Origin of the sequence: Comamonas sp. w2-DMI, from assembly GCF_040187735.1 — a bacterium.
GTDB lineage: Bacteria > Pseudomonadota > Gammaproteobacteria > Burkholderiales > Burkholderiaceae_C > Comamonas > Comamonas terrae.
Genome location: NZ_JBANEL010000002.1, coordinates 1 through 56,448, shown reverse-complemented (window position 1 = coordinate 56,448; position 56,448 = coordinate 1). Strand labels below are relative to the sequence as shown.

Genomic DNA, 56,448 nt, shown 5'->3' with positions numbered 1-56,448 from the left:
CGGCGTGCTCGGCGGCATCCTGGGCGGCAAGAAGCGATAGGCCGATCCAGGCAGCTGCAGGCCGCTTTTGAAGAACAGCCACCCGGCCGCAAGCCGGGTGTTTTTATGTCCCGGCCTGCGCCGAAGCACCCCGGGAATCCCCCCATGCCGCCCGGCGGCAGCCAGTCGCCAGCGTGACGGCGCGCCCCGCCAGGGCAGTCCACCATGTGCGCCATGCCGCACGACACGCCCACCCCGCCCCTGCAGCTGAGCTGCTTTCGCCTCGATCTGTCGGACCGGATTGCCCATCTGATCCTGAATCGCCCCGAAGCGCTCAACACGCTCAACCCCACGTTCTGGCAGGAGCTGGACCTGGTGCTGGACAGGCTGCACCGCAGCGGCGATTCCCGCGCGCTGGTGATCAGCAGCACGGGCAGGCATTTCTCTGCGGGCATGGCGCTGGACACCTTTGCCGATCCGCAATTCGCGCCCGACGACCGCAGCCCCGAAGGCCGGGCCGCGCTGGTCGACACACTGGCCCGCATGCAAAGCACCTTCAACCGCATCGAAGAGCTGCGCATGCCCGTGATCTGCGCCATTCACGGCGGCTGCGTGGGCGGCGCGCTGGACCTGGTGGCTGCGGCCTGCATCCGCTACGCAAGCCGCGAGGCCTTTTTCTGCATCCAGGAAATCAATATCGGCATGACGGCCGACCTGGGCAGCCTGCAGCGCCTGCCCAAGCTCATGCCGCTGGGCATCGTCAAGGAGCTGGCCTATACCGGCCGGCGCATGAGCGCCCAGGAAGCAGCCAGCCACGGCCTGGTCAATGCCGTGTTCGAGAGCCACGAGGCCGTGGTGACCGCAGCACTGGCCTGCGCACGCGAGATCGCCGCGAAGCCGCCGATCGCCATCTGGGGCAGCAAGCAGGTCATCAACTATGCGCGCGACCACGGCGTGCACGACGCCCTGCAGCAAATGGGCTGGGTGCAGAGCGGCATCTGGAGCAACCGCCATGTGATGGAAGCCGTATCCGCCATGCAGGGCAAGCGCGAAGCAGACTTTCCGCCGCTGGCTGCAGTGCGCGGCTTTTCCGTCTCGACAGACCCGCAATCCTGATTCCATAGCTGAAAACGCTTTGCCAACGTGGGTTGCCATCCATTTTCATGGAAACTCCCTGACAAGCACCAGCCTGCGGCTTCGGAACGGGTCGCGTCAAAAGCGCCGCCTATCTGGCGGCAAACAAAGGCTCGGCCGGGCAGGCCGCCCTCACCGATTCCCCGGCCCGGGCGCTTTCATCGCCCAGCAAGGCCAGCAGGCCACAGGCCAGCGAACCCTGCCAGTGCACATAGTCGTGGCCCGTGCTGTGCTCGCGCCGGATCACCGCATAGCCCCTGGACTGCAGCACATCGCCCAGCTCCCGGCTGGTTTCGCGGATGCCGGCCTGGCCGCCGCGCGCGCCCTCGTACAGGCCCGCATCGAGGTAAAAGCGCACAGGCAGGCGCGGGCCGGCCGCATACTGCCGCGCCAGCCAGTTGGGCGGCTGCTGCCCCGGAGCCCACCAGTACGAACCCGACAGGCTCAGCACATTGCCAAAGCGCCCCGGATGGCGCATGGCCACATAGCTGGCAGCCAGCCCCCCATAGCTGGAGCCGGCCAGCACCGTACGGGCCGCCGGCGCCGCCATGCCCCGCTGCTGCAGCCAGGGCATGAGCGTGGAGCCCATGAAGTCCGCGAACGCGGGATTGGGCGGCAGCTCCTCGGCCCGGGCATTGCCGCCCGCGTTGGCCACGAGCACGATGGCCGTGGCGGACAGCAGTCCGTCGGCCATCAGGTTCTCGACAATGCGCGGCGTGGGCACCTGCTGCAGATAGGCGTGGGCATCGAAGAGCACCAGCAGGTTGCGCTGCAGCCATGGCGTGCGCTTCCAGCCTGCCGGCCGGTAGACCCAGACGTCGCGGCCGTTGTCCAGCGCCCGGCTCTGCACCCAGTACCGTGCCAGTTCACCCGTACCGGAGGAGCCTTCCGCCACCTGCCCGGCCGCCCGGGGCGCCACCCAGGGCTGCAGGGGCGCCCGCGGCAGGCTCAGCACCGAGCGCCCGTCGAAGGCATCGGCCGCGCCACGCTGCGGATCGGCCTCGCCCCAGGCCTGGGGATTCAGCGGGTCGCGCTGCAAGGTGGCGAGAATGGCCCGCCGCTGCTCCATGGCCGAGCCCTGGACATGCGGCACATCCGGCGCCAGGCCGTAGCTGAGCCGGGCATCGTCGGGCATCACAAAGCTGGCCCACCAGACATCGCTGCCGCCCAGTTGCTGCAGCAGATCGTGGTTGCCCGAGGGGCTGCCGAAAAGGCGCACGGACTCGCGCGCGCCGCGCCACAGAAAGGTCACCAGCCGGTGCCGGCCATCCCAGGGTTCGACCAGCGGAGTTCCCCGGGCGGCCATGGCTTTCCAGAAGGACTCGCTCCCCTGCCCCCGCTCCAGCTGCGCGCGCAAGTCCTGGAGCGTGGGGCTCAGCAAAGGTTGCTGCGCCGCGAGCCCGGGCGCCGCGGGGGCCGCAGCCGCAGGCCGGACGCTGTCTATCTGCAACCGGTAGCGGCCCGGCCCGAAAGCCTTGCTCTCGCCTTGCGCACAGGGCTGCAGGCCCGCCTCCTGCTCGCACAGCTGCTGCGCGTAGGGCGCGGACGCCAGGCCGCCCGCGCTGCGGCGCAGCACCAGCCGCTCCTGCTGCGCGCCCCGCGTCTGCCAGGTGAAGGACTGCTCCACGCCCAGCCCGGAGGACAGCCGCCGGATATGCCGGCCCGCCGGCGTTTCCACATCCAGCACCAGATCCAGCGCCTGCAGCCGTCCCTGCACCACCGCGCCGGCAGGCGCCTGCACCGTCCAGCGCCGGGCCTCCCATGCCTGCAGCTGTCCCGAGGCGGCCTGCATCGGCATCAGGGGCGCGGCGCTTTCTGCGGCATTGGCGGCTGCGGATGCCGCCGCTGCCTCCCTGGCATCGCGCCGGGCGCCGGCCGTGCAGCCGGCTGCCGCGAGCATGGCGCATGCCAGGGCCAGCCCGGCGGAAAAGGTGCCGCATCGCCAGCCGTGCAACGGCTTGCTGGATGCATGGCGGTAGGTGCGTGCCGCGCGGCAGCCGGTGCCCGCGCCATCGAAGTTCTGATCCATGTCGACCTCGTAGACTCCACTCCCTTGGCTAGAACGAGATGCTTGGCTCAGGATTCATCAAGAATGATTTTCATTCTCCAAAAATTGTAGCGTCGTTCCCCCACGGCGAACCGGCCTTGTTAATGTGGCGCTCATCTGCCCTCGCCAGCATGCGCGGCTGCACCGCTCGCGACAACCACGGCGGCGCAAACCGATATGCTGCGGTATCGGGAGTCCCTCTTGCTTGCGGCCGCCAGGCCGCATGGACGGGCACCCGCCCCGCCTCCAGACCGCCACGCCATGAACCACAATGCATACAGCACACACCAGCGCCGCAACATGGGCCTGCTGGTAGCAGCCCAATCCCTGGGCGGCGCCTCGCCGCCCATCATCATTTCGCTGGGCGGCCTGGCCGGCCAGCAACTGTCCAGCAATCCCACGGCCTCCACGCTGCCGGTCAGCATCTACCAGCTGGGCCTGGCCCTGTCCACGCTGCCCGCGGCCTGGCTGATGAACCGCCTGGGCCGGCGCCAGGCCTATGTATTGGGTGCGCTGCTGGGCGTGCTGTCCGGCGTGGTGGCCGCCCAAGGCATCGCCCATTCCGATTTCGTGACCTTCTGCATAGGCACGGCGCTGGCCGGCTTCTATGCGGCCTGCGTGCAGAGCTACCGCTTTGCAGCCACCGACATGGTGGCGGAACCTGCACAGCAGGCCAGGGCCATCTCGCGTGTCATGGTCGGCGGGCTGATCGCCGCCATCATCGGACCGCAGGTGGTGATCTGGACGCGCGACGCCCTGCCGGCCACGCCGTTTGCCGGCAGCTTCTACAGCCAGGCGGCGCTCGCCCTGCTGGCTCTGCCGCTGCTCATGGGCCTGCGCCTGCCGCCGCCCCAGTCCAGGGCCGTGGCCGGCGAGGCGCGGCCGCTCAAGGAGATCGCGCGCTCGCCGCAGTTCGTCGTGGCTGCGGCGGCCGGCGTGGTGAGCTATGGCCTCATGGCATTCCTGATGACGGCAGCCCCCATGGCCATGGTGGGCTGCGGCCACAGCGTGGGCGAAGCCGCGCTGGGCATACAGTGGCATGTGCTGGCCATGTTCGCGCCCAGCTTCGTCACGGGCCGGCTGATCGCGCGCTTCGGCAAGCGCCGCATCACGGCCCTGGGTCTGGTCATGATCGCCATGGCCGGCGGCCTGGCCCTGCTGGGCCTGGAGTTGCTGCATTTCTGGGGCGCGCTCGTGCTGCTGGGCGTGGGCTGGAATTTCGGCTTCATCGGTGCCACCGCCCTGCTGACCGAATGCTACCGCCCGGCCGAACGCGCCAAGGTCCAGGCCTTCAACGATTTTCTGGTATTCGGCACCGTGGCCGTGGCCTCGTTCGGCTCCGGCGAACTGCTGCATACGGCCGGCTGGAACGGCATCAACTACGGCATGCTGCCCCTGGTGGCCGTGGTACTGCTCATGCTGGGCCTGCAGGCGCGCCGCCAGCATGCATCCGCCTTATAAAAACAATAGCTTTCAGCGCTTGAACGGCAACGGTTTGCGGCAGTTTTTCTCCTACTCCCGCACTGCCGGCGAGCGGCGGCCCAGCCATAGCACGGCCAACCAGCTGGTCAGCGCCATGCAGGCCAACCAGGCCAGATGCGGCAGGGCAGCGACCAGGGGTGCGCCCAGTTGGTTGTAGCGCAGCGAGGCCTGTATGCCGGCCGTGCTGGGCGAGAGCCAGCGCAGCCACTGCAGCGGCTCGGGCAAGGCCTCGACGGGCCAGGTGAAGCCTCCCAGAAACGCCAGCGGAATCGAGGAGAACAGCACCACCTGCAAGGCCCGCTCGCGATCGGCCAGCCACCAGCCCAGCAAGCAGGCGCAGCCCACGACGGCCGGCACAAAGCAGGCCAGCAGCGCCAGCGCGCCCCAGGGGTTGCCGCCGTGCGGAAAGTCCTGCCAGATGAAGATCCAGCCGAAATAGAACAGCCCCGCCAGCCAGCCCGGTACGCACAGTGCCAAAAGCCGCGCCAGCCATTGGCGCGAGCCAACGCGGTCGGCACCTTGCTCGCGCCAGGTACCGACCAGCAGCGCACTGCCCATCAGCAGCGTCTGCTGCAGAATCAGCACGGACACGGCCGCCACCACAAAGCTGCCATAGCCCTCGGTGGGGTTGAACAGGGCCACGGCCTGGGCGTTCACGGGCGAGCGGCTCACGGCCGCCTGCGGCGCGCTCTGCCCACCGGCCTGCAGGCGCTTGATCTCCACGCCGGCCGAGACGGTGCCGAAAGCCTCGGCAAAACCGTATTGCACCTGCTTGCTGACCAAGGGATAGGCGCCATTGGCGTAGACCGGAATCACCACATTCGCGCGGCGCAGCACATCGCGCTTGAAGTCGCGCGGCAGCAGCGCATAGCCCATGACCTCGCCGCGCAGCACGGCCGCGCGCGCCTCGCCCTCATCGGCCGTGACCAGCTGCGCATGGATGCGCGGGCTGGCCTGGGCAAAGCGCAGCATCTGCCGCGCCAGGCCCGAGTTGTCCTGCACGACCACGGCCACGGGCACGCGCTGCACCACTTCGGAGCTGTAGAACCAGGGATAGAAGAAACCGTAGAGCACGGGTGCGCCCAGCAACAGCAGGGCCGCGCCCTTGTCGCGCAGCATCGCCGCCAGGCTGTCCAGCCACAGGCGCAAGAAACCGGTTGGGACCGCCATGGCTCAGCGTCCTCCCCATTTGTCGGGCCGCTGCAGGCCGCGCAGCAGGCCGGCCGAGGCCAGCGCCAGCAACACCAAGGCGGCCAGCAGCAGGCCGCAGACCACGGGCAGGGATTGCGCCACGGGCGCGCCCATCTGCCACTGCTCCATCTGCAGCCGCGCGTAATGCGTATACGGCATGGCCAGGGCCCAGCCGCGCGCGCTGCCCGTCATGGCCAGCAGCGGAAAGCCCACGCCGCTGAATGCGAAGGCCGGGGCCGACAGCAATCCCGTGCCAGACAGCGCCGTGCGCAGCGACAGCGTGATGCCGGCCAGCGCCGCGCCGGCCGCCAGGCTCAAAACGATGAGCGCCGCCAGGCCCGCGCCGATCCACGCCATGCTGCCGGCCACGGCCCAGCCGCGCAACTGCGCCAGATACAGCAGCGCCGCCATGCCGCTGCCCCAGAGCAGCGCGGCCGGCAGCAGCAGCTTGCCCAGCAGGGCTGGCGCCACTCTGGCCAGACTCGCGGACTGTCCATCCGGGCTCAGCCACTCACCCAAGGTGCGCTCGCGCAGCTCCCGGCCCACGGACCAGGCACCGGCCGTCATGGCCAGGATATGGAGCAGCGCGGGCACCAGCGTGGCGGCCAGGAACTGCTCGTAATTGGTGGAGACGTTGAACAGCGCCACCAGTTGGGTCTTGATGGGCTCCATCTGCACGCGCAGTGCCTGGTGGGGCGAGCCGCGCTTGGCCGCAGCCTGCATTTCAACACCGGCCGACAGCGTGCCCACCACCTGGCGCACATCGCGCTGCAGCAGGCTCGATGCGGTGGCCAGTTGCGCGTTGTGCAGCAGCGTGATGGTGCCGCCGGCGCCGCGCTTCACGTCGCGCGCCAGGTCCGGCGGAATGTGCACCACGCCATAGACCTGCATGCGCTGCAGCGCATCGGCGGCCTCGCCGCGGTTGAGCACGGTCTGGCGCACCTGCAGCCCCGGCGTGGCGTCGAGCATGCGCACCAGCTGGCGCGACAGCGAGGAGTGGTCTTCGTTCCAGACGGCAATCGGCAGCCGGTAAGGCTGGCCGGCCGAAAAAATCCAGCACATCAGGCCCAGGGCCAGCAAAGGCACCCAGCTGACCATGGCCCAGTCCCAGGGGCTGGCACGCAGCCGGCCCCATTCGCGGCGCAGGCTGGCGGCAAAGGGACTCACGCACCGCTCTCCACGATGACGCTCATGCCGGGACGTGCGCCCTCTATGGGCTTGGCCGGCCGCGCCCGCACTTCGAAGGTGCGCGCATCGAAGCCCTGGCTGCCGCGCGTGGTGCGCCAGGTGGCGAAATCGGGCAGCACGCCGAGGAAGAACACCTCGAACTCGGCCTGGTGGTCACCCAGCGCCGGCAGCCGGCCCGTGAAGCGGCTCTTCATCGCAAAGCGCTGCAGCTGGTCTTCGCGCACATTGAGCACCACCCATTGGTCGTTCAGGTCCACCACGGTGACCACCGAAACGCCCTGGGGCGACAGCTCGCCCTGCTTGGCCAGCACATTCGCCACCTCGCCGCCCACGGGGCTGCGCAGCTGGGTTTCGGCTTCGGCGGCCTTGACCTCGGCCACCACGCCCTCGACCTGGCGCGCCTGGGCGGCAGCGGCGGTCCTGTCCTCCGCGCGCGCACCGCTGGCCGCCATGTCGTACTGTGCCTTGGCAGCCCGTGCCTGGGCATCCGAGGCACGCCAGTTGGTCTGGGCCTCATCGCGCTTCTGGGCCGAAACCAGCCCTTGATTGAACAGGCTCTGCACGCGGTCGTACGAGGTCCTGGCCAGTTCGGCCGCTGCCTGGGCGCGCTGCCAGCTCAGGCGGGCCATCTGCACCTCCTCGGGCCGGGCTCCGTTGCTGGCCTTGGCGGCCACGGCCTGGGCCGCATCCCGGGCCGCCTGGGCCTGGGCCAGCTTGGCCTGCACCTCGGGGCTGTCCATTTCCACCAGCAGGTCGCCGGGCCGGATGACCTGGCCCTCGGTCACATGCACCTTGGAGATACGGGCCGTGACCTTGGGCGCGATGTCGGCCTCGCGCGCTTCCATCTGGCCCTGGAAATACGGGGCCGCGGGCTGGGCGGCGCGCCAGAAGCCCCAGACAATGAAGATCAGCACCGCGGCCGCGGCGATCAGCACGGCCACGGGCAGGCGCCTGGCCTGCTTCGGCACTTCAGGGCTGGGGCTGGAGGGTGGCGGGGTCGGAACGGGTGTATTCATGGTGCGTCTGCGGTGATCCGGATATCGGCACGGGCCATGTAGCGGGTGAACTCATCGGTCTGGCCCGTGCTCTCGAGCAAGGCGGCCAGCGCCTGCACATACTGGTTGGCGGCGGCGGCGCGTTCGGTCTGCACCTTGGCCAGGTTGAGCTGGGCATCGATCAGCTCCAGCGCCGTACTGGTGCCTTCCTTGAGACCGGCCGCGCGCAAGCGCAGCAGCTCGCGCGCCAGATCCTCCTGGGCCTGGCCGGACAGATACTGGGTGCGCGACTGCTCCACGGCCAGCCAGTTCTTCTCGACCAGCAGCGCGATGTCGGAGCGCACCTGAGCGTCGGTGAGTTCGGCCTGCTCCACCTTGCGCTGGCCGGCGGCCGCAAGCTTGTCGCGGTCTATGCTGTCCCACAGCGTCCAGCGCACGGCCACGCCGGCCACCCAGTTGGGCTTTCCCGAGGTGTTGACTTCGCGCATGCCGAAGGCCAGCACCTGCGGCTTGCGCAGCGCCTCGGTGGCATCGTGCAGCGACTCGGCCTGGCGGCGCTTGGCCGCCACCTTGCTCAGGCCCGGATGGCGGCTCTGGGCCGCATCCAGAAACTGCTGCAGCGGCGGCAAGGCCTCGCTGCTGACGAACAAGGGGGAGCTGGGGCGCACGCCGCCGGCTGCATGTACCGTACGCAGCAAGGCGCTGCGTGCCAGGCGCGCATCGTCGTCAGCCTTGCGCGCCTGCTGCTGGGCATCGGCCAGGGCCGCGCTGGCCTGCAGCCGCTCGACCTGGGCGATCACGCCGGCCTTGAGCATGCGCTGGGCCGCGTCGTCGTGGGCGCGCACGCCCTCCAGCGCGCGGCGGCGCAGGGCCGCGGCGCGCTCGGCCAGCTGGGCCGTGAAATAGCGCTGCACCAGCAAGGTGTTGAGCTGGTCGGCGCTGGTGGCGGCATCGGCCAGCGCTTCATCGGCCATGGCGTCGAGCTCGCCGCGCACCGCATCGCCCAGGCCGCCCATGTAGATGGGCCACACGGCCGAGAGGCTGGCCGAGGCCACATTGCTCTTGCGCTGCAGGTCGTAATTGGCCGGCAGGCTGGGCAGTTGCCCCACGGCGCCGCCCAGCTGCGGTGGCAGGTGCAAGATGCCATTGCCCAGGGCGCGGCGCGCCGGGTCGAGGTCCAGGTCGACATTGGCCGAATAACGGTAGCCCATGCCGGTGATGGCCACCGACGGGCCGCCCAGCCCCTGCATGCCCTCGCGGCGCAGGCGGGCGCTGACCACGGCCTTGGCCGAGGCGGCCAGCTGCTCGGAGCGTTCGAGCAGCGCCGCGTGGGCCTGCTCGAAGCTCAGGGTACTGGCAGTGGCGGCCGGCTGGGCCTGCACCGGGGGCTGGGCCCGGACCGGCAGCGCGGCCCCGGCCAGCAGGCTCAGTGCCAGGGAAAAGCAGCTGGAATGCATGAAGGTCGACAAGCGCGGATGAACGGACGGGAGAAAGGCAACAGGATGTTCTGGCGGCATGGGCAGGTATGCGCAGGCACGCGCCGCTGCGGTGAACACCCTCTCGAGGCCTGCCCCGGCTCCGCGATCGCTGCACGACCTGCTCTTTTTCGATGGGAGCATTATCCATGGGCGTTTTCGGCAGTTTCGCCGCCGTGCGTCGGACATCGTCCTTTTCCGCTGTGCGCCTGGGGTGCAGCCGCTAAACTACGGCCTGCTTGCGCGCCTGTCCGGCCCGCAGGCTTTTTTTGTCCAGTCCGGCCGCCGCCTCCTGGTGGCGCCCGGGAGCAGCCGCCCCTCACAAGGCTCTCACGCATCACCCCATGTCCACCGTCTTCAACTTCACCTTCGTTCCCTGGTTCCGGTCCGTGGCTCCCTATATCCACAAGTTCCGACATCAGACCTTCGTGGTGGGCCTGACGGGCGAAGCCATTGCCTCGGGCAAACTTAGCTCCATCGTGCAGGACCTGGCCATGATCCAGGCCATGGGCGTGAAGATCGTGCTGGTGCATGGCTTTCGCCCCCAGGTGAACGAGCAGCTGCGCCTCAAGGGCCAGGAGCCGCGCTACTACAACGGCGCGCGCGTGACCGATTCCATCGCGCTCGATTGCGCCCAGGAAGCCGCGGGCCAGCTGCGCTACGAGATCGAGGCCGCCTTCAGCCAGGGCCTGCCCAACACGCCCATGGCCGGCGCGCGCGTGCGCGTGATCTCGGGCAATTTCCTCACGGCGCGCCCGGTGGGCATCGTCGACGGCGTGGACTTCATGCACACCGGCCTGGTGCGCAAGGTGGACGTGGAAGGCATGCGCAGCGCCCTGGAGTCCGAGGCGCTGGTGCTGGTCTCGCCCTTCGGCTTCTCGCCCACGGGCGAGGCCTTCAACCTCAGCATGGAGGAAGTGGCCACGCGCGTGGCCATCGAGCTCAAGGCCGACAAGCTGCTGTTCCTGACCGAGGTGCCCGGCATCCGCATGGACCCCACGGGCCCGGCCGACGAGAACAACCCCATCGACACCGAACTGCCGCTGGATGCGGCCCGCCGCCTGCTGGCGCAGCTGCCGCCGGCGCAGGAGCCCACGGACGTGGGCTTTTACCTGCAGCACTGCGTGCGCGCCTGCGAGCACGGCGTGGAGCGCAGCCACATCCTGCCGTTTGCCACCGACGGCGCGCTGCTGCTCGAAATCTATGTGCACGACGGCATCGGCACCATGGTCATCGACGAAAAGCTCGAGGAGCTGCGCGAGGCCACCATCGACGACGTGGGCGGCATCATCCAGCTGATCGAGCCCTTCGAGCGCGACGGCACGCTGGTCAAGCGCGACCGCACCGAGATCGAGCGCGACATCGCCAGCTACACGGTGATCGAGCACGACGGCGTGATCTTCGGCTGCGCGGCGCTGCACCCCTACCTCGAGGCCAAGACCGCCGAAATGGCTGCCGTCACCGTCTCGCCCAAGAGCCAGGGCACGGGCGACGGCGAGAAGCTGCTCAAGCGCATCGAGCAGCGCGCACGCGCCCTGGGCTGCGAAACCATGTTCGTGCTCACCACGCGCACCATGCACTGGTTCATCAAGCGGGGCTTCCAGCCCGTGGACCCCGACTGGCTGCCCGAGGCCCGCAAGGCCAAGTACAACTGGAACCGCAAGAGCCAGGTGCTGGTCAAGAAGCTGTAAGCCAGCCTCAAGCCAAAACAGGCTCCAGCGCTTGTCAATCAAGCGCTGGAAGCTATTGTTTTAGATAGCAGGCAAGCATTCTGCGCTGGCGCAGGGCCAAAGCGGCGGCCGAAGGCGCCGCAGGGGGTTTGTTGCGTTGCGTCACAACCGTTTCGGCCATCGTGGGTACAACAGGCGTATTGCCATGACTGGATACGCCATGCCTGCCACCACCCCGCCTGCCCTGCCGCCCCAGGCCATCAGCCTGGATGTGCTTGCCGAAAAATACCTGGCGCCCGGCGAGCAGACGGCCGAGGACCTTTACCGCCGCGTGGCCAAGGCCCTGGCCGCCGTCGAAAAGGAAGCGCTGCGCGCGCACTGGGAGGCCAGGTTCTTCGACAACCTGATGCGCGGCGCCATCGGCGCGGGCCGCATCATGGCCGCTGCCGGCCTGCAGACCAAGGCCACGCTGATCAACTGCTTCGTCCAGCCCGTGGCCGACGCCACCAACGGCTTCGATGCCCAGGGCAATCCCGGCATCTACACGGCCCTGTCGCAGGCAGCCGAGACCATGCGCCGCGGCGGCGGCGTGGGCTATGACTTCTCCAACCTGCGGCCCAGGGGCGCGCTGGTGCACGGCACCCATTCCTTTGCCTCGGGTCCCTGTTCCTTCATCGATGTGTTCGATGCCTCCTGCACCACGGTGGAATCGGCCGGCGCGCGGCGCGGCGCGCAGATGGGCGTGCTGCGCATCGACCATCCCGACGTGCGCGAATTCATCACGGCCAAGCGCCAGAAAGGCCGCTGGAACAATTTCAACGTCTCGGTGGGCGTGAGCAATGCCTTCATGCAGGCCGTACGGGACGACGCACCCTGGCAGCTGGTGCACCCGGCCGCGCCCAGCGACGGCCAGATCGCGGCCGGCGCCCACCGGCGCGAGGACGGGCTGTGGGTCTACCAGAGCCTGCCCGCGCGCGAGCTGTGGGATGCCATCATGCGCTCGGCCTACGACTTTGCCGAGCCCGGCATCCTGTTCCTGGACAATATCAACGCCGACAACAACCTCTGGTATGCCGAGCACATCGCCGCCACCAACCCCTGCGGCGAGCAGCCGCTGCCGCCCTATGGCTGCTGCGACCTGGGGCCAGTCATCCTCACGCGCTTCGTACAGGCGCCGTTCACGCCCGAAGCGCGTTTCGACCTGGATGGCCTGCGCGAGGCCGTGGCCGTGCAGGTGCGCATGCTGGACAACGTGCTGGACGCCACCGCCTGGCCCCTGCCCGAGCAGCAGCGCGAGGCCCAGCAAAAGCGCCGCATCGGCGTCGGCTTCACGGGCCTGGGCGATGCGTTGATCCTGCTGGGCCTGCGCTATGCCAGCCCCGAGGGCCTGGCCCAGGCCGAGGCGATTGCCCGCGCCATGCGCGATGCGGCCTATCTGGCCTCGGTGGAGCTGGCGCGGGAAAAAGGCGCATTCCCGCTGTTCAACGCCAGGCAATACCTGCGGGGCGGCTTCATCCAGCGGCTGCCCAAGGAGATCCGTGCGGCCATCAGAAAGCACGGCATACGCAACAGCCACCTGCTGTCCATCGCACCCACGGGAACGGTATCCCTGGCCTTTGCCGACAATGCCTCCAACGGCATAGAGCCGGCATTCTCCTGGACCTACACGCGCAGGAAGCGCACGGCCGACGGCGGCGCAGAGTTCTATCTGGTGGAGGACCACGCCCACCGCCTTTACCGCGCGCTGCATGGCGACAGCGCGCCGCTGCCCGACTCCTTCGTGAGCGCGCTGGAACTCAGCGCCTCCGAGCATGTGGCCATGATGCGCGCCGTGCAGCCCTATATCGACACCTCGATCTCCAAGACCGTCAACATCCCGGCCGACTATCCGTTCGAGGACTTCAAGCATCTCTACATGCAGTGCTGGGAGGCCGGACTCAAGGGCTGCGCCACCTATCGCCCCAACGACACGCTGGGCGCCGTGCTGGCCGTGGAGCCGCCTGCCGCGGCCGGTGCCGCACCGGCCGCCGGCGGAGCGGGCATGGACACGGTGATCGAGCGCCGCCCCGAAGGCCCGCTGAACGCCGTGGTGGACAAGATCGAATACTTCACGCGCGACGGCGTGCGGCGCCTGTACCTGGTGGTGAGCTTCATGGTGGTCGGCGGCCAGGAACGCCCCATCGAATTCTTCATGCCCGTGGGCCAGACCGGCGAGAGCCAGCAATGGATCACGGCCACCATGCGCAGCCTGAGCCTGGCAGCGCGCGGCGGCTTTCTCGACAAGGCCCTGGCCGACCTGCGCAAGGTGGCCTGGGATCGCGGCCCGGTGCGCTACGGCTTCAAGACCCGTGAGGACGGCAGCCGCATCCCGCTGTGGCACGACAGTGAAGTGGCGCTGCTGGCATTTGCGATCCAGAGCATCATCGCCAACCGCGGCCAGCCCCAGCCGGCGCCAAGCACCTCGGCCGCTCCGGCATCGCCGCCCGAGCCCACCCTGCCGGCCGGCGGCAGCAAATGCCCCGAATGCGGCGCCCATGCCGTGATCCGCAAGGACGGCTGCTCGTTCTGCACGGCCTGCGGCTACATAGGCTCCTGCGGATGAATGCCGAAGCAGGCCCGGCGCCTGCGCACCGGGCTGCCCGCCGGTACGCCGGCCCGGTCAGACGGCGTAATACCAGCGCCGCACGGCTTCGCCGGCCCGGGCCAGCGCGGCCTCCTGGGCCGCGGTGTCGAGCTTGCTGCCCGTGAGATAGGCCGTGACCAGCACGGGCTCGGACTGCGGCGTGGGCCAGACGATGATGGCGTCGCAGGCCGTACCGTTGTTGCCGGTGCCGGTCTTGCCGCCGATCTTCCAGCTGCCGGGCATGCCGGCGCGCAGCCGCCTGTCGCCCGTGCGGCTGTCCACCAGCCACTGCTGCAGCAGCGCGCGGCCGAAGCCCTCGAACACATCGCCCAGCAGCAGGTTCTGCATGGTGTGCAGCATGGCCCGGGGCGTGGTGGTGTCGCGCTCGTCGCCGGCCAGGGCTTCGTTGAGCGTGGGCTCGTTGCGGTCCAGCCGCGTGACCTTGTCGTCCATCTCGCGCAGCCAGGCCGTCAGGCCTGCGGGGCCGCCGGTGGCGTCGAGCAGCACATTGGCCGCCGTGTTGTCGCTGAGCACCACGGCCGCCTCGCACAGATCCTGCGGCGTCATACCGCCATCGGCGCCGGCACGCTTTTCGGTGGCCGGCGAATACGGCACCAGTTCGGACGGCGAGTAATAGATCTTGCGCCACAGGCTGATCTCGCCCTTTTGCGCCAGGTACAGCACGCGCGCGGCCAACAGCAGCTTGAAGGTGCTGCACATGGGAAAGCGCTCGTCGCTGCGCCAGCCGGCCTCGGCGCCCGACACCGTGTCCAGTGCATGCAGGCCCAGCCGGCCCTGCGCCTGGGCTTCGACGGCCGCCAGTTCGTCGGACAGCGCACTGGCAGCCTGCAGCTGCTTCCTGGTCGGTATGGCACAGCCGCCCAACCCCCAGGTGCTCAGGCCCAGAGCGATGGATGTCGCTACAAAACTGCGTCGTTGCATAAGTCCCTCTTTGGTCACGCTATATAAGTTGGAGCATACAGCGGCTTGCAGCTGCAGACCAACGGTAATATTTGGCATCAGTCATTAGAAAAACTAAGAGATCAACGCATGCAACTCCCCCTGAACGCGCTGCGCATGTTCGACGCCGCGGCGCGCCACCTCAACCTCACGCGCGCCGCCCAGGAACTGCACGTGACCCAGGCCGCCGTCAGCCAGCACATCCGCAACCTGGAGGAGCGCCTGGGCAAGCCGCTGTTTCGCCGCCTGCCGCGCGGCCTGGCGCTGACCGACGAAGGCCTGGCGCTGTGGCCCGTGGTGGCGCAGAGCTTCGAGCGCATCGAGCAATCGCTGCAGCAGGTGGCCGAGCCGCGCCCGCGCGAGATCCTGACCGTGGGCGTGGTCGGCACGTTCGCGATCGGCTGGCTGATTCCGCGCCTGGGCCAGTTCCAGCAGTTGCATCCGTACATCGACCTGCGCCTGCTCACGCACAACAACCGCGTGGATCTGGCCGGCGAAGGGTTGGACGCGGCCGTGCGCTTCGGCGACGGCTCCTGGCACGGCACGCGGGCCGACATGCTGCTGCGCGCGCCGCTGTCGCCCATGTGCACGCAGGCACTGGCCCAGCGCCTGCGCCAGCCCGCCGACCTGGCCGGCCAGACCCTGCTGCGCTCTTACCGCATGCAGGAGTGGGAAGGCTGGTTTGCCGCCGCCGGACAGCCCGCACCGCTGGCGCGCGGCGCCATGTTCGACTCCTCGCTGACCCTGGCCGAGGCCGCCGCCCAGGGTGCCGGCATCGCGCTGCTGCCCACGCGCCTGTTCGAGCACATGCTGCGCCAGGGCCGGCTGGTACGGCCTTTTACACAGGAGGTGGACACCGGCGCCTACTGGCTCACCCACCTCAGGTCGCGCCCGGTCAGTGCGGCGCTGCAGACCTTCAGGCACTGGCTGCTGGCGCAGCTGCAGGACGAAGGAAATTCGGCAAGCAGCTTGCCGACCGAATCGCTTGATCCGGAATCGGCCTGACAGGCACGAATACGACTTACGCAAATCAAGCTCGGACAAGCCCTTTCCCATAAGAAAACCGTCTGATGCATCCCTGCCTGTACAAGACTCAACAGAATTGCGCCGTATCACATTAGGCCGCCCGCATGTAACAAAGAATCTCCACTGAACCTGCATACTTGCAGTTAAGGGATTTCATTTCAGGTGAACCCAGCCAACCTCGCGCATCTGTTGCTCATGAACCATCGTTCCTCGCCCCGCGCTCGCATCGGGCTGCAGGCATTGCTGGCCGTCTTGCTCTGCGTCGTCATGCTGGGACTGACCTACCTGTACTGGCACAGTGAGGACCAGGCTACACATGAACGCGAGCGCCGCAATTTCGACCTGGCGGTGGAACAGATTTCCAGCAGCCTCCAGGACCGCCTAGCCACCTATGAGATGGTGCTGCGTGGCATCAAGGGCTATTTCGACGCCTCCGAATTCGTGAGCCCTGGCGAATTCCGCTCCTACATGCAAGCTCTGCACCTGGAGGAAACGCGCCCGGGCCTTGCCAGCGTATCCCTGATTGCCCACGTGCCAGCACGGGAACTCCATGCTCATGAAGCCCGGATGCGTGCCGACGGAATGGCCGGCTACCACATTCATCCTGCGGGCGGGCGCGAAGCCTATGCCCCGATGACGCAGATCGAGCCCTGGAGCGAGAGCAAGCGCGCTGCACTGGGCTTCGACCTCAACACCATTGATGTGGCCCGCGAGGCCATGGCGCAAAGCGCCGACACGGGGCAGCCAGCCTTGAGCCGAGGCTATGTGCTGGCGCGGGACAGGAACACAGACCGCAACCAGGACATTTCCTCGGTGCTTTATATGCCCTTGTACAGCCACGGTACAAAATCGGCCGCGCTGCGCGGCTGGGTAAGCCTGCCGTTCCGGGTCAAGGACATCGTGCACAGTCTGGCTCCGGAATTTGCGCCCGACGTGGCCCTCACCATCTACGATGCGCCCGCTGCAGACCCTGCGCATCGGCTTTTCACCCTGGATACAAAGCCTGCTCCGAATGCCGTGGCCACGTTGCGCCATTTAGAGGTGGGCGGGCGCACCTGGACGCTAGCCATGTCGCCCACCGCCGCGTTTTCACAGCGCACGGACCACCAGCACAGCACCGTGGTGGCAGCACTTGGCGCGGTTGTGAGCCTGGCCACGGGCTGGTTCGCCTGGGTGCTCATGACGGCACGCGACCGTGCGGAGCAACTGGCCAGGAACATGACCCAGGAACTGCGCAGCGCCCGCGACGAGCTGGAAAGCACGCTCAGCGCCATCCCCGACCTGTTGTTCGAGCTGTCGCGCGACGGGCGTCTGCTGCGCCATCGCACGTCGCGCAGCGATCTGCTGCACTCGCCTCCAGATGATTTCCTGGGCCGCATGCTTCCCGAAGTCGTACCACCCGAGGCCGCATCCGCCTATATGAACGCCATCGCGCAGGCTGAACGCGACGGGAACACGCGCGGCTGGCAGTTTCCACTACGCGTGGCGGATGGAAGCACGCATTGGTTCGAGTTGTCTATCGCACGCAAGCAGGGTGAACAGCCCGGCGACCAGCCCACGTTCATTGCCCTGTCGCGCGACATTACCGAACGCAAGGAGGCGGAATCCCGCACCCACCGTCTGGCGTACTACGACGCACTCACCGGTCTGCCCAACCGGCGCATGCTCGTGGAACAGGCCCAGCATGCGCTGACGCGAGCTCGGCGCAACGGGAGCATGGGAGCACTGTTCTTCATCGACCTGGACCACTTCAAGCGCATCAACGATGCGCAGGGCCACGCCATGGGCGACACGCTGCTGATGCAGGTGGCCCGGCGCCTACAGGACCTGCTGCGGCCCGAAGACCTGGTCGGCCGTCTTGGTGGCGACGAATTCGTGGTATTGGCCCAGGATCTGGGACAGGACCTTGCAACGGCCAGGCGTGCAGCCGAAGCGCTGGCCAGACGTCTGCGCGAGGCGCTGGACACGCCTTATGCACTGCAGGACCGCCCATACAGCAGCACGGGCAGCATCGGCGGCACCCTGTTTCCGCGCGGCCAGGCCGATGCCCAGGATATGTTGCGGGAGGCTGATACCGCCATGTACCGCGCCAAGGCTGCGGGACGCAATCACATGGCGTTCTATGAGCCCGAGATGCAGGCCAGTGCCCAGGAAGAGCTGAGCCTGGCGCAGGACCTGCAACGCGCATGGGAGCTGGACCAATTTGCCATCTATGCGCAGTCACAGGTCAATGGGGCAGGGCAAATCATTGGCGCAGAGCTGCTGTTGCGCTGGTTCCACCCTGAGCGCGGCGCGGTAGCGCCGGACCAGTTCATTCCGCTGGCGGAAGAATCCGGCCTCATCCTGCGCTTGGGAGAGTGGGTGCTGGAGCGGGCCTGCACCACATTGGCTTTACTGTCTGCTACGCATCCACAGCTCACGTTGTCGGTCAACATGAGCCAGCTCCAGTTCCGCCAGGACGATTTTGTCGAGCGCATGGCTTCGCTGCTGGAACGCACGGGCGTGCCTGCCGAGCGTCTGGTGCTCGAAGTCACGGAAAGCCTGCTGATCGCCGCCGTGGACGACACGGCCGAGCGCATGACGCAGCTCGTGGCCCTGGGCCTGCGGTTTGCGATCGACGACTTCGGCACCGGCTATTCGAGCTTTGCCTACCTCAAGCGCCTGCCGCTGTACGAACTCAAGATCGATAAGAGCTTTGTGAAGGACACGCCAGGCAGCGCCAGCGACACCGCCATCGTCCAGTCCATACTTTCGGTCGCACACCATCTCGGTCTGGTCGTGGTTGCCGAAGGCGTGGAAACCCAAGCCCAGGCGGCCTTTCTGGCTGCCAACCACTGCCAGTGCCTGCAGGGATACTGGTTCGGTCGACCCATGCCACTGGCGCAATGGCTGAGCGAGTTACCGCCCGGCGATGCAAGCCTCCTGGACACAACGGACAGCAGCGATCACCCGAAATAGTCCCAGACATGGCCCTATGCACATGGCAATGCAAGGCTTCGTGGCAGCAGGTACATTAGCCAGCCTGGCCGCGCATTCTGCCCCTTTCTGCGCCTCTCTTTCCGGAGGCCATGTTTCCATGTCCGACTTACCCCACTCCCCCGCCGCCCTGCCCACGCTGTATTCCTTCCGCCGCTGCCCCTATGCCATCCGCGCCCGACTGGCGCTGGCCCATGCGGGCCTGGCCTGCGAGCTGCGCGAGATCAATCTGCGCAACAAGCCCCAGGCGCTGCTCGATGCCTCGCCCAAGGGCACGGTGCCGGTGCTGGTGCTGCAGGACGGCCAGGTGATCGAACAGAGCCTGGACATCATGCTGCATGCGCTGCGCAGCAACGACCCCGACGGCTGGCTCGCCCCCACGCACGGCAGCCTGGAAGAGATGCTGGCGCTGGTCGAGCGCAACGACAGCTTCTTCAAGCAGGCGCTGGACCGCTGCAAATATCCCGAGCGCCATGATGCCGAAGCCGTCAACCAGGCCCAGGCCGATGCGCTGACCTGGCTGTCCGCGCTCAACGACCAGCTCGAGGAAACCGGCTACCTGTTCGGCCTCAACCCCAGCCTGGCCGACATGGCGCTGCGCCCCTTCGTGCGCCAGTACGCGCGCATCGATGAGGCCCAGTGGAACGAGCAGCCCTGGCCCCATCTGCAGGGCTGGCTGCAGCGCTGGATCGACTCGGCCCTGTTTGCCGAGGTGATGGAAACCTATCCGGGCTGGGTGCCCGGCACGGCGGGCCCGGTGTTCATGGGCAGCAGCGCAGAAAGCGACTGACACGGCGCCTGGCGACAAAAAGCCCTGCCGAAATCCGGCAGGGCTTTTTATATCCGGCAATCGCGCAGTATCAGCGACGCCTGCCGCGCACCAGCAGCACGAGCAGGACTACGGCGAATACGGCAAAGCAGATGAAGGACCAGTTGGCGATCGATCCGCCCAGCAAGGTCCAGTCCACGGCAGCGCAATCGCCCGAGCCCTGGAAGATCATGGGAATGGAGCGGCTGAAGGAGTAGTGCTCGATCATGCCGTAGAAGTCGCGACCGCAGGTGGCGAACTCGGGCGGATACCATTGCAGCCAGCTCTGGCGGGCGGCGACGAAAGCGCCGAAGCCGCTCATCAGCAGTGCGAGCAGGCCAAAGCTCATCCACCAGCCTTTGGAGCCTCTGAGGCTTGCCAGTCCTGCGAATATCGCCACACCGATCAGGGCATAGCGCTGCACGATGCACATGGGGCAAGGCTCCAGCCCCACCACATGCTGCAGATACAGGCCAAAGGCCAGCATGGCCACGCAGGCAGCGCTGATCAGCGCCAGAACTCGCCGGGGCGCGGTTTCCATCCATTCGAGCATGTTGTTCTCTCTCGGCACGAATACCGAATAGTCAAATTAAAAAAGCTGCAGCACCCGAGATGCTACAGCCTTGCCTGCAGGACAAGCGGGACGGCGGCGCCTCAGATGCCCGCAGCCTCATCCAGAAAGACCTTGGCGCGGCGCGGCGTGACGACAAGGGTCTCGCCTTCCCGCAAATCCATGTCCTTGAACTGCTGCGCGGGAATCTGGGCTTCGATCAGCCCGTCGTCCCCGACATTGCCAGAGGTTTGTGCCGACTCGGACGGAATAAGTTCCAGCCGCGCAATGGGCCCGACCACGATGGCACGCGACAGCTGGGCCACGATGCCCGTGGGCCGGCCCTGGGCGTCGAGGTTCTGGCCCGGCGAATAGCGCTCCACCTCCAGATCATGCGGCCGCACGTAGGCAAAGGCCTGGCTGTGGTGCACGCCCTTGGCGTCGGAGCTGTCGAGCTCCATGCCCTCTTCCAGGTACACCCGGCCTTCGCTGGCGCGGCCCTTGAAGAGGTTGACGTCGCCGAGGAAGCCGTAGACGAAAGGCGTGGCCGGGTTGTCCCAGACTTCCTGGGGCGTGCCCTGCTGCTCGATCTTGCCCTGGTTGATGACGACCACGCGGTCGGCCACTTCCAGCGCTTCTTCCTGGTCATGGGTCACGAAGATCGAGGTTACGTGCAGCTCGTCGTGCAGCTGGCGCAGCCAGCGGCGCAGCTCCTTGCGCACCTTGGCGTCAAGCGCGCCAAAGGGCTCGTCCAGCAGCAGCACCTTGGGTTCGACTGCCAGGGCGCGGGCCAGGGCGATACGCTGGCGCTGGCCGCCCGAAAGCTGGGAGGGATAACGGTCCGCGATCCAGTCCAGCTGCACCAGCTTGAGCAGGCTCATGACCTTGTCGCGGATGAAGGCCTCGCTGGGCCGCTGCTTGCGCGGCTTGACGCGCAGGCCGAAGGCCACGTTCTCGAATACGGTCATGTGGCGGAACAGCGCGTAGTGCTGGAACACGAAGCCCACGTTGCGCTCGCGCACGTGCACGTCGGTCGTGTCCTCGCCGCTGAAATGGATGCTGCCCACATCGGCCGTTTCCAGGCCCGCGATGATGCGCAGCAGCGTGGTCTTGCCGCAACCGGACGGCCCGAGCAGCGCGATCAGCTCGCCCGATCGGATATCCAGGCTCACATCGCGCAGGGCCTGGAAGTCGCCGAATTGCTTGCTGACATTGCGGATTTCAATACTCATGATGGCTCTCTTGTTCTGATGGATCACGCGGCCTTGGTGTCGCTGGGGACGCTGCCCTTCGCGTGCAGGCTGATCTGGCCCGGGCGCTCGGGCGGCGCCTCGGCCGCAGCCTTGGCCAGCTGTTCGGCGCGCCACTCGGCAATCGACTTGATGACCAGCGTCACCAGGGCCAGCAGCGCCAGCAGCGATGCCACGGCAAAGGCGGCGGCGGCCTGGTAGTCGGCGTACAGCACCTCGACATGCAGCGGCATGGTGTTGGTCTGGCCGCGGATATGGCCCGAGACCACGGACACGGCGCCGAACTCGCCCATGGCGCGCGCATTGCACAGGATCACGCCATAGACCAGGCCCCACTTGATATTGGGCAGCGTGACCTTCCAGAAGGTCTGCCAGCCCGAGGCGCCCAGCACGATGGCGGCCTGCTCCTCGTCGCTGCCCTGGGCCTGCATCAGCGGGATCAGCTCGCGGGCGATGAACGGGAAGGTCACGAAGATGGTGGCCAGCACGATGCCGGGTACGGCAAAAACGATCTGCATGTTGTGGGCGGCCAGCCAGTCGCCGAGCCAGCCGTTGGCGCCGAACACCAGCACGTACATCAGGCCGGCCACCACAGGCGAAATGGAGAACGGCAGGTCGATCAGCGTGGTCAGAAAGGCCTTGCCCTTGAACTCGTACTTGGCGATGCACCAGGCTGCGGCAATGCCGAAGACCAGGTTCAACGGCACGGAGATCAACGCCGTCAGCAGCGTGAGCTTGATGGCGGAAATCGCATCGGGCTCGGTCAGGGCCGCGGCATAGGCCTCCAGGCCCTTGCGCAGCGCCTCGCCGAACACGGAGACCAGCGGCAGGATCAGGAACAGTCCCATGAACGCCAGCGCAATGGACGTCAGCACCCAGCGCACCCAGCGCGGCTCGGTGGTGGAGAGCTTCTCGGGCCTGGCGCTGCGGGGCGGTGCAGTGATCCTGTAGAGCGCCAGCACCACCAGCACCAACAAAAACACGGCGGTGAGCAGATGCGCCCAGATCGGCGGCAATTGGGGAAACAGCGACATCACCAGATCATGGAGAGCTTGCATCAGCGGCCTCCCACGGTCTTGCGCTGCCATGCCTGCAGCGCGTTGATCAGCAGCAGCAGCACGAAGGAGATGATCAGCATGACCACGGCCACCGCGGTGGCGCCGGCCAGGTCATGCTGGTCCAGCTTGGCCATGATGATGAGCGGAGTGATTTCGGAAACCATGGGGATGTTGCCCGCGATGAAGATGACCGAGCCGTATTCGCCCACGGCGCGTGCGAACGCCATGGCAAAGCCGGTGAGCAAGGCCGGGCCGACGTGCGGCAGGATGACCTTGTAGAAGATCTGCCAGCGCGAAGCACCCAGGCTGGTGGCGGCCTCCTCCAGCTCTTTCTCGAAGTCCTCCAGCACCGGCTGCACCGTGCGCACCACGAAAGGCAGGCCGATGAAGATCAGCGCGATCGCGATGCCCTTGGGGTTGTAGGCCATCTGTATGCCCAGCGATTCGAAGTACTGGCCCACCCAGCCGTTGCCCGCATACAGCGCCGACAGCGAGATGCCGGCCACGGCGGTGGGCAGGGCGAACGGCAGGTCCACCAGCGCGTCCACCACCTTCTTGCCGGGAAACTGGTAGCGCACCAGCACCCAAGCGATCAGCATGCCGAACACCACGTTCACGCAGGCGGCAATGAAGGACATGGAAAACGACAGCCGGTAAGACGCCACGACCGGCGGCGCGGCCACGGCATCCCAGAACTGGCTCCAGGTCAGGGACAAGCTGGCCGAGATCAGCGCCACCAGCGGAATGAGCACGATGATGCTCAGGTAGAAGATCGTGTAGCCCAGCGTCAGCCCGAAACCGGGCAGGACGCGCCTGGCGCTGCGCGCCTTGCGTGGGGCTGGAACAGCAGATGACATATTCAGAGGCAACTCGGGAATGAGGGCGCGACAGGCGCTGCCCATGGAAAGGGAGCGCTTCGGAAACTGCGGCGGCCCGGCTCGGGAAGGCCGGCAAGAACTGCGCCGGCACAGGCCGCCGCCCCCCGGAGGAAAGCCGCAACGCGGCCGGGAGAGATTACTTGCCCGGCGTGTACAGCTTGTCGAACTGGCCGCCGTCGTTGAAGTGCACCTTCTGCGCCTCGGTCAGCGAGCCGAAGTACTTGGCCACGGTGAACTGCTTGATGGGCTTGAACTGGTCGGCATGCTTCTTGAGCACGGCTTCGGAGCGCGGACGGATCGCATGCTTGGCCGCGATTTCCTGGGCTTCGTCGGAATACAGGTACTGCAGGTAATCATGCGCCAGCTGGGCCGTGCCCTTCTTGGCCACGGTGCGCTCGACCACGGCCACGGGATTCTCGGCCACGATGCTCACGGACGGGTACACCGCGTCCACCTTGCCCTGGCCGAACTCGCGGTCCACGGACACCACCTCGGATTCGAAGGTGATCAGCACATCGCCGATATTGCGCTGCAGGAAGATGCTGGTCGCGTCGCGGCCACCCTTGCCCAGCACAGGCACGTTCTTGTAGAGCTTCTGCACGAAGTCGGCGGCCTCGGCATCGGTACCGCCCTTTTCGCGCACCGAACCCCAGGCAGCCAGATAGGCGTAGCGGCCGTTGCCGCCGGTCTTGGGGTTGACCACCACGACCTTGACGTCAGGGCGAATCAGATCCGACCAGTCCTTGATGTTCTTGGGATTGCCGTTGCGCACCAGGAACAGCATGGTCGAGGTGGTGGGCGATGCGTCGTTGGGGAACTTCTTGTTCCAGTCCTTGGCCACCACCCCGTTGGCGGCCAGAAAGTCCACGTCGGTGGTCGTGTTGAAGGTCACCACATCGGCTGCCAGGCCGTCGTTGACGGCGCGCGCCTGGGAGCTGGAGCCACCGTGCGACTGGTCCACCTTCACATCGACTCCCTTGGTCTTCTTGTAGTGGGCGATGAAGGCTGCGTTGTAATCCTTGTAGAACTCGCGCGCCACGTCATAAGAAGCATTGAGCAACTGGTTCTGCGCCGAAGCCGCGCCTGCCGCGGCCAGCGCCATGGATGCCAACAAAGTCTTGATCTTCAGGGAATGCATGTTTTCGCTGCCTTCTTATGAATGTGTATGGAGATGTACGCATTGTGCGAACATTGGTTTAAAACTCAAAAGAATATATTTTTCTTTGTTTTCTTCTATAGCGATATAAAGCCTGCAGCAAGATGGGTAGACCCGGAAAACGGTAACCGAAATCGTCACCGCACCGCCCTTGCGCTCCCGTCGATGGCTTGACGCAAAACCCAGGGGAAACACCCGCCAGACAAGCGCCAGCAGCTATGAAAAAGGCAGCTTTCGCTGCCCTGGGCTCCCGTCTTTCAGCGGGCAAGCGGAGCCAGCCCGGCCTGCCTCGCATCGGGCGGTGTCCTCGCTGCCACCGATTGCTGCGCGCTCCAGCTCGCATCGTCCAGCAGCGACTGCAGCAGGGCCAGGCCCAGCGGCCAGGCGCCAAAGCCCGACTCCACGTTGATGTGCCCGGCATTCTGCAGCCGCACCAGCTCGCTGCCCCAGGCCCGGGCGTAGGCGCCCGCGCGGCGTATCGGGCAAAAGGGATCGTTGCTGCTGGCCACCAGCACGCTGCGGTACGGCAGCGGTGCGTAGGGCACGGGAGCGAAGTCGCTCAGCTGTGCCCGGCGCTCCGGATCGGCGGGCGCCACCAGCAGCGCACCCCGGACCCGGCTGGCCGCCTGCTCGCCCATGTGCACGGCCGCAATGCAGCCCAGGCTGTGCGCCACCAGCACCACGGGGCGGCTGTCTGCGAGCACCAGTTCTTCCAGCGCGCCCACCCAGGCGTCGCGGTGCGGCACGAGCCAGTCGTCCTGCTCCACGCGCTCGGCGCCTGGCAGCTGGCGGGCCCACAGGCTTTGCCAGTGCGCGGGGCCGGAGTTGCGCCAGCCGGGCACGATGACGATGCGGGGATGGGTATTCATGCTGCCTCCTGAGACGTTCCATCACGGCCGATACAAAGCAGCCGGGCAAGGCGCTCACCCCCGGGAGGACGCAGCCTTGGCGCATCCTGGTTTGCGTAAGCGCTTCAATAGGACGGCATTGTGCGGAGGCGCATTCCAAAACCCAACAAATGTTTTGTTGTTTTCTTATGTGCAGAAGCTAATGGCGCAGGCCCCGCGCGGCCTGCCGGCCGGGCGATGGCAAGGCATGGCGGTCATCGAGCCGAAAAGCCGCGACCTGAAGAACGCCGGCCAGCCCCAGAGCGTGGCAGGCCGCCAATGCACCATCCCGAGACATTTTTCATTGCCTTCGCCGCAACCACGGTTGCATTTGGCTTTAAGCTGGCATCGTCGATGGGACATTGCTGCCAGGCCGTTGGGCCGGCCATTGTTCGCCCTCACTTTGAGCAGCATCATGCGAAATAGCAAAAGTCTGAAGAAGCAGCCCTTTTTCATGAATGACGGCTGCTAACGCCGCTGCATCTTCCATCCTGCAAGGTTTCTCTCCATGAAATTGGGCTACGCGATCATTTATGTCCCCGATGTCTCTGCATCGTTAGATTTTTTCACCAAAGCATTTGGCCTGAAGCCCCGATTTCTTCATGAGTCAGGCACCTACGGAGAAATGGAGACAGGACAGACCACGCTGGCATTTGCCGCTCATGAACTCGGAGCGCTGAATTTTCCAGGAGGCCATGTTGCGGCTCATTCTTCTCCCAGCCCGCTGGGGTTTGAAATTGCGCTGGTCACGGAAGATGTACATCAGGCCCATCAGAAGGCGCTTCATGCAGGAGCAGCCGAGTTGGCGCCCCCCGCTGCCAAGCCCTGGGGCCAGGTCGTGTCCTATGTACGGTGCCCTGACGGTTCTTTGGTTGAGCTTTGCACACCCGTAGGCTCTGCTTCTGATGCGTAGCTGCTCGTGAACATCGGCGGCGATGAAGGGAATCCGGCGCATGATCGGGTACCGGCCGCTGGAGCTGCTCGACCCTTTCTCTTCTCCAGCCGCTTGTTGCAGCCGCAGGAGATAGTTCCCCCACGACCAGGAAATGAAATGCTGCGCATATTGGGCAAGACATCGTCAATCAATGTCCGAAAAGTCCTCTGGACCTGTGCCGAGCTGGACATCCCTTTTGAACGGGAAGATTGGGGCTCAGGCTTCAGGTCGACGCATACGCCTGAATTTCTCGCTTTGAATCCCAATGCGATGATTCCTGTCATCCAGGACGGTGATATCACCCTGTGGGAGTCAAACTCGATCATTCGTTATTTGGCCAACCGCTACAACGGCGACAGGCTCTATCCTGCAGAGGCGAAAGCAAAGGCGGCCATTGATCAATGGATCGATTGGCAGGCATCTGACCTCAACAGATCATGGAGCTATGCTTTCATGTCGCTTGTACGGCAATCGCCACAGCATCAGGATCGTCATGCACTGGCAGCAGCATGCAGCGAATGGACAAGGCACATGGAAATCCTCGACAAGCAGCTCGCCTCAACCGGGGCCTACGTCGGCGGCAAAGAGTTTTCACTCGCGGACATACCCATCGGGCTGTCGGTGAATCGGTGGTTTGAAACACCGCTTGCGCATAAGGACTTACCTGCGGTACACGCTTACTACGAACGCTTGAGTCTTCGCCCTGGTTTCCTCCAATATGGAAGAAATGGCACGCCTTGAATACACACCAATGCGTGAAACCCCATGCGCAGCGCCATCACGCGGCTCAAAAAGGCACCAGAGCGCTGCCGAGCTGTAGCGCTGCTGCCCCCCCGTTCAGCGCATCACCAGGCCGCCGTCCACGAACAGCACCTGGCCGGTCATGAAGGCGCTCAGATCCGACGCCAGGAACAGCACCGGCCCGGCCACGTCCGCAGGGCTGGCCAGGCGCCTGAGTGGTGTGGCCGCCATCAGCGATTCGCGGAACGACTCCCTGGTGGCCTGCGTGCCCTGCGTGGGGTAGACCAGGCCCGGCGCCACGCAGTTCACGCGGATGCCCAGGGGGCCGAGTTCGCTGGCCAGGTTGCGGCTGAAGCCCACCAGCGAGGCCTTGGCCGTGGTGTAGTCGTGGTAGGCCACGACCGGATGCTCGACCAGGTTGCTGGCGATGTTGACGATGCTGCCGCGCGCACGCTGGCGCATCTGCGGCAGCACCGCGCGGCAGACGTTGAAGGCCGCGCCCACCGCGCCGTCGAACTGGGCCTGGTAGTCGCTCCAGTCCAGCGCGTCGAAGCGGCTGCGGCGCTCGGGATCGAAGGCATAAGGCCGGAAGGCGTTGTTGACCACGATGTCGATGGCGCCGGCCTCGCGGGCGATGCCATCGACCATGGCCTGCACCGCGGGCCCGGAGCCCACGTCGGCCTGCACGGCCCAGGCGTCGCCGCCGGCGTCCTGGCCCGCGGCCTGGCAGGCCGCCACCGTCTGCGCGGCAGCGACTGCGTTGGACAGGTAGTTGACCACCACCAGCGCGCCCTCACGCGCAAAGGCCGTGGCGATGGCCGCGCCTATGCCGCGGCCCGCGCCCGTGACCAGCACCACCTTGCCGCGCAGGTCCAGCGCAGAGGAGTCAGTCGAATAGGCCATGTCAGGCTGCCGGCAACAGGCTGGTGTCGACCACGTCCGACACCTTGATCTGCTTTTGCACCATGCCCAGCGCGCGGTAGGCGTCGGCGCCCTTCTGCAGCGCCGCGAGGTCGAAGCTGCCCAGGGGCTTGCCGGCCTGCACGGGCTGCGCGGAGGCGTTGCGCAGGCGGATCACGTCGAGGTTGATGTCGCGCTGCGTGCCGTCGATGGCGTACTTGCCGGCCAGCGTGGCGGCCTCTTCAGCGTTGGCCGCCATCCAGGCCGCGCTGTCGCGGTAGCCCTTGAGGAAGGCCTTGAGCAGGTCCTTCTTCTCGCGCAGCGTGTCCTCGCGCACCACGAACATGTCGCTGGAGATGTTCAGGTGCTCGCGCACCTGCATCACGTTGACCTCGCCCATGCCCTTGCGCAGGCCCACGGCCAGGCCGGTGTCGGTGGCGGCCGTGGCATCGACCTGGCCCTGCATCAGCGGCGCGAAGTTGAGCAGGCCGGTGACGACGACGGTCACGTCCGACTCCTTGAGGCCAGCCTGGTGCAGCAGCACCAGCAGGTTCTGGCGCGTGCCGCTCGAGAGGCTGTAGACGCCGATCTTCTTGCCCTTGAGGTCGGCGGGCTTGTGGATGCCGGCCGACTTCAGCGAGACCACGTTGAACACGTTCTGCGGGTAGATGTCGTAGATGGCGACCAGCTTCTCGCCCTTGTCCAGCGCCATGAAGAAGGAGCCGGGGTCGGTGAAGGCCACATCGGCCTGGCCGCTGAGCATGTTGCGGATGGCGTCGCCGCCGCCCGCGCCGGGCAGGTAGGCCAGCTCCACGCCCTGGGCCTTGAAGAAGCCCTTTTCGGGCTCGGCGAGGAGGTTGGTGATCTCGCTGATGGGCTTGCTCCAGCCCGCAAGGCGGATCTTGCCCTGGGCGGGCGCGGCCATGCCGGCGCCTGCCAGCGTCAGGCCGGCGACGCCGGCGCAGGCGCCGAGCAGCTGGCGGCGGGAAAGGGGCAGAGTGGAATGGTGCATGGCAGTGGTGGCGGTTAAGGTTGAAGGCTGGAAGTGTCTTGGGTATAGGCGTGGGCGCGCAGCAGCCTGCGCTCCAGCACCAGGCAGGCCTGGTACAGCAGCAGGCCCATGGCGGCGATGAGCACCAGGGCCGCGAACATCAGCGTGGTGTCCATCATTCCCTGGGCGGCGATGACCACGGCGCCCAGGCCGCGGCTGGCGCCCATGAATTCGGCCACCACGGCGCCGACCAGGGCCAGCACCACGGCCACGCGCAGGCCCGCGAGGATGGCGGGCAGCCCGGTGGGCAGCTTCAGGCGCAGCAGGGTCTGCAGCCGCGTGGCGCCCAGCATGCGGAACAGCTGCAGCCGCGAGGCATCGACCTGGCGCAGGCCCGTGAGCGTGTTCTCCATCAGCGGGAAAAAACAGATCAGCGCGGTGATCAGCACCGTGGGCAGCATGCCGAAGCCGAACCACAGCACGAACAGCGGCGCCAGCGCCAGCTTGGGCACGACCTGGCTGACGACGACATAGGGCTTGAGCACGCGCTCCAGCAGCGCCCATTCCGCCAGCGCCATGCCGGCCAGCAGGCCGACCACGCTGCCCGCGGCCAAGCCCAGCAGCAGGGCCTGCAGCGTGGACCAGACATGCGGCCAGAAGTAGCCCGAGGCCAGGCCCGTCCACAGCGACTGCGCGATGGCCGAGGGCGCGGGCAGCACCAGGGCCGACAGGCCCCATTGGCGCACCAGCAGCTCCCACAGGCCCAGCAGGAGCACGAGCAGCGCGGCGGAGATCCACCGGGCCTGGGACGGCGTCGGCATCATGCAGCGCTCCTGTCCATGGCAGCGCGCACGCGGGCGCAGTAGTCGTTGAAGGCCGCGCCGTGGCGCATGGCCTGGGTGCGCGGCGCGGGCAGCGCTATGGTCCAGTCATCCACGATGCGGCCGTGGTGCATCAGCGCGATGCGGTCGCCCAGGTAGACGGCCTCGTTGATGTCGTGGGTGACGAAGAGCACCGTGGTGCCGCGTTCGCGGCAGGTGCGCAGCAGGTCGTCCTGCAGCTCGGCGCGGGTGATCGCGTCCAGCGCGGCAAAGGGCTCGTCCAGCAGCAGCAGCGGCGGCTCCAGGACCAGGGCCCGCGCCAGCGCCACGCGGCTTTGCTGGCCGCCCGAGAGCTGGCGCGGATGGTGTCTGGCGTGGCCGGCCAGGCCCAGCTGCTCCAGCAGCTGCAGCGCGCGCGCCTGGTCCTGGGGCGTGGGCCGGCGCTGCAGCGACACGGGCAGCAGCACATTGTCGAGTGCGTTGTGCCAGTCCAGCAGCGTGGGCGCCTGGAACATGAAGCCCACCTGAGGCCCGGGCGCGGCCAGCTCGCCGCCACGCAAAATGATGTGGCCAGCCTGGGGCCTGAGCAGGCCCGCGGCCAGCTGCAGCAGCGTGGTCTTGCCGCAGCCGCTGCGGCCCAGCAGGCAGTGGAACTCGCCGGCCTGCATGCGCCAGTCCACGCCGTCCACCACGGGAGCGCGGCCGGGATAGGTGAAGACCACCTGCTGGATGTCGAGGAAGGCCATGCCGTCAGTCTGAATAAGGTGCGAACGGCTGCGCCGCCAGCTCGGCCGACTGCTCGATCTCGGTCATGCGCACCAGGTCGATCAGGTTGAAGCGCCCGTCGTGGTGCCAGCCGGCCTCGGGCATGCTCATGGAGCCAATGGCGCTGACGCGCGTGACGCCGGCCGCGCCCAGCAGGCCGGCCAGGCGGTACAGCTCCTCGGGCGAGGCCGCGATGCCGGCGGTCTGCAGGTATTCGCGCTGCGCGGCGGCCACGGGGACCACGGCGTCCAGGCGGTCCACGCCGACCACGGCAATCGTGCGGTACAGGGCCGTGGGCGCGAGCGGCTGCAGGCTGTCGCTGTAGGCCACGCTCCAAGGCGCATCCACCGGCCCCAGCAGCTGCTGGCCGTCGCCCGCCCATTCCACGGCCTGCTGCCAGCGGGCCACGGCCGTGCCCTCCTCCAGCGCCAGCGGGCGGCGCGCGAAGCGCCGCTGCAGATTGGCCAGCTCGGCCGCCAGGTAGTCGGCAAAGGCGCGCGGCGGCACGGGCGCGCCGCGCTCCACGTAGAACACCTGGGGCGAATAGCAGCCCTGCTGGTCGTAACGCATCACGTCCCAGGCCGCGAGCCGCGCCACGGCGGGAGCCTTGAGCGTGTCGAGCGCGGCCGCGCCCACCAGGCCGAAGCCCAGCTTGTGGCCGTGCGGCAGAAAGCGCGTGGTCACGGGCAGGCGCTGGCGCAGCGCGGCCAGCGTCGGGTTGCCGCCATAGGCCAGCACCGTGTCGGCCTGGGCATAGAGCGCATCAGCTTCCTCGCCGCCCGCGCCGCTCCACCAGACCACGGCCAGGCAGTCGGCCAGCGGCGGGTGGACCTCGGCCAGCAGCCGCACGAACCAGCCGGCGAACAGCGGCTCGGCGCTGGCCAGCTTGCCGATGCCGGGCGCCTTGACCAGCAGGCCGCAGACCAGGCTCCACAGCGACAGCGCGGGCACGTTGCCGGCCCAGCTGTGCACCAGCAGGTCGGGCCCGAAGGCGCGCACCGCGCCGCCCTTGGGCGCCGGCTGGAAGCCGTCGAGCACGGCGGGGTTGGCGAAGTCCTCGGCCACGAAGCGGCGCAGCTGCGCGGCGCGGAAGGTCTTGAAGAAGCCCGTCAGCCCCAGCCGCACCATGTCGGCGTCGTAGCCGCTGACCACGGGCAGCCAGGTTTCGGCCAGGCGGCGATACGGGTCATCACGGTCCAGCAGGCGGGCGATGGCGCGGTCCAGCACATCGATGATGTCGGCCACCGCCATCGTGCGCAGATGGCGGTCGGCGGCGATGCGCACGCGCTGCGCCAGCGCCTGCATCTGGGCCGCGCCCAGCACGGGCACGGAGACTTCCAGCCGCAGTCCGTCCTGCTCGAAAGGCAGCACCTGCCACTGCACCTCGTCGTCGCGCAGCCCGGGCAGGTAGCCGGCCGTGATCCGCTGGACCGTCATGCAGCGGCAGCCTTCACGAATTCCTCGACGGCCAGCGAGCAGCCCTTGGCGGCAGCGCCCTCGGCACGGCCCAGCAGCAGGAAACCGCCGTCCGCCCACAGCCCCACGTCCTCGGTCAGGATGGTGGTGACCGCGTTGTAGTTGGCCAGGTCGCAGTGCACGAGGATGCCGCGCTCGCCGGGCGCCACGCTGCGGCCGGTGATGGGCTCGACCAGGCGCGAGCGTATCCAGTGCGGACCCGACTTGACCGAGGGCAGCGTGGCGTTGCCGTCGTCGTAGAACTGCGTGCTCAGCTCGGTCATGCCGTACATGTTGATGCAGTGCGTGCGCGGCACGCCCAGCAGCTGCGACAGCTCCGCATAGAACGCTTCGAGCGGCAGCTCGCGCGACTGGCCCTTGTAGCCGCCCGTGTCCAGGATGCGGCTGCCCGCCGGCAGCCGGAAGCTGCGGCCTTCGGCGCGCAGCGCGTCCATCACATGCACCAGGCTGAAGCTCGCGCCCAGCAGCGCATAGGGCTGGCCGTTGCGCTCGGCCTCCTGCAGCGCCGCGCACAGGCCGGGCATATCCAGGCCCTCGGACGTGAGCCAGTAGCGGCTGTCCTGCGTGCCGAATTCGGACCTGGCCAGCGCCAGGTAGTGCGCCAGCGACGAGTTGGGCATGGCCTGCTCGTCGGGAAAGAGGATGCCCATGGGCAGGCGCTGCACGCCCCGCATGAAGCGCTGGGCGAAGTTGCGCGTCATCGACAGGTCGTAGACGTCGAGCTGGGGATGGAAGTGGCGCCCGCGTGCGGACAGGCCCTTGGCCTGGCCCGTGGTGCCGCTGGTCATGAACACGCGCTCGGCGGGCGAGGCCGGCTCGCTGCGCAGCTCCATGGCCTTGAAGGCGTCGATGGGCACGGCCGGGATGTCGCTCCAGGTCTTCACGTTGCGCGGCGTGGCGCCGCGCCGCTGGCAGAAGCTGCGGAACGGCGCGTTGGATTCGTACTGGTAGGCGAAGAGCCTGAGCGCGAGCTGGTCGAACTGGTCGTCGGTGCAGCCGTCCATCGCGATGAATGCGAGCAGGTCGGCGACCAGTGAAGCGGCCTTGTCCATGGAATTCCTTCGAGAGCTGGGACGTGGTGCTCCGAAGGCTCCCGCCCGTGGCGCCGGCAAATGCGGCCACGTGGGAATGCAAGCTCTTCTTCCGCCGGAATGACCCGGTTCAAGTTCTCGGGTGTGGATCTCAGCACTGGCGTGCACCCCGGAGCGGACGGCTATCATACCGCAGCGGTGCCGGTCGGCTCCTTCCAGGATTGAAAGCATGTTCACGATCTCCGTACTGCCGCGCGGGAGCGCCATCGGAGCGGGCTTTGTACAACGGGCACAGCCGCCGGCAGCTCTCAAATTTATGATGGCGCCATGACTGCCCCCCAGCCATCTCCCGACGACATCGACCCCGCACTGGCCCGCACGCTGCAGCGCTTTGCCCGGCTGGATGCCGACACCGCCACGCCCGGCCTGTCCTATGCACAGCGCCGGCGCCGGCTGAGCGAGCTGCAGGCGCGGCTGATCCGTTCGCCGCTGCCCAGCATTGCACGGCAGGACCACTTCCTGGCGGCAGAAGGCCGCGAGATCTGTGTGAGAAGCTATCAGAAGAAAGGCCAGCCGGCCCGGCTGACGCTGGTATGGCTGCATGGCGGCGGCTGGATGGTCGGCGACCTGAACACGCATGACGACCTATGCGAGCACCTGGCACATTTCACCGGTCACTGCGTGCTGTCGGTCCACTACCGCAGAACGCCCGAAAACCCGTTTCCCGCGCCGCTGGACGATGTGATGGCCGTGCTGCAATGGCTGCACCGCGAACAGGGCAGCGCCCGCGTGCTGCTGGGCGGAGACAGCGCGGGCGGCCATCTGGCGCTGGCCGCCGTCGTGCGCCAGCTGCAGGAGGAAGGTTCTGGCCCGATGGCGGGCGCATGCATCGCAGCGCTTCTGCTGCTCTATCCGCCGCTGCTGCCGGATGCCCGGACGTCCAGCATGCAGGCCTTTGCCGAGGGCTACGGCCTGACGCCGCAGGCCATGCAACGCTACTGGCAGGATCTGGGCCAGCCCCGGGGCATCGCCGCGCAGTGGCTGACGCCCGGCCGTTGCGATGCCGAGATGGCCCGGCTTCCGCCCACCGTCGTCATGACGGCCAGCCATGACATATTGCGCGACGAGGGCGAGGCCTTCGCCCTGCGCGCACAGCAGCTCGGCGCGCCCGTGCAACTGCTGCGCGCGCAGGGTATGGTGCACGGCTTTGCCCGCATGCTCGCGGCCAGTGCGGCCGCACGCCAGCAGGTGGAACAGGCCTGCGCGGCGCTCACGCAGCTGCAGGTTGCGCATCCCTGCACCCAGGGCAAATGAGCTTTGCGTCCCGCATGCGCCAAGGGAAAGGCATCCGGGTGTACTCTGGCCTTATCCGGAATCACATCCATTCAAGCCCTGTGCGCAATCCCATCAAGCGCCAGACGCTCTTTTTTCGATAGCAATGAAATCTCATCAGGAACTGATGCGCCAGGCCGTTGACCTGGCCCATGAAAACCGCCTGCGCGGCGGGCGCCCGTTCGGCGCCGTGCTCGCGCGGGACGGAGAAGTCATCTCCACCGGCGTGAACGGCATTGTTGCCAGCCACGATCCCAGCACCCATGCCGAGATGGAAGCCATCCGCGCGGGCACGCGCAAGCTGGCCAATCCCAGCCTGGCCGGCCTGACGATCTACGCCAGCGGCCACCCCTGCCCCATGTGCCTGGCTGCCCTCGTCATGGGCGGCGCCAAGCAGGTGTTCTTCGCCTTCGACAACCAGGATGCCGCGCCCTACGGCCTGTCCAGCGAAGCCGCCTACCAGCGGCTGCGCCTGCCTCTGGCGCCGCCGCCGCTTCCGATCGAGCGCATAGCCACCGGCATCCGCGCCGAACAGCTCTACGGCGGCGAGCCCTGGCCCCAGGCCTGAAGCCCTCAGGAACCGCGCACCCGGGGCCTGCCCCGACGGCACAAAAAATTCTCCAACAAGCCCTTTTCCACGGGACGGCTGCCCTTGCGCCCCGCCAGGCGCCGCCGGCCCGGACCGACCCATGTCCACATCCAATGCTTCACCGCGCCATGTGCCGCCGCTTCTGTGGCTGGCCGTGGTCGTTCTGGTCACCATCAATCTGCGCCCCTTCCTCACCGCGTCCGGCCCGCTGGGACAGGCCATACAGAGTGCCACGGGCATGGACCTGCGCACCTTCTCCTGGCTGACGCTGCTGCCCATGGCGCTGATGGGCGCCGGCGCCTGGCTGGCGCCTTCCGCGCTGCAGCGCATGGGCGCGCGGCGTGCGATTGCCTTCTCGCTGTGCCTGATCGGCCTGGGCTGCGGGCTGCGCCTGGCCGGCTCCAGCAGCTGGATGCTGATCGCCACGGCCGGCCTGTGCGGCTGCGGCGTGGCCCTGGTGCAGGGCATCTTCCCGGGGCTGATCAAGCGCCAGTCGCCGCACAACGTGGCTCCCATGATGGGCCTGTACTCCGGTGCCCTCATGGGCGGCGGCGCGCTGGGCGCCCAGATCTCGCCGCTGGCCGTGCAATGGGGCTGGAGCTGGCAGGCCGCGCTGGCCATGTGGGTGATCCCCGTGCTGGTCGCCCTGCCCCTGGCCTGGCATGCGCTGGGCCTGATGCAGGCCAAATCCTCCGCACCGCGCCCCAAGGGCGGAACGGCCGCTCCTGCCGCAACCAGCGATACCGGCTGGCTGATGCGCCGCGGCCGCACCTGGCTGCTGCTGCTGAGCTTTGGCGTGATGAACGGCGGCTATGCCTCGACCGTGGCCTGGCTGGCGCCCTTCTACCAGACCCATGGCTGGACGGCCACGCAAAGCGGTTCGCTGGTGGCCATTCTGTCCATAGCCCAGGCCGCCTCGGCCCTGGCCATGCCCGCGCTGGCCGCGCGCAGCACGGACCGCCGCCCCTGGGTGCTGGCTACGCTGCTGATGCAGATTGCCGGCTTTGCGGGCCTGGCCTGGTGGCCCGACGCCTTTCCCACGCTCAACGGCATTGTGCTGGGCATGGGCCTGGGAGGCTGCTTTTCGCTCTTCATGGTGGTGGCGCTGGACCACCTGCCCTCGCCCACGCAGGCCGGCGCACTCAACGCGCTCATGCAGGGCGGCGGCTTCATTTTGGCCGCGCTGGCGCCGTGGATCATGGCCCAGCTGCTGCAGCTCAGCGGCAGCTGGATCACGGGCTGGCTCTACCAGGCCAGCGCCGCAGCGGTGGTCGGCATGCTGATGCTGCGCTTCAATCCCCGGCACTATGCGAGCGCGATGCGGGCACCCGAGGCGCATTGATTGTTTCAGCTTTAGAAATAATATGTTGTGCAATGCAGCATTTTTCTGAAGCCGCTTCGCTTCTAAAGTTCAGGCCATGGGTTCGACGCCACAACGCGATTTCCGCGGCGGACACCGGCCCCACACTCGAAGTGAAGGAAAGAAAATGAAAAACACCAGCCGCATCGCTCTTGCCGCCGCCGTGGCCCTGTCTGCCATTGCCGCCCAGGCCGGCCAGGACTTTACCGCCGACCATTACCCACCGCAGGTGCAAAGCCAAAGCACGCTGACACGCGCCGAAGTCATCCACGAACTCAAGCTGGCCCAGGAACAGGGCACACTGCCCAACTACGACTTCACCTATGTCAGCCCCAGGCAGGAACAGGCCTCGACCGTGACGCGCGCCCAGGTCCGCGCCGAAACGCTGGCTGCCATGCAAAACGGCGGACTGAGCTTCGGCAGCTAAGCCCCGCGGCCGCCCATGAAAAATGCCCCTTTCGGGGCATTTTGTGTTTCTGCGCAGGCCGTGCTGGCAATACAGCCATGCTTCAATGGACGGGCATGGCCGCATTGAAGATCAGCACCATGACCAGGCCCACCACGGCGACGATGGACTGCACCACCGAAATCGTCTTGGTGGCTTCGCCCATGGTCATGCCGAAGGATTCCTTGACCATCCAGAAGCCCGCGTGGTTGGCATAGTTGAAGAACAGCGAGCCGCAGCCGATGGACAGGGCCAGCAAAGGCAGGTTCAGGCTGGGATCGGCTCCGGCCAGCGGGGCAAGCAGGCCGGCCGCGCCCACGATGCCCACGGTGGCCGAGCCGGTGGAGACCGACAGCAGCATGGCGATCAGCCAGCCCAGGATCAGTGGCGGGAAGGCAAACTGCTGCGTGAGGTTCACGATGGCATCGCCCACCTTGGCGCTGGTCAGCATCTGCTGGAAGGCGCCGCCGCCCGCAATGATCATGATGATCGAGGCAATCGGCTTGAGGCTCTTACCCAGCGCATCGCGCAGCTTTTCCGTGTCGCCGCCGCGCGCGACCACCAGGGCCACGATGGCGAACAGCACTCCCAGCAGCATGGCGATCAGCGGATTGCCCAGAAAGCCCGCCACCTGCATGGCCGGGCTGTTCTTGGGCAGCACCATCTCGGCCACCGCATGGACCAGCATCAGGATGGCCGGCAGCAGCGCCGCCAACACGCCCAGGCCGATGCCGGGCCGCTGCGCGTTTTCGGCTTTTTCGGTGATGGTGAACTGGTCCAGCAGCGTCTGGTCAGGCCTGGTGCTCATGCGCGGGGAGATGAAGGCGCCGTAGAGCGGGCCGCCGAGAATCATGGCGGGTATGGCCGCCAGGAAGCCGTACAGCATGGTGGGGCCAACGGCCGTCTTGAGCGTGGCAATCGCGGTCAGCGGACCCGGATGGGGCGGCACCATGCCATGCATGGCGGCAAGCGCCGAGATCACCGGCACGCCGACGTACACATAGGCCGACCCCTTGAAACGGGCATGGCCCTCCAGCTTGCGCGCCACGCTGAATATCAGCGGCAGCATGACGACCAGGCCCACCTCGAAAAACATCGGTATGCCCACGATGAAGGCCACCAGGGTCATGGCCCAGGGAATCATGCGGTCCGAAGCATGCTTCAGGATGGCTTCGGCGATCTGCTCCGTGATGCCGGCGTCGGCCAGAATCTTGCCGAGCATGGCGCCCAGCGTCTTGCCGGCGCCGTTGGTCAGCTGCTTGACGATGTTGCCCGGCTCCATGCCGGTCGCAAAGCCCACTCCGACGGAAACGACGAGCAGCGCTAGAAGCGGGTGCATCTTCAGGCGCGACACGATGAGCGCGACCAGCACCAGTACGCTGACCAGGGCGGTCAGCAACAGCTGTATGTCTAGATGGGTCATGGATGAACCTCGGTTTTGGCTGGCTGCTTCAACGCACACCCCGCAGGCCCATGTTAAGAAGGCGCGAACGCGCCAGCTGTAGGCTGTCGCCGTTCGCGCGATGCGCAGTGGAGCAGGAAGTGCCGCGCCGGAGGCGGCCGCCCATGTTGTGGTATTGATCTAGGGTTGACCCGGATTGTGCGCTTTTTGTATGGACAATACTGATGCGGATATTACGTAGGAACGGGAAAGCGCCCGCATGGCCGGCGGCACGAAAAAAAATGCCCCATGCGGGGCATTTCTCAAGGGCGCTCTGAAGCCAGCAGCTGCAGGCCGTGGGCTTCGGTGGGCAGCGGCACTTCCCAGCGGTGCAGCATGGACAGCAGCGCCGCATTGGACAGCGTGGTGTCGCGGTTGCGGTTGCGCTCCAGCAGCACGGGCTTGGCAGCCTCCAGGTGCACCAGCTGCACGCAGGCGCCATAGGCCAGGCACAGGTCCACGGATTTGCCGCGCATCTGGCGCGACAGGTGCGTGGCATTCCAGACAAAGGGCGCACCGGCGCGCAGCAGGGCCCTGGCCTTGTCCACGGCAAGGTGGGCCGCCGCGCCTTCGTTCTGCCCGTGGCGCAGGCCCAGCTCGGCGCGCGCATCGTCGAACGACACCACGGGCAGGCCCGGATGGTGCTGCGCCACCCAGGTGTTCTTGCCCGAAGCCGGCAGCCCGCACATCACCACCACCTGCGAGCCCGGCTCCTCGTGCAGCGCATAGTCCGGATGCAGCTCGGCGCCGCGGAAATAGCGCACCGCAGTCTCGGCCGACGCAAACCGGCGCGGCGTGCGCAGGCAGCCCTCCTCCAGCGCCAGCTCCCGCAGCAGCTCGATGTTGACCAGGACGTTGCCCACATCGGGGCAGATGCGGCCGCGAATATCGGCCCGCGCCAGCAGCACCAGCAGATGCAGGTCGACCTGCCAGGACAGTTCGCGCACGATGAATTCGGGCGACAGGCCGCGGCGCGAATCCGCAAATGCAAAGAACGGCATCTGGTGCACGGCGATCAGCCGGCATATCGCCTCGCGCTGGGCCACGGGCGCGCCCGCTTCCCAGAGCATGAGGCGCGCATCAAGGGCGCCCTTGCGCGAGTGGCCGGGCTGCGAGATACGGCCATGGCCATCGACCTGCGTGGTCGAACACTTGGCCACATCGTGCAGCAACGCGGCCAGGAACACGGTCTCGCGCTCGGCCGGCGCCAGCCGCGCATAGTCGCCGTCCTCCAGCAGCTCGCGCACCACCATCTGCGTATGCGTCCACACGTCGCCTTCGGCATGGAACACCGGGTCCTGCGGCGTGGCCCTGGCCAGCTCCAGCTGCGGAAAGGCCTGCAGGCAGGCCGTCCAGTCCACATCGTCGCCGGCCGCATGCGGCACCAGGGCCGCCATCTGTTTCCAGCTCCACATAAAAACTCCTTTCGCCGCAGCCCGCTTCGTTCGCTACGGTCTTGATAGCTTTCAACGCTTTACAGACAAGCGTTACCAGCATTTTTTGATTGCATCAGCAAAAATATCGACACCGGCACGCAGGCCGTTGGGCACAATGGGCCGCTCGCTGTGGTGCGAGCCCGAATCCAGGATCACCTGCACGAAGTCGGAGCGCACGAACTTGTAGCGCGCCACGGTCTGCCCGCCCTCCTCGACCTTGATGTACAGGCCTTCGGCCAGATCCGAGGCATCGGTCTGCCGCCAGGCCAGGGGCAGGTCCAGCTTCTGCCGCCGGACCTGCGCCTCGAAGGCGCACTTCCAGCCCGGGCTGCGCGCCAGCGAAGGCGCGAGCATGGCCAGCAGGTCCCGCTCGCGGTGGGGCGCCGTGCCGCTGTAGAGCACGGGCACCGAGACCACGGGTACGCCGGCCAGCAAGGCATGGCGGCGCGGCGTATCGAGGAAGTGCTGCGCCGAGCGGTCCCAGATGTCGAACTCGCAGAACCAGTGCGGCAACGCGTCGTAATACAGCGAATGCTTGGCATACAGCCATTCGCCGTACATCACGTAGCGGTCGTCAAGCAGCCGCATCAGCGCATCCTCGTGCGCACGCGCCCACTGCTTGTAGGCATTGAACTGGCGCTCGCGCCCGCCGCACTGGTCGGCCTGCAGATAGTGTCCGCGCGACTGCAGCAGCAGGCTGCCGTCGGCGCCGAAACTCAGCGCGGCATTGGCGCCGTCGAGCTTTTCCTCGACCACGATATGGCGGCCGGCCAGCGCCGCGTAGGGCACAGCATCGTCGTGGTCGCCGCTCTGCAGGCGCGAGCCGCGCAGGTGCGGCGTGCGCGGGTATTTGAGAATCTCCAGGTTGAATAGATGTTGTGGAGTCATGTCGAACTTTCCAAGGTCGAAGCAAGGCCTGCGCGGCATGGCGCAGGAATGGAGAGCCGACGACGACGCGCGCCGCAATGAAGCGAAGACTATGCTTGCCGCACCAGGAATTCAGGTCCGGGCAATCATGGAAGGATGTGGCGGAAACTCAGGCGCCGTATGGAAGCAAAGTCATACGGCAGCAGCCCAGGAGAGTTCTGGGCAGGTCGAGAGCCACGCACCGCAGCGCACAGGCAGGACTTCTGAAGGGTTTCAGAAATCAGCGTGTGACGAAGTCGTTCAGCAGAAACGAGAGCGGCGGGGCATGATGCACCTCAAAAATGAGAGCTGTTGATTCAGATGGAATAAGGGCCGCAAGTGTAGGCAATGCAATGGATGCTTGCCAAGCCTCGCCATCCGCTCTGTGGCGCAAAGCACACAGCTCCAGGCACGGATGGAGTCCGGCCGCCTTCAGCCCAGCTTGGGATGCAGATCCACATACTGCTGCTTGCGCACCTCCAGCGCCTGGATCTGTACCTGCAGCCGGGCGATCTCGGCATCGATGTCCTCAACGCTCTGCTCGATGTGCTCATAAGTCTGCACCAGCAGCTCCCGCGCCTCCTTCTTGCTGGAGGCCGACGGCGTGGCGCCGCGCAGCGGGCGGTTTGCCGTTTCCTTCATGAAAATGCCCGTGACGATGCCGATCACGGCCACCAGCATCAGGTAGTAGGCCGGAATGTAGAGATTGCCCGAGGAGTCGACCAGCGCGGCCGCGATGGTGGGCGTCAGGCCCGCGAGGATGATGGCGATGTTGAAGGCGCTGGCCAGCGCGCTGTAGCGGATGCGCGTGGGGAACATGGCCGGCAGCGTCGATGCCATGACGCCGGTGAATGCATTGAGGATCACGGCCAGGATGAACAGGCCCAGGAAGATCAGCCCGATCTCGCCGCTGATGATGAGGCGAAAGCACGGCACGGCAAGCACCAGCAGCGCCACCGAGCCGAACAGCACGAAGGGCCGGCGCCCGAACCGGTCGCTGGCCATGCCGATGACCGGCTGCACGAACAGCATGCCGATCATCACGGCGATGATGATGAGCACCCCGTGCCCTTCGGCGTAATGCATGTTGTGGGTCAGGTAGCTGGGCATGTAGGTCAGCAGCATGTAGTAGGTGATGTTGGTGGTCAGCACCAGCCCCACGCAGATCAGCAGCGGCCGCCAGAAACGCGTGGCGATTTCCTTGAAGGACACGCGCGGGCGGTTTTCCACGTCTTCCTGGTCCTCTCTTTCCATCATCTCCAGCTGCTGCTGGAAGGCCGGAGTCTCCTCGGCCGCATGGCGCAGGTACAGGCCCAGGAAGCCCAGCGGCGCCGCCATGAAGAAAGGCAGGCGCCAGCCCCATTCCACGAAGCGGTCCTCGCCCAGAATGCTCTGCAGCAGCACCACCACGCCGGCGCCCAGCACAAAGCCGGCGATGGAGCCGAAGTCCAGGAAGCTGCCCAGAAAGCCGCGCTTGCGGTCCGGCGCATACTCGGCCACGAAGATGGCCGCGCCCGTGTATTCGCCGCCCACCGAAAAGCCCTGCGCCAGCTTGCACAGCAGCAGCAGGATGGGAGCCCAGATGCCTATGCTGTCGTACGAGGGAATCAGCCCGATGCAGAAGGTGCTGACGGCCATGATGATGATGGTGGTGGACAGCACCTTCTGGCGCCCGAACCGGTCGCCCAGCACCCCGAAGAACACGCCGCCCAGCGGCCGCACCAGGAACGGCACAGAGAAGGTGCCCAGCGCCGCGATCATCTGCACGCTCGGCGACGCGTCGGGAAAGAACACCTTGCCCAGCGCATAGGCCACGAAGCCATAGACGCCGAAGTCGAACCATTCCATCGCATTGCCCAGGGCCGCCGCCGAGATCGCCTTCTTGAGCTTGCTCTGGTCGACGATGGTGATGTCGTGCAGCTCCAGCGTGCCGCTTTGCGTGGGAATCAGCGGCGGCATGCTGGCAGCGGCATCCTTGGGCTCGGGGGTCGTGCTCATCGGATCCTCTCTTGATTCATGCACATGGCTGATCTTGAGCGGATACGCCGTGCCGTGCCTGTAGGAGCAGGCCTGCGTTTGCCCGCCATGGCGGGCCCGGCGAGCGGCCCTAACGCGGCAGCCGCCGCCGCTTCTCCCTACAATCGCCCCCTGCGGTCGGTGTACCGCTTGTGGACTGATCTTCGCCGGGGCAAGCCCTGGCCTATCAACCGCCGTGTATCCGGACGGCGGTGGCAAATTGAACGGAGCATATCGATGAGCACTTCTTTCGCCCGCCGCCAGGCGCTGCGCGGCATGGCCGTTGCCGCCATGGCCGCTTCCTCCCTGGTTTCCCTGGCCCGCGCCGACACCCCGGCCGTGCTGCGCGTGTCAGCGATTCCCGACGAGGCGCCGACCGAGCTGCAGCGCAAGTTCAAGCCGCTGGGCGAATACCTCTCGCAGGCCACCGGCATGAAGGTGGTGTTCACGCCCGTGTCCGACTACGCGGCCGTGGTCGAGTCGCTGGCCACGCGCAAGCTGGACCTGGCCTGGCTGGGCGGGTTCACGTTCGTGCAGGCCAAGATCCGCACGCACGGCACGGCCATTCCCATCGTGCAGCGCGCCGAGGATGCGGTCTTCACCAGCAAGTTCATCACGGCCGATCCGTCCATCACCAAGCTCTCGGACCTCAAGGGCAAGACATTCGCCTTCGGCGCGCCGTCCTCGACCTCGGGCAGCCTGATGCCGCGCTACTTCCTGCAGCAGGACGGCATCAACCCCGAAAAGGATTTCAAGACCGTCGCCTATTCGGGCGCGCATGACGCCACCGTGGCCTTCGTGGCCGCGGGCAAGGCCGAAGCCGGCGTGCTCAACACCTCGGTGTGGGACAAGCTGGTCGAATCCAGGAAGGTGGACACCAGCAAGGTGCGCGTCTTCGCCACCACACCCACCTACTACGACTACAACTGGACCGTGCGCGGCGACCTGGACCCGGCCATCATCAAGAAGCTGACCGATGCCTTCCTGGCGCTGGACCCGTCCAGGCCCGAGCACAAGGCCATCATGGACCTGCAGCGCGCCAGCAAGTTCATCCCCACCAAGGCCGAGAACTACGTGGGCATCGAAGCTGCGGCCAAGTCCGCAGGCCTGCTCAAGTAAGCAGCGTCTCCGAGGGCGGCCTCTGCAGGTGCCGCCCTGCTCCTTTTTTTATGCATTTGGGCCGCTTTCGCTGATGCAGTCGGCGCTGGCAGCCCTGTTTTCCAAAGCACCAAGGCCATGAGTTTCGCGCTGGACGAGGTGGGCCTGACCCACAGCAACGGCTTTGCCTCCCTCTCGGGCATCACGCTGTCCGCCGCACAGGGGGAAAGCATTGCGCTGATCGGCCCCTCGGGCGCCGGCAAGACCTCGCTGCTGAACACCCTGGGCACAGGCCACCTGCCCACCGCAGGCCGCATGACCGTGCTGGGGCAGCCCGTCACGGCCTCCATCTCCGCCAGCGCCCTGAAGGCGCTGCGCTCGCGCATAGGCACCGTGTACCAGGCCACGCCGGTTCCGCTGCGCCAGCGCGTGGTCACGGCCGTGCTGGCCGGGCGGCTGGGGCGCTGGCCGCTGTGGAAGGCCCTGGCCTCGCTGGCCTATCCGCAGGACATTCCCGGCGCCCGCGAGGCCCTGGCCCGCGTGCAGCTGCAGGACAAGCTGTTCGCGCGCTGCGACCAGCTCTCGGGCGGGCAATTGCAGCGTGTGGGCATTGCCCGCGTGCTCTACCAGCAGGCCGAGCTGATCCTGGCCGACGAGCCCGTCTCGGCGCTGGATCCGGCCCTGTCCCTGTCCACGGTGCAATTGCTGGTGCAGGAAGCCGCCGCGCGGCAGGCCACGCTGGTGGCCAGCCTGCACGCGGTGGACCTGGCGCTGTCGTGCTTTGCACGCATCGTGGGCATACGCGCCGGGCGCATCCTCTTCGACCTGCCGGCCGCCCAGGTGAGCGAAGCGCAGCTGCGTGCCCTGTATGCGGGCACGCAGGACCGGACGCTGCCGCCGGGCCGTACCCCGGCAGCCGAACCGCCCGCCGCCATGGTGATGGCATGCCGTTGAACGCCGATCCGGGCGTTCGCGCCCCGGCCTTGCGCGATCCGGCCGCGCGCGGTCGCGTGGGCTGGCTGCTGCTGGCACTGGTGCTGCTGTGGCCGCTGCTGCAGGGTTCCGGCTTCCGCTTGGCGCCGTTCCTGGAACCCGACAATCTGCGGGTCATCGGCAATTTCCTGGCCAACTTCCTCCCGCCCGAGACCGGCAGCGAGTTCCTGGGCTACCTGGGCCGGGCCACGCTGGAAACCCTGGCCATTGCCACGTCCGGCATGGTGCTGGCCTTTGTCGTCGCCGTGCCGCTGTCCTATCTGGCCAGCGGCGCGGCGCGCGAGCGCATCACGCTCAACCCCGTCTCGCGCGGGCTGCTCACCATACTGCGCGGCATCCCCGAGCTGGTCTGGGCCCTGGTCTTCGTACGCGTCTTCGGCCTGGGGCCGACCGCCGGCGTGCTGGCCCTGGGGCTGACCTATGGCGGCATGCTGGCCAAGGTGTATGCGGAAATCCTGGAGTCCACCGACCCCACCCCGGCGCGCGCCCTCGCTGCCTGCGGCGCGGGGCGCGTGCAGGCCCTGCTCTACGGCCTGCTGCCGCAGGCGGCCCGGGAGCTGACTTCGTACACCGTGTACCGCTGGGAATGCGCGATCCGCGCCTCCGTGGTCATGGGCTTTGTGGGTGCGGGCGGACTGGGCCAGCTCATGGACCAGGCCATGAAGATGCTCAACGGCGGCGAGGCCGCCAGCATCCTGCTGTGCTTCATGGTGCTGGTAGCGGCCGCCGACCTGCTCTCCACCGGCCTGCGCCGCGCGCTGGACGCTGCCCCCCAGGCCCGCGCCCTGCCCTTTGGCTGGCGCAGCGGCCTGCTGATCCTGGCATTGGCGGCCGGCCTGTGGGGCAGCCTGCGCCTGCTGGACATGGACCTGCCAGCCCTTTTTACAGAGGATGCGGTGCACACCATGGGCGAATTCGTGCAGGGCTTCTTCCCGCCCGACCTCGGCCACGAGTGGCTGGCCAAAGTGCTCAAGGGCGTGTGGGAGACCCTGGCCATTTCCATCGTCGGCACCCTGCTGGCCGCGGCCGCGGGCCTGCTGCTGGCCCTGCCGCGCTGGCGCGCGCCGTGGAACCTGCTGCTCAATGTGCTGCGCTCCGTGCCCGAGCTGGTCTGGGCCACGATCACGGCGCTGGCCGTGGGCTTAGGGCCGTTTGCCGGCGCCCTGGCCCTGGCCCTGCACACGGCCGGCGTGCTGGGGCGGCTGTATGCCGAAGCACTGCAGAACACGCCGCCTGCGCCCGCACGGGCCCTCAGGCGCGCGGGCAGCGGCGGCCTGCAGGCCTTTTGCTACGGAACCCTGCCCGGCGCGGCCCCGCAGCTGCTGGCCTATACGCTGTACCGCTGGGAAATGAACATCCGCATGGCCGCCATCCTGGGCTTTGTGGGTGCTGGCGGCCTGGGGCAGCTGCTGTATTTCGAGCTGTCGCTGTTCCACTATGCCCAGGCCGGCACAGTCATCCTGGCCATGCTGCTGTTGTCCATGGCCGTGGACTACGGCAGCGCCTGGCTGCGGCGCGCCATGCGCGCGTGAGCAGCGGACGTCAGAAAGCGGATTCCGGCAGCTGCGCGCAAGTCATGTCGCGCTGCCTGACCACGTTCAGCCAGGCGCCGATGCGGGGCAGTTCGTAATGGAAGAAATAGCGCATGGCGCCCACCCTGCCGGCGTTTGCAGCTATGGATACAGAAGCATCACGTTCCAGCACGGCCAGCACCACGTCCAGCCAGGTCCAGGCCAGCACCACATGGCCGAAGGCCTGCATGTAAGGCACGGCATTTGCCAGCGCCTCCTGGGCGTCGCCGGTGGCCCAGGCGGCCTTGGTCGCGGCGCCGACCTCGGCCAGCGCCGCCGCCAGCTGGTTGGCATAGGCGGCCAGCATCTCGTGGCGCATGGCCTTCTCGATGGTGCCGTTGATGCGCCCGGCCAGCAGCTGCAGGCCGCGCCCGCCCTCCATCAGCACCTTGCGGCCCAGCAGGTCCATGGCCTGAATGCCGTGCGTGCCCTCGTGGATCATGTTGAGGCGGTTGTCGCGCCAGTACTGCTCCACCGGGAAGTCGCGCGTGTAGCCATAGCCGCCATGGATCTGGATGGCCAGGGAATTGGCCTCCAGGCAGAACTCGCTGGGCCAGCTCTTGGCAACGGGCGTGAGCACTTCCAGCAGCAGGCGGGCCTCGTCCACGGCCTCTGGCGTACCGGTGTGCTGTTCGTCCACCAGCCGGGCGCAGAACAGGTTCAGCGCCAGCGCGCCTTCGCCATAGGCCTTTTGCGCCAGCAGCATGCGTTTGACGTCGGCATGTTCGATGATGCGCGACTGGGGCTTGGTCGCGTCCTTGCCGCCGGCGCCGATCGGCCGCCCCTGGGGGCGATTTTGCGCATAGTCCAGGCTGGCGTAATACCCGGCCAGGCCCAGCATGGTGGCGGCCATGCCGATGGAGATGCGCGCCTCGTTCATCATGTGGAACATGCACTTGAGGCCTTCGCCGGGCTTGCCCACCAGATAGCCGATGGCGCCGGAAGCGCCCCGGACCGGGTACTTGCCCTCGCCGAAATTGAGCAGCGTATTCGTCGTGCCGCGCCAGCCCAGCTTGTGGTTGAGGCCGGCCAGCGCCACGTCGTTGCGCTCGCCCGTGAGCCGGCCTTCGGTGTCCACGAGCTTCTTGGGCACGATGAACAGCGAGATGCCCTTGACGCCCGGCACGGGCCTGCCGTCGGGCCCGGGAATCTTGGCCAGCACCAGGTGGACGATGTTCTCGGTCAGCTCATGGTCGCCCGCGCTGATCCACATCTTGTTGCCCTTGAGGCGGTAGCGCGGGCCCAGCGCGTCGCTTTCGAAATCGGCGCCGTCGGGCTCGGCGCGCGTGGCGATGTCGGACAGCGAGGAGCCTGCCTGGGGCTCGGACAGGCACATGGTGCCTGCCCAGCGGCCGTTGAATTCATTGGCGGCAAAGACCTGCTGCTGCATGGCCGTGCCATGGGCCATGATGGCGTTGGCATTGCCCGAGGTCAGCATGTTGGAGCCTATGCTGATCGAAGCCGCCGCGAAGAAGCTGTTGGCCGCGGCTTCCAGGGTATAGGGCAGCTGCATGCCGCCCATCTCATAGTCCTGCGCGGCGCTGAGCATGCCGGACTCGGCATAGGCCTGGCGCGCCTCGTAGGTGCACCGGGGCAATATCACCTTCTCGCCGTCGAATTGGGGCTCCTGCGTGTCCACCGTGCGGTTGAACGGCGCGTACTTCTCGCGCGCAATGCGCTCGCAGGTGTCGAGCACGGCATCAAAGGTCTCGCGCGAATGGTCGCCAAAGCGCTCGCGTGCCGTGAGCGATTCGGCTTGCAGCCAGTCGTAGAGCAGGAATTCGAGGGTGGAGCGTAAGGTGGTCATGCGGCAAATTATGGGAGGGCAACCTCACGGCCCCATGTCCGCTGCGCGACGCGCCGTGCAGCCGCCCCCTGTGCATGCAGCGTCCGCCCCCGGGCTGGCGCAAGTTCGGCTTCGGCGGCACAGGTGCCTTGGCTCGCCCATGCCGAGATTGCGCAGAGCCTCCCGAGCGGTGTATGTCCATGGCTTGGTGCCGCTGCCGTCCGCCATTCGTTACCTGGCCTCGAGGGACGCTCGCTGCGGCAGGCCATGGGAGGCGCGGCGCCGGGACCGCCATCGACAGGAAAGCAAAACCCCGCGCAGCCCTGTGGAAGCCGCGCGGGGCATGGCAGATATCCGGCGCGTTACAGCACTTCAAAAATGCCGGCCGCCCCCATGCCTCCGCCGATGCACATGGTCACGCACACGCGCTTGGCGCCGCGGCGCTTGCCTTCGATCAGGGCATGGCCCGTCAGGCGCTGGCCCGACACGCCATAGGGGTGGCCCAGAGCAATGGCGCCGCCATTCACGTTCAGGCGGTCGTTGGGAATGCCCAGCTTGTCGCGGCAGTAGATCACCTGCACGGCAAAGGCTTCGTTCAGTTCCCACAGGTCGATGTCCTCGATCTTCAGGCCCAGCTTCTTGAGCACCTTGGGAATGGCATAGACGGGGCCGATGCCCATTTCATCGGGTTCGCAGCCGGCCACGGCAAAGCCCAGGAAGCGGCCCAGGGGCTTGAGGCCCTTGCGCGAGGCGTAGTCCTCGCTGACCACGGCGCAGGCGCCAGCGCCGTCCGAGAACTGGCTGGCATTGCCGGCCGTCACCAGGCCGCCGGGCAGCGCGCTGCGCAGGCCGCTGATGCCTTCCTTGGTCGTGCCCTCGCGCGTGCCCTCGTCCTTGCTCGCCAGCACTTCCTTGGTGATCAGGCCGCGCACCTTGTCGGCCACGCCCATCACGGTCTTCATGGGGGCGATCTCGGCATCGAACAGGCCGGCAGCCTGGGCCGCACAGGCCTTTTGCTGGCTGGCTGCGCCGTACTCGTCCATGGCGTCGCGGCTGATGTTGTAGCGCTTGGCCACCTGCTCGGCGGTCTGCAGCATGCTCCAGTAGATTTCGGGCTTCATGGCCGTCAGCTCGGGGTCGAAGGCCATGTGCGGATTCACGAAGGGCTGCACGCAGGAGATGCTCTCCAGGCCGCCGGCCACCAGCACGTCGTTCTCGCCGGCGATGATGCGCTGGGCGGCCAGCGCGATCGCCTGCAGGCCCGAGGAGCAGAAGCGGTTGATGGTCAGGCCGGAGGTGGTCACGGGCAGGCCGGCGCGTACGGCAATCAGCCGCGCCACGTTGCCGCCGGTCGTGCCTTCGGGCAGCGACATGCCCATGATCACGTCCTCGACCTCGGCGCCCTCGATGCCGGCGCGCTCGACGGCGTTGCGGACGGCATGCGCTCCCAGCGTGGGGCCGTAAGTCATGTTGAAAGCGCCCTTCCAGCTCTTGGTCAGCGGAGTGCGCGCGGTAGAAACAATCACTGCGGATGTCATGGTGTGTCCTTGGATTCTTGATGGTGCACAGGCCGGAACCGGCGCCCGCTGAGGCGCTCGGTCCGGCTCCGCTGCGGCTTAGCTGAACTGCTTGCCCTCGGCTGCGAGCTTGGCCAGCAGCGGTGCGGGCTGCCAGAACTTGGCATCGTCGTGGGGGTTGCGGGCAAAGCGGTTCATGGCCTGCACCACGTTGAACAGGCCCACTTCGCCCGCGTAGTGCATGGGACCGCCGCGCCATACGGGGAAGCCATAGCCGGTGAGGTAGACCATGTCGATGTCGCCCGACTTGCCGGCAATGCCGTCTTCCAGGATGTGCGCGCCTTCGTTGACCAGGGCGAAAACCAGGCGCTGCACGATTTCCTCGTCGGAGATCTTGCGCGGCGTGATGCCCTTGTCCTTGCGGTACTGCTCGATCATCTCCTCCACCAGCTTGGAGGGAATCGCATCGCGCTTGCCGGCCTGGTAGTCGTACCAGCCGGCGCCGGTCTTCTGGCCGAAGCGTCCCAGCTCGCACAGCCGGTCGGCCGTTCCGCTGTATTTCATGTCGGGCTTTTCGACCGCGCGGCGCTTGCGGATGGCCCAGCCGATGTCGTTGCCTGCCAGGTCGCCCATGCGGAACGGCCCCATAGCAAAGCCGAACTTCTCGATGGCCTTGTCCACCTGCTGGGGTGTGGCGCCCTCGTCCAGCAGGAAGCCGGCCTGGCGCGAGTACTGCTCGATCATGCGGTTGCCGATGAAGCCGTCGCACACGCCCGAGACCACGGCCGTCTTCTTGATCTTCTTGGCGATCTTCATCACCGTGGCCAGGACGTCCTTGGCGGTTTCCTTGCCGCGCACCACTTCCAGCAGCTTCATGACGTTGGCGGGGCTGAAGAAATGCATGCCCACCACGTCCTGCGGACGCTGGGTGAAGGCGGCGATCTTGTCCACATCCAGCGTGGAAGTGTTGGAGGCCAGGATGGCGCCGGGCTTGGCCACCTCATCAAGCTGCTTGAACACCTGCTCCTTGACGCCCAGCTCCTCGAACACGGCCTCGATGATGAGGTCGGCGTTCTTGAGATCGCCGTAGCTCAGCGTGGTGCTGAGCAGCGCCATGCGCTCTTCGTATTTTTCCTGCTTGAGCTTGCCCTTCTTGACCTGGGCCTCGTAGTTCTTGCGGATGGTGGCCACGCCGCGGTCCAGCGCTTCCTGCTTGGTCTCCAGGATGGTGACCGGAATGCCGGCGTTCAGGAAGTTCATGGAGATGCCGCCGCCCATGGTGCCGGCGCCGATCACGCCCACGGTGCGGATTTCGCGCACGGGCGTGTCCGAAGGCACATCGGCGATCTTCGAAGCCGCGCGCTCGGCCATGAACAGGTGGCGCAGCGAACGCGACTCGGGCGTCATCATCAGCTGCATGAAGGTTTCGCGCTCCAGCGCCATGCCGTCGTCGAATTTCTTGGTGGTGGCGTTCTGCACGGCATCCACGCAGCGCACGGGCGCGGGGAAATTCTTGGACATGCCCTGCACCATGGTGCGGGCGAACTGGAAGTAGGCCTCGCCCTGGGGGTGCTTGCAAGGCAGGTCGCGCACGCGCGGCAGCGGGCGCCTGTCGGCCACTTCCAGCGCGAAGGCCTTGGCTTCGGCCAGCAGGGTCTCGGCCGAGGAAGCCATCTTGTCGAACAGGGTCTGGCCGGGAATGGCGGCCAGCATCTCGCTCTTGACAGCTTCTCCGCTGACGATCATGTTCAGCGCAGCTTCCACGCCCAGCACGCGCGGCAGGCGCTGCGTGCCGCCCGCACCGGGCAGCAGGCCCAGCTTGACCTCGGGCAGGGCCACGGCGGTGCCGGGCGCGGCCACGCGGTAGTTGCAGCCCAGCGCCAGCTCCAGGCCGCCGCCCATGCAGACAGTGTGGATGGCGGCCACCGTGGGCTTGCCCGACAGGTCCAGTTGCTGGATGACGGAGATCAGGTGCGGCTCGCGGTAGGCCTCCTCCTTGCCGAACTCGGTGATGTCGGCGCCGCCCGAGAATGCCTTGCCGGCGCCGGTGATGACCACGGCCTTGACGGCGGCATCGGCCAGGGCCTTGTTCAGGCCGTCGACGATGCCGCGACGCGTGGACAGGCCCAGGCCGTTGACCGGCGGGTTGTTCAATGTAATGACGGCTACGGCACCGTCCACTTGGTATTCAGCAGTCATGCTGTTGTCCCCTATGCGATAGAAAAGAACGATCGTGCGTTTTTGATTGTAGAAACTTTGCTGCAATGCGCCACTGCGGTTTGTCCCGACCGGGACAGATCACTCCCCGAGCCACTTCGCGCTGCCCCCAAGGGGGCGCCAGCGCAGCGAGGCGGCTCTTGCTCGGCGTCGCCGGCCTGTGCTGCGCCGGTTTCACAGGCTGCCGGCGCAGGCTAGACCTCCAGCCATTCCTTGCGGACCTTCTCGTTGGCGCGCAAGCTGGCCGGCGTGCCGTCGAAGACGATGTGGCCGTGGCCCATGACCAGGGCGCGGTCCGAGATGTTCATGGCAATGGTGAGCTTCTGTTCGATCAGCAGCACCGACACACCGCGGTCCTTGATCTTCTTGAGGTATTCGCCCACCAGTTCCACGATCTTGGGCGCCAGGCCTTCGGTAGGCTCGTCGATGATGATGAGGTCGGGATCGCCCATGAGCGTGCGGCACAGCGTGAGCATCTGCTGCTCGCCGCCCGACATCACGCCCGCCTCGGTGTGCTGGCGCTCCTTCAGGCGAGGGAACATGGCATACATGTCGTCAAAGCCCCAGCGGCTGCTCTTGCCCTTGCCCTTCTGGCCCAGCAGCAGGTTCTGGTGCACCGTGAGGTTGGGGAACACGTCGCGGCTCTCGGGCACATAGCCCACGCCCAGGTGCGCGACCTCGTAGGCCTTCTTGCCGGTCAGGCTCTGGCCCTTCCAGTCCAGCGAGCCCTCCCAGTGCACCAGGCCCATGATGGCCTTGGCCGTGGTGGAGCGGCCCGAGCCGTTGCGCCCCAGCAGCGCGACGATTTCGCCCGGATGCACCTCGAAGTCCACGCCATGCAGCACATGGCTCTTGCCGTAGTAGGCATGCAGATTGTTGATCTTCAGCATATTCAATGGACTCCTGCCTGCTGGTCTGCCACCGAGGAGCCCAGGTAGGCCTCCTGCACGCGCGCATTCGCGCGCACGGCCTCGGGCGTGTCGAAGGCGATGACCTCGCCATAGACCACCACGGCAATCTTGTCGGCCAGGCCGAAGACCACGCCCATGTCATGCTCCACGGTCAGCAGCGTCTTGCCTTCGGTGACTTTCTTGATGAGCTGGATGAAATGGGCAGTCTCGCTGTTGCTCATGCCGGCCGTGGGTTCGTCCAGCAATATGACGCTGGCGCCGCCGCCGATGGTGATGCCGATTTCCAGCGCACGCTGCTCGGCATAGGTCAGGTTCACGGCCAGCGTGTCACGCTTTCTGTGCAGGCCGATCATTTCCATCAATTCCTCGGCACGCGCATTGGCGTCGTGAAGGTTCGACAGGAAGCGCCAGAAGCTGTAGCGGTAGCCCAGGCTCCAGAGCACGCCGCAGCGCAGGTTCTCGAACACGCTGAGCTTGGGAAAGATGTTGGTGATCTGGAAGCTGCGCGACAGGCCCATGCGGTTGATCTCGAACGGCTTCTTGCCGTCGATGCGCTGGCCGTGCAGCAGCACCTGGCCGCCGCTGGGTTCGAAGCGGCCGCTGATCAGATTGAACAGCGTGCTCTTGCCTGCGCCGTTGGGCCCGATGATGGCCACGCGCTCGCCGGGCTCGACGGCCAGCTGGGCACCGCGGATGATCTCGGTCTTGCCGAACTTCTTGCGCAAGTCCCGCAGCTCCAGCGCATACGGGGGCTTGGCGGACAAGGCCGCATGCGCGGACCGTGCGGCATGGTCTGCCGGATTGTGGATTGCGACGCTGGACATGGCTCAGGCCCCTCCCTTCTTCATGATTTCCTCGATGTCTTCCTGGATCTGGCTCCAGCGGCGCTGGGTGAAGCGCCTGAAGACTTCCAGCAGGCCCATGCCCACCACGAACACCACCAGCGCCACGGCCCAGGTGGCGGCCGCGCTGGTATCGAGCTGCGTGCCCATGAAGGACACGCTGGGACCGAGCGCCGCGTTGAGCTGCATGTGGTAGATCATCTCGATCAGCGCCGCCCCGCCGCAGACCACGAACACGGCGCTCACGAGCAGGCCCAGATAGGGTGCGAGCAGGCGCTTGAAGCGGCCGAACTTGGCCACCCGCAGGTTCATCATGACCAGCCCGGCCACGCCGCCGGGCGCATACATCACCATCAGCAGGAAGACCAGCCCCAGGTACAGCAGCCAGGCCTTGGTCAGTTCCGACAGCAGCACCGAAGCCAGCACCAGCAGCACGGCGCCGATGATGGGCCCGAAGAAGAAAGTGGCGCCGCCCAGGAAGGTGAACAGCAGATAGCCGCCCGAGCGCACCACGCTGACACTGTCCATGGCCGTGATGATCTCGAAGTTGATCGCCGCCAGGCCACCGCCTATGCCCGCGAAGAAACCCGCGATGATGAAGGCGAAATAGCGCACGCGCTGGGTGTTGTAGCCCACGAACTCCACACGCTCGGGGTTGTCGCGCACGGCATTGAGCATGCGGCCCAGCGGCGTGCCCGTGAAGGCGAACATGGCTGCCGTGCAGACAAAGCAGTACACGGCGATCAGGTAGTACACCTGCAGGCCCGAGCCGAAGTCCAGACCGAAGAACTTGCCGTAGACCCGGTCCGTGGTGATGCCGCCCTCGCCGCCGAAGAATTCGGGGAACATCAGCGCCATCGATGCCACCAGCTCGCCCAGGCCCAGCGTGATCATCGCGAAGGTCGTGCCCGATTTCTTCGTGGTCACATAGCCGAACAGCGCCGCGAAGAACAGGCCGGCCAAGCCGCCGATGACGGGTATCAGCACCAGCGGAATGGGCCACTCTCCGGCGCCGGCCTTGTTCATCGCGTGGATGGCGATGAATGAACCCAGGCCCGTGTAGACCGCATGGCCGAAGCTCAGCATGCCGCCCTGCCCCAGCAGGATGTTGTAGGACAGGCAGATGATGATCAGATAGCCGATCTGGCTGAGCATGGTCAGGGCCAGGGAGCTGGTGAACACCAGCGGCGCGACGATGAGCGCCAGCGCGAACAGGCTCCAGATCACGATGCGGCCGATGTTCAGCGGCTTGAAGCGGTAGTAGCGCTGCTCGGCCGTGTCTTGGGGGGATGGCATGGATGCGCTCATCGTTTGCGTTCGGTTTTTGGGAATGGAAGACATGGCTCAATCCCCCCGTGTGCCCAGCAGGCCCTTGGGGCGGAATATCAGGATCAGCACCAGGAACAGGTAAGGCAGGATGGGCGCCACCTGCGAGACCGTGAGCCTGAGCACGGGCCAGCCGAAGGTGGACTCGTTGACGGCATGGCCCATGGAAGTCAGCGCGCTGGCCAGCGACCAGTCGATGGCCACGGCAAAGGTCTGCACGATGCCGATCAGCAGCGAGGCCACGAAGGCGCCGGCCAGCGATCCCATGCCGCCGACCACCACCACCACGAAGATGATGGAGCCCACCGAGGCGGCCATGGCCGGCTCGGTCACATAGGTATTGCCGCCGATCACTCCGGCCAGGCCGGCCAGCGCGCAACCGCCGCCAAACACCAGCATGAAGACGCGCGGCACGTTGTGGCCCAGGGCCTCCACCATTTCGGGGTTCTTGAGCGCCGCCTGGATCACCAAGCCGATGCGCGTGCGCGTCAGCAGCAGCCACACGGCGACCAGCATCAACAGGGCCACCAGCATCACGAACGAGCGCGACCTGGGAAACTGCGTACCGTACAGCGTGAACAGCGGCCCCTGCAGCGCGGGCGGCAGGCCGTAGGGCACGGTGCCGCGACCCCAGACCAGTTGCACCACCTCCAGGATCAGGTAGGACAGGCCGAAAGTCACCAGCAGTTCGGGCACATGGCCGAACTTGTGCACGCGCCGCAGGCTGTAGCGCTCGAACAGCGCGCCCAGCACGCCGACCAGGACCGGAGAGATGAACAGCGCCGGCCAGAAGCCGACGATGCCGCTCAGGGTGTAGGCGAAATACGCGCCCAGCATGTAGAAGCTGGTGTGGGCGAAGTTGAGCACGCCCATCATGCTGAAGATCAGCGTCAGCCCCGAGCTGAGCATGAACAGCAGCAGGCCGTAACTCACGCCGTTGAGCAGCGATATGGTGAAGAATTCCAGCGTCATCGAAGTGCCTTGCTCTCAAATGCGTTGCGGACAATTAGGAAAGAGCGCGGCGCCGCCGGCAGCAGGCCCGGTGCGGCGCCGCGGCGCGAAGGCGCTCAGGACGGGCGCTTCATCTGGCAGCTGGTCGGCGTGCTGGCCACATAGGGCTCGTAGTACTTCACGGGCACGAAGGTGTAGCCGGTGTTTTCGGCGTCATAGGGATACTTGCCGCCGGCCTTTTCCCACTTGGTGATGTACAGGCCCTGCTGCAGCTGGTGGTCGGTCTTGCGCATCTCGACCTCGCCGTTGAAGCTCTTGATCTTCATGCCTTCCAGCGTGGCGGCCACCTTGAGCGGATCGGTGGTTCCGGCCTTCACGAAGGCCGCATCGAGCAGCGCGAACACGTGGTAGATTGAGCTTTGCGTCAGGTCGTCGTTGAACTTCTTCTTGAACTCGGCCATCAGCGGCTGGATGGGCGGGCCCATGTTGTAGTGACCGTAGCCCACCACATAGACCTTGCCGTCGGACTGGGCGCCCATGGCCGTGGGCGCGCCCGCGCCGAACGCGTAATAGGTGTAGAACTTGACGTCGTTCAGGCCCGCATCGTTGGCGGCCTTGAGCAGCAGCGCCAGATCGGAGCCCCAGTTGCCCGTGATCACCGTGTCGGCACCCGACTGCTTGATCTTGGCCACATAGGGCGCGAAGTCGCGCACCTGGGC

At 66.8% G+C, this 56,448-nt stretch carries 49 protein-coding genes (1 of these 49 only partly in view); 19 read left to right on the top strand and 30 right to left on the bottom strand.

The window, feature by feature from the left end; all coding sequences use genetic code 11:
- Positions 1-40 carry the final stretch of a helicase HerA-like domain-containing protein gene (locus V8Z74_RS02985; protein WP_349707869.1) on the top strand. It extends 1,493 nt beyond the left edge of the window, so the window shows 40 of its 1,533 coding nt (coding positions 1,494-1,533); its start codon lies off the left edge, out of view; it ends in the stop codon at positions 38-40.
- A 173-nt stretch (positions 41-213) separates the two neighbouring features.
- Positions 214-1,095: an enoyl-CoA hydratase-related protein gene (locus V8Z74_RS02980; protein ID WP_349707867.1), complete on the top strand. Its 882-nt coding sequence runs from the start codon at positions 214-216 to the stop codon at positions 1,093-1,095.
- A 109-nt stretch (positions 1,096-1,204) separates the two neighbouring features.
- On the opposite strand, the gene V8Z74_RS02975 is transcribed toward V8Z74_RS02980, so the two are convergent.
- The gene (locus V8Z74_RS02975) at positions 1,205-3,142 is read right to left on the bottom strand and encodes an enterochelin esterase domain-containing protein (RefSeq protein WP_349707866.1); all 1,938 of its coding nucleotides are present in this window, start codon (positions 3,140-3,142) and stop codon (positions 1,205-1,207) included.
- 279 nt (positions 3,143-3,421) lie between these two features.
- Here V8Z74_RS02975 and V8Z74_RS02970 point away from each other — a divergent pair, with 279 nt between their 5' ends.
- Positions 3,422-4,621 carry an MFS transporter gene (locus V8Z74_RS02970; RefSeq protein ID WP_349707865.1) on the top strand — a complete coding sequence of 400 codons (1,200 nt, stop codon included), beginning with the start codon at positions 3,422-3,424 and terminating at the stop codon, positions 4,619-4,621.
- Between the two features lie 51 nt (positions 4,622-4,672).
- Here V8Z74_RS02970 and V8Z74_RS02965 read toward each other — a convergent pair whose 3' ends face one another.
- The 4 genes from V8Z74_RS02965 to V8Z74_RS02950 are packed head-to-tail and all read right to left on the bottom strand — an operon-like array spanning position 4,673 to position 9,473.
- Positions 4,673-5,761 carry an ABC transporter permease gene (locus V8Z74_RS02965; protein WP_502879444.1) on the bottom strand — a complete coding sequence of 363 codons (1,089 nt, stop codon included), beginning with the start codon at positions 5,759-5,761 and terminating at the stop codon, positions 4,673-4,675.
- A 54-nt stretch (positions 5,762-5,815) separates the two neighbouring features.
- Positions 5,816-7,000 (bottom strand): ABC transporter permease, encoded by a 1,185-nt coding sequence (locus V8Z74_RS02960; protein WP_349707862.1) that lies wholly within the window; start codon positions 6,998-7,000, stop codon positions 5,816-5,818.
- The gene (locus V8Z74_RS02955; protein WP_349707860.1) at positions 6,997-8,037 is read right to left on the bottom strand and encodes an HlyD family secretion protein; all 1,041 of its coding nucleotides are present in this window, start codon (positions 8,035-8,037) and stop codon (positions 6,997-6,999) included. The genes V8Z74_RS02960 and V8Z74_RS02955 overlap by 4 nt, the downstream gene beginning before the upstream one ends.
- Positions 8,034-9,473, bottom strand: coding sequence for a TolC family protein (locus V8Z74_RS02950; protein WP_349707859.1), 1,440 nt, complete (start codon positions 9,471-9,473; stop codon positions 8,034-8,036). The genes V8Z74_RS02955 and V8Z74_RS02950 overlap by 4 nt, the downstream gene beginning before the upstream one ends.
- Positions 9,474-9,835: 362 nt before the next feature.
- Between V8Z74_RS02950 and argA the strand changes: the two genes are divergently transcribed.
- Positions 9,836-11,182 (top strand): amino-acid N-acetyltransferase, encoded by a 1,347-nt coding sequence (gene argA / locus V8Z74_RS02945; RefSeq protein ID WP_066470126.1) that lies wholly within the window; start codon positions 9,836-9,838, stop codon positions 11,180-11,182.
- 199 nt (positions 11,183-11,381) lie between these two features.
- Positions 11,382-13,763, top strand: a complete 2,382-nt coding sequence (locus tag V8Z74_RS02940) for an adenosylcobalamin-dependent ribonucleoside-diphosphate reductase (RefSeq protein ID WP_349707857.1) — start codon at positions 11,382-11,384, stop codon at positions 13,761-13,763.
- 57 nt (positions 13,764-13,820) lie between these two features.
- Here the strand turns inward: V8Z74_RS02940 and bla are convergent, their stop codons facing one another.
- Positions 13,821-14,726, bottom strand: coding sequence for a class A beta-lactamase (gene bla / locus V8Z74_RS02935; protein WP_349707856.1), 906 nt, complete (start codon positions 14,724-14,726; stop codon positions 13,821-13,823).
- A 108-nt stretch (positions 14,727-14,834) separates the two neighbouring features.
- Between bla and V8Z74_RS02930 the strand changes: the two genes are divergently transcribed.
- The 3 genes from V8Z74_RS02930 to V8Z74_RS02920 all read left to right on the top strand — a co-directional run bounded on the left by V8Z74_RS02930 (position 14,835) and on the right by V8Z74_RS02920 (position 19,536).
- Positions 14,835-15,749 carry a LysR family transcriptional regulator gene (locus V8Z74_RS02930; RefSeq protein WP_349707854.1) on the top strand — a complete coding sequence of 305 codons (915 nt, stop codon included), beginning with the start codon at positions 14,835-14,837 and terminating at the stop codon, positions 15,747-15,749.
- A 216-nt stretch (positions 15,750-15,965) separates the two neighbouring features.
- Positions 15,966-18,728: a bifunctional diguanylate cyclase/phosphodiesterase gene (locus V8Z74_RS02925; RefSeq protein ID WP_349707853.1), complete on the top strand. Its 2,763-nt coding sequence runs from the start codon at positions 15,966-15,968 to the stop codon at positions 18,726-18,728.
- A gap of 118 nt (positions 18,729-18,846) precedes the next feature.
- Positions 18,847-19,536 (top strand): glutathione S-transferase, encoded by a 690-nt coding sequence (locus tag V8Z74_RS02920; protein ID WP_349707852.1) that lies wholly within the window; start codon positions 18,847-18,849, stop codon positions 19,534-19,536.
- A gap of 70 nt (positions 19,537-19,606) precedes the next feature.
- On the opposite strand, the gene V8Z74_RS02915 is transcribed toward V8Z74_RS02920, so the two are convergent.
- The 6 genes from V8Z74_RS02915 to V8Z74_RS02890 form a co-directional block, all read right to left on the bottom strand.
- Positions 19,607-20,107 (bottom strand): disulfide bond formation protein B, encoded by a 501-nt coding sequence (locus V8Z74_RS02915; protein ID WP_066470143.1) that lies wholly within the window; start codon positions 20,105-20,107, stop codon positions 19,607-19,609.
- Between the two features lie 101 nt (positions 20,108-20,208).
- A complete protein-coding gene (locus tag V8Z74_RS02910; RefSeq protein WP_349707851.1) occupies positions 20,209-21,336 on the bottom strand; it encodes a sulfate/molybdate ABC transporter ATP-binding protein in 1,128 nt (375 codons plus the stop codon).
- A gap of 23 nt (positions 21,337-21,359) precedes the next feature.
- Positions 21,360-22,412, bottom strand: coding sequence for a sulfate ABC transporter permease subunit CysW (gene cysW / locus V8Z74_RS02905; RefSeq protein ID WP_349707850.1), 1,053 nt, complete (start codon positions 22,410-22,412; stop codon positions 21,360-21,362).
- On the bottom strand, positions 22,412-23,269 hold the full coding sequence (gene cysT, locus V8Z74_RS02900) for a sulfate ABC transporter permease subunit CysT (RefSeq protein WP_066470148.1): 858 nt from the start codon (positions 23,267-23,269) through the stop codon (positions 22,412-22,414). The genes cysW and cysT overlap by 1 nt, the downstream gene beginning before the upstream one ends.
- A gap of 157 nt (positions 23,270-23,426) precedes the next feature.
- Positions 23,427-24,428: a sulfate ABC transporter substrate-binding protein gene (locus tag V8Z74_RS02895; RefSeq protein WP_349707848.1), complete on the bottom strand. Its 1,002-nt coding sequence runs from the start codon at positions 24,426-24,428 to the stop codon at positions 23,427-23,429.
- Between the two features lie 275 nt (positions 24,429-24,703).
- Entirely contained in the window at positions 24,704-25,315 is a 612-nt protein-coding gene (locus tag V8Z74_RS02890; protein ID WP_349707847.1) for an RBBP9/YdeN family alpha/beta hydrolase, read from the bottom strand.
- Here V8Z74_RS02890 and V8Z74_RS02885 point away from each other — a divergent pair.
- The 3 genes from V8Z74_RS02885 (at position 25,314) to V8Z74_RS02875 (ending at position 27,008) form a co-directional block, all read left to right on the top strand.
- Positions 25,314-25,805: a hypothetical protein gene (locus V8Z74_RS02885; protein ID WP_349707846.1), complete on the top strand. Its 492-nt coding sequence runs from the start codon at positions 25,314-25,316 to the stop codon at positions 25,803-25,805. The genes V8Z74_RS02890 and V8Z74_RS02885 overlap by 2 nt on opposite strands.
- A 36-nt stretch (positions 25,806-25,841) precedes the next feature.
- Positions 25,842-26,246: a VOC family protein gene (locus V8Z74_RS02880; protein WP_349707845.1), complete on the top strand. Its 405-nt coding sequence runs from the start codon at positions 25,842-25,844 to the stop codon at positions 26,244-26,246.
- Positions 26,247-26,384: 138 nt separating this feature from the next.
- Positions 26,385-27,008: a glutathione S-transferase family protein gene (locus V8Z74_RS02875; protein ID WP_349708162.1), complete on the top strand. Its 624-nt coding sequence runs from the start codon at positions 26,385-26,387 to the stop codon at positions 27,006-27,008.
- Between the two features lie 96 nt (positions 27,009-27,104).
- Here V8Z74_RS02875 and V8Z74_RS02870 read toward each other — a convergent pair whose 3' ends face one another.
- Genes V8Z74_RS02870 through V8Z74_RS02845 form a run of 6 tightly spaced genes read right to left on the bottom strand, consistent with a single transcriptional unit; the run spans position 27,105 to position 33,013 of the window.
- Positions 27,105-27,911 (bottom strand): SDR family oxidoreductase, encoded by an 807-nt coding sequence (locus tag V8Z74_RS02870; protein WP_349707843.1) that lies wholly within the window; start codon positions 27,909-27,911, stop codon positions 27,105-27,107.
- Between the two features lies 1 nt (position 27,912).
- Positions 27,913-28,920, bottom strand: a complete 1,008-nt coding sequence (locus tag V8Z74_RS02865) for an ABC transporter substrate-binding protein (protein WP_349707842.1) — start codon at positions 28,918-28,920, stop codon at positions 27,913-27,915.
- 14 nt (positions 28,921-28,934) lie between these two features.
- Positions 28,935-29,723: an ABC transporter permease gene (locus tag V8Z74_RS02860; protein ID WP_349707841.1), complete on the bottom strand. Its 789-nt coding sequence runs from the start codon at positions 29,721-29,723 to the stop codon at positions 28,935-28,937.
- Positions 29,720-30,466: an ABC transporter ATP-binding protein gene (locus V8Z74_RS02855; protein ID WP_349707840.1), complete on the bottom strand. Its 747-nt coding sequence runs from the start codon at positions 30,464-30,466 to the stop codon at positions 29,720-29,722. Before V8Z74_RS02855 ends, V8Z74_RS02860 begins: the two co-directional genes overlap by 4 nt.
- Positions 30,467-30,470: 4 nt before the next feature.
- Positions 30,471-31,922 carry an acyl-CoA reductase gene (locus V8Z74_RS02850; protein ID WP_349707839.1) on the bottom strand — a complete coding sequence of 484 codons (1,452 nt, stop codon included), beginning with the start codon at positions 31,920-31,922 and terminating at the stop codon, positions 30,471-30,473.
- Positions 31,919-33,013 carry a LuxE/PaaK family acyltransferase gene (locus V8Z74_RS02845; protein ID WP_349707838.1) on the bottom strand — a complete coding sequence of 365 codons (1,095 nt, stop codon included), beginning with the start codon at positions 33,011-33,013 and terminating at the stop codon, positions 31,919-31,921. The genes V8Z74_RS02850 and V8Z74_RS02845 overlap by 4 nt, the downstream gene beginning before the upstream one ends.
- 306 nt (positions 33,014-33,319) lie before the next feature.
- On the opposite strand from V8Z74_RS02845, the gene V8Z74_RS02840 reads away from it, so the two are divergent.
- The 4 genes from V8Z74_RS02840 to V8Z74_RS02825 all read left to right on the top strand — a co-directional run bounded on the left by V8Z74_RS02840 (position 33,320) and on the right by V8Z74_RS02825 (position 36,700).
- Positions 33,320-34,306 carry an alpha/beta hydrolase gene (locus tag V8Z74_RS02840; protein WP_349707837.1) on the top strand — a complete coding sequence of 329 codons (987 nt, stop codon included), beginning with the start codon at positions 33,320-33,322 and terminating at the stop codon, positions 34,304-34,306.
- Positions 34,307-34,430: 124 nt separating this feature from the next.
- Positions 34,431-34,892, top strand: a complete 462-nt coding sequence (locus V8Z74_RS02835; protein ID WP_349707836.1) for a nucleoside deaminase — start codon at positions 34,431-34,433, stop codon at positions 34,890-34,892.
- Between the two features lie 121 nt (positions 34,893-35,013).
- A complete protein-coding gene (locus tag V8Z74_RS02830) occupies positions 35,014-36,255 on the top strand; it encodes a cyanate transporter (protein ID WP_349707835.1) in 1,242 nt (413 codons plus the stop codon).
- A 145-nt stretch (positions 36,256-36,400) separates the two neighbouring features.
- The gene (locus tag V8Z74_RS02825) at positions 36,401-36,700 is read left to right on the top strand and encodes a DUF4148 domain-containing protein (RefSeq protein WP_066470205.1); all 300 of its coding nucleotides are present in this window, start codon (positions 36,401-36,403) and stop codon (positions 36,698-36,700) included.
- Between the two features lie 82 nt (positions 36,701-36,782).
- Here the strand turns inward: V8Z74_RS02825 and V8Z74_RS02820 are convergent, their stop codons facing one another.
- The 3 genes from V8Z74_RS02820 to V8Z74_RS02810 all read right to left on the bottom strand — a co-directional run bounded on the left by V8Z74_RS02820 (position 36,783) and on the right by V8Z74_RS02810 (position 40,483).
- The gene (locus V8Z74_RS02820) at positions 36,783-38,141 is read right to left on the bottom strand and encodes a GntP family permease (RefSeq protein WP_349707834.1); all 1,359 of its coding nucleotides are present in this window, start codon (positions 38,139-38,141) and stop codon (positions 36,783-36,785) included.
- Positions 38,142-38,422: 281 nt separating this feature from the next.
- Positions 38,423-39,574, bottom strand: a complete 1,152-nt coding sequence (locus V8Z74_RS02815; RefSeq protein WP_349707833.1) for an AAA family ATPase — start codon at positions 39,572-39,574, stop codon at positions 38,423-38,425.
- 72 nt (positions 39,575-39,646) lie between these two features.
- Complete coding sequence (locus V8Z74_RS02810) at positions 39,647-40,483, bottom strand: RNA ligase family protein (RefSeq protein ID WP_349707832.1); 837 nt, start codon at positions 40,481-40,483, stop codon at positions 39,647-39,649.
- On the opposite strand from V8Z74_RS02810, the gene V8Z74_RS02805 reads away from it, so the two are divergent.
- Positions 40,482-40,817, top strand: a complete 336-nt coding sequence (locus V8Z74_RS02805) for a hypothetical protein (protein WP_349707831.1) — start codon at positions 40,482-40,484, stop codon at positions 40,815-40,817. The two genes, V8Z74_RS02810 and V8Z74_RS02805, sit on opposite strands and share 2 nt — an antisense overlap.
- 116 nt (positions 40,818-40,933) lie before the next feature.
- Here the strand turns inward: V8Z74_RS02805 and proP are convergent, their stop codons facing one another.
- Entirely contained in the window at positions 40,934-42,460 is a 1,527-nt protein-coding gene (proP, locus tag V8Z74_RS02800) for a glycine betaine/L-proline transporter ProP (RefSeq protein WP_502879443.1), read from the bottom strand.
- A gap of 294 nt (positions 42,461-42,754) precedes the next feature.
- Between proP and V8Z74_RS02795 the strand changes: the two genes are divergently transcribed.
- The 3 genes from V8Z74_RS02795 (at position 42,755) to phnE (ending at position 46,140) form a co-directional block, all read left to right on the top strand.
- Positions 42,755-43,636: a putative selenate ABC transporter substrate-binding protein gene (locus V8Z74_RS02795; protein ID WP_349707828.1), complete on the top strand. Its 882-nt coding sequence runs from the start codon at positions 42,755-42,757 to the stop codon at positions 43,634-43,636.
- A 117-nt stretch (positions 43,637-43,753) separates the two neighbouring features.
- The gene (locus V8Z74_RS02790) at positions 43,754-44,569 is read left to right on the top strand and encodes a phosphonate ABC transporter ATP-binding protein (protein ID WP_349707827.1); all 816 of its coding nucleotides are present in this window, start codon (positions 43,754-43,756) and stop codon (positions 44,567-44,569) included.
- Entirely contained in the window at positions 44,560-46,140 is a 1,581-nt protein-coding gene (phnE, locus tag V8Z74_RS02785) for a phosphonate ABC transporter, permease protein PhnE (RefSeq protein WP_349707825.1), read from the top strand. Before V8Z74_RS02790 ends, phnE begins: the two co-directional genes overlap by 10 nt.
- A gap of 10 nt (positions 46,141-46,150) precedes the next feature.
- Here the strand turns inward: phnE and V8Z74_RS02780 are convergent, their stop codons facing one another.
- The 8 genes from V8Z74_RS02780 to V8Z74_RS02745 form a co-directional block, all read right to left on the bottom strand.
- Positions 46,151-47,986, bottom strand: coding sequence for an acyl-CoA dehydrogenase (locus V8Z74_RS02780; RefSeq protein ID WP_349707824.1), 1,836 nt, complete (start codon positions 47,984-47,986; stop codon positions 46,151-46,153).
- A gap of 341 nt (positions 47,987-48,327) precedes the next feature.
- On the bottom strand, positions 48,328-49,503 hold the full coding sequence (locus tag V8Z74_RS02775) for an acetyl-CoA C-acyltransferase (protein WP_066470229.1): 1,176 nt from the start codon (positions 49,501-49,503) through the stop codon (positions 48,328-48,330).
- A gap of 78 nt (positions 49,504-49,581) precedes the next feature.
- The gene (locus V8Z74_RS02770; RefSeq protein WP_349707822.1) at positions 49,582-51,681 is read right to left on the bottom strand and encodes a 3-hydroxyacyl-CoA dehydrogenase NAD-binding domain-containing protein; all 2,100 of its coding nucleotides are present in this window, start codon (positions 51,679-51,681) and stop codon (positions 49,582-49,584) included.
- A gap of 212 nt (positions 51,682-51,893) precedes the next feature.
- Complete coding sequence (locus V8Z74_RS02765; protein WP_066470236.1) at positions 51,894-52,589, bottom strand: ABC transporter ATP-binding protein; 696 nt, start codon at positions 52,587-52,589, stop codon at positions 51,894-51,896.
- Positions 52,590-52,591: 2 nt separating this feature from the next.
- Positions 52,592-53,434, bottom strand: a complete 843-nt coding sequence (locus V8Z74_RS02760; RefSeq protein WP_349707820.1) for an ABC transporter ATP-binding protein — start codon at positions 53,432-53,434, stop codon at positions 52,592-52,594.
- 3 nt (positions 53,435-53,437) lie between these two features.
- A complete protein-coding gene (locus tag V8Z74_RS02755) occupies positions 53,438-54,793 on the bottom strand; it encodes a branched-chain amino acid ABC transporter permease (RefSeq protein ID WP_502879425.1) in 1,356 nt (451 codons plus the stop codon).
- 3 nt (positions 54,794-54,796) lie between these two features.
- Positions 54,797-55,750, bottom strand: a complete 954-nt coding sequence (locus tag V8Z74_RS02750) for a branched-chain amino acid ABC transporter permease (RefSeq protein ID WP_066470243.1) — start codon at positions 55,748-55,750, stop codon at positions 54,797-54,799.
- A gap of 95 nt (positions 55,751-55,845) precedes the next feature.
- The coding region (locus tag V8Z74_RS02745) for an ABC transporter substrate-binding protein (protein WP_349707818.1) at positions 55,846-56,448 on the bottom strand (603 nt) is incomplete at its 5' end.

Bases quoted from the DNA above. Each gene is read 5' to 3' on its own strand.
- V8Z74_RS02835 (WP_349707836.1), top strand. From the start codon at position 34,431: ATGAAATCTCATCAGGAACTGATGCGCCAGGCCGTTGACCTGGCCCAT.
- proP (WP_502879443.1), bottom strand. From the start codon at position 42,460: ATGCCGCCGCTGATTCCCACGCAAAGCGGCACGCTGGAGCTGCACGAC.
- V8Z74_RS02980 (WP_349707867.1), top strand. From the start codon at position 214: ATGCCGCACGACACGCCCACCCCGCCCCTGCAGCTGAGCTGCTTTCGC.
- V8Z74_RS02880 (WP_349707845.1), top strand. From the start codon at position 25,842: ATGAAATTGGGCTACGCGATCATTTATGTCCCCGATGTCTCTGCATCG.
- V8Z74_RS02840 (WP_349707837.1), top strand. From the start codon at position 33,320: ATGACTGCCCCCCAGCCATCTCCCGACGACATCGACCCCGCACTGGCC.
- phnE (WP_349707825.1), top strand. From the start codon at position 44,560: ATGCCGTTGAACGCCGATCCGGGCGTTCGCGCCCCGGCCTTGCGCGAT.
- V8Z74_RS02910 (WP_349707851.1), bottom strand. From the start codon at position 21,336: ATGAGTATTGAAATCCGCAATGTCAGCAAGCAATTCGGCGACTTCCAG.
- argA (WP_066470126.1), top strand. From the start codon at position 9,836: ATGTCCACCGTCTTCAACTTCACCTTCGTTCCCTGGTTCCGGTCCGTG.
- V8Z74_RS02820 (WP_349707834.1), bottom strand. From the start codon at position 38,141: ATGACCCATCTAGACATACAGCTGTTGCTGACCGCCCTGGTCAGCGTA.
- V8Z74_RS02755 (WP_502879425.1), bottom strand. From the start codon at position 54,793: ATGTCTTCCATTCCCAAAAACCGAACGCAAACGATGAGCGCATCCATG.
- cysW (WP_349707850.1), bottom strand. From the start codon at position 22,412: ATGCAAGCTCTCCATGATCTGGTGATGTCGCTGTTTCCCCAATTGCCG.
- V8Z74_RS02790 (WP_349707827.1), top strand. From the start codon at position 43,754: ATGAGTTTCGCGCTGGACGAGGTGGGCCTGACCCACAGCAACGGCTTT.
- V8Z74_RS02950 (WP_349707859.1), bottom strand. From the start codon at position 9,473: ATGCATTCCAGCTGCTTTTCCCTGGCACTGAGCCTGCTGGCCGGGGCC.
- V8Z74_RS02970 (WP_349707865.1), top strand. From the start codon at position 3,422: ATGAACCACAATGCATACAGCACACACCAGCGCCGCAACATGGGCCTG.
- V8Z74_RS02750 (WP_066470243.1), bottom strand. From the start codon at position 55,750: ATGACGCTGGAATTCTTCACCATATCGCTGCTCAACGGCGTGAGTTAC.
- V8Z74_RS02855 (WP_349707840.1), bottom strand. From the start codon at position 30,466: ATGGCCTTCCTCGACATCCAGCAGGTGGTCTTCACCTATCCCGGCCGC.
- V8Z74_RS02815 (WP_349707833.1), bottom strand. From the start codon at position 39,574: ATGTGGAGCTGGAAACAGATGGCGGCCCTGGTGCCGCATGCGGCCGGC.
- bla (WP_349707856.1), bottom strand. From the start codon at position 14,726: ATGCAACGACGCAGTTTTGTAGCGACATCCATCGCTCTGGGCCTGAGC.
- V8Z74_RS02955 (WP_349707860.1), bottom strand. From the start codon at position 8,037: ATGAATACACCCGTTCCGACCCCGCCACCCTCCAGCCCCAGCCCTGAA.
- V8Z74_RS02865 (WP_349707842.1), bottom strand. From the start codon at position 28,920: ATGCACCATTCCACTCTGCCCCTTTCCCGCCGCCAGCTGCTCGGCGCC.
- V8Z74_RS02780 (WP_349707824.1), bottom strand. From the start codon at position 47,986: ATGACCACCTTACGCTCCACCCTCGAATTCCTGCTCTACGACTGGCTG.
- V8Z74_RS02925 (WP_349707853.1), top strand. From the start codon at position 15,966: ATGAACCATCGTTCCTCGCCCCGCGCTCGCATCGGGCTGCAGGCATTG.
- V8Z74_RS02895 (WP_349707848.1), bottom strand. From the start codon at position 24,428: ATGCATTCCCTGAAGATCAAGACTTTGTTGGCATCCATGGCGCTGGCC.
- V8Z74_RS02825 (WP_066470205.1), top strand. From the start codon at position 36,401: ATGAAAAACACCAGCCGCATCGCTCTTGCCGCCGCCGTGGCCCTGTCT.
- V8Z74_RS02860 (WP_349707841.1), bottom strand. From the start codon at position 29,723: ATGATGCCGACGCCGTCCCAGGCCCGGTGGATCTCCGCCGCGCTGCTC.
- V8Z74_RS02965 (WP_502879444.1), bottom strand. From the start codon at position 5,761: ATGCTGCGCGACAAGGGCGCGGCCCTGCTGTTGCTGGGCGCACCCGTG.
- V8Z74_RS02765 (WP_066470236.1), bottom strand. From the start codon at position 52,589: ATGCTGAAGATCAACAATCTGCATGCCTACTACGGCAAGAGCCATGTG.
- V8Z74_RS02875 (WP_349708162.1), top strand. From the start codon at position 26,385: ATGCTGCGCATATTGGGCAAGACATCGTCAATCAATGTCCGAAAAGTC.
- V8Z74_RS02775 (WP_066470229.1), bottom strand. From the start codon at position 49,503: ATGACATCCGCAGTGATTGTTTCTACCGCGCGCACTCCGCTGACCAAG.
- V8Z74_RS02850 (WP_349707839.1), bottom strand. From the start codon at position 31,922: ATGACGGTCCAGCGGATCACGGCCGGCTACCTGCCCGGGCTGCGCGAC.
- V8Z74_RS02920 (WP_349707852.1), top strand. From the start codon at position 18,847: ATGTCCGACTTACCCCACTCCCCCGCCGCCCTGCCCACGCTGTATTCC.
- V8Z74_RS02770 (WP_349707822.1), bottom strand. From the start codon at position 51,681: ATGACTGCTGAATACCAAGTGGACGGTGCCGTAGCCGTCATTACATTG.
- V8Z74_RS02870 (WP_349707843.1), bottom strand. From the start codon at position 27,911: ATGGCCTATTCGACTGACTCCTCTGCGCTGGACCTGCGCGGCAAGGTG.
- V8Z74_RS02890 (WP_349707847.1), bottom strand. From the start codon at position 25,315: ATGAATACCCATCCCCGCATCGTCATCGTGCCCGGCTGGCGCAACTCC.
- V8Z74_RS02915 (WP_066470143.1), bottom strand. From the start codon at position 20,107: ATGCTCGAATGGATGGAAACCGCGCCCCGGCGAGTTCTGGCGCTGATC.
- V8Z74_RS02760 (WP_349707820.1), bottom strand. From the start codon at position 53,434: ATGTCCAGCGTCGCAATCCACAATCCGGCAGACCATGCCGCACGGTCC.
- V8Z74_RS02810 (WP_349707832.1), bottom strand. From the start codon at position 40,483: ATGACTCCACAACATCTATTCAACCTGGAGATTCTCAAATACCCGCGC.
- V8Z74_RS02830 (WP_349707835.1), top strand. From the start codon at position 35,014: ATGTCCACATCCAATGCTTCACCGCGCCATGTGCCGCCGCTTCTGTGG.
- V8Z74_RS02940 (WP_349707857.1), top strand. From the start codon at position 11,382: ATGCCTGCCACCACCCCGCCTGCCCTGCCGCCCCAGGCCATCAGCCTG.
- cysT (WP_066470148.1), bottom strand. From the start codon at position 23,269: ATGTCATCTGCTGTTCCAGCCCCACGCAAGGCGCGCAGCGCCAGGCGC.
- V8Z74_RS02885 (WP_349707846.1), top strand. From the start codon at position 25,314: ATGCTGCCTCCTGAGACGTTCCATCACGGCCGATACAAAGCAGCCGGG.
- V8Z74_RS02930 (WP_349707854.1), top strand. From the start codon at position 14,835: ATGCAACTCCCCCTGAACGCGCTGCGCATGTTCGACGCCGCGGCGCGC.
- V8Z74_RS02845 (WP_349707838.1), bottom strand. From the start codon at position 33,013: ATGGACAAGGCCGCTTCACTGGTCGCCGACCTGCTCGCATTCATCGCG.
- V8Z74_RS02805 (WP_349707831.1), top strand. From the start codon at position 40,482: ATGTCGAACTTTCCAAGGTCGAAGCAAGGCCTGCGCGGCATGGCGCAG.
- V8Z74_RS02975 (WP_349707866.1), bottom strand. From the start codon at position 3,142: ATGGATCAGAACTTCGATGGCGCGGGCACCGGCTGCCGCGCGGCACGC.
- V8Z74_RS02795 (WP_349707828.1), top strand. From the start codon at position 42,755: ATGAGCACTTCTTTCGCCCGCCGCCAGGCGCTGCGCGGCATGGCCGTT.